The 56371-nt window shown below is 66.2% G+C and carries 55 protein-coding genes (1 of these 55 cut by a window edge); 29 read left to right on the top strand and 26 right to left on the bottom strand.

Going from position 1 to position 56371, the window contains the following annotated elements; translation table 11 throughout:
- The 6 genes from pcnB to AC1DT6_RS11820 form a co-directional block, all read left to right on the top strand.
- Window positions 1–357, top strand: partial view of a polynucleotide adenylyltransferase PcnB gene (gene pcnB / locus AC1DT6_RS11845; protein ID WP_441626327.1) — the end only. It extends 1239 nt beyond the left edge of the window; only the last 357 of its 1596 coding nucleotides appear in the window; the start codon falls outside the window, past its left edge; its stop codon occupies window positions 355–357.
- Window positions 357–875, top strand: a complete 519-nt coding sequence (folK, locus tag AC1DT6_RS11840; protein ID WP_035867429.1) for a 2-amino-4-hydroxy-6-hydroxymethyldihydropteridine diphosphokinase — start codon at window positions 357–359, stop codon at window positions 873–875. The genes pcnB and folK overlap by 1 nt, the downstream gene beginning before the upstream one ends.
- Window positions 876–951: 76 nt before the next feature.
- Window positions 952–1593: a deoxynucleoside kinase gene (locus AC1DT6_RS11835; protein ID WP_035867433.1), complete on the top strand. Its 642-nt coding sequence runs from the start codon at window positions 952–954 to the stop codon at window positions 1591–1593.
- 211 nt (window positions 1594–1804) lie between these two features.
- Window positions 1805–2626: a 3-methyl-2-oxobutanoate hydroxymethyltransferase gene (gene panB / locus AC1DT6_RS11830; RefSeq protein WP_441626325.1), complete on the top strand. Its 822-nt coding sequence runs from the start codon at window positions 1805–1807 to the stop codon at window positions 2624–2626.
- A gap of 16 nt (window positions 2627–2642) precedes the next feature.
- A complete protein-coding gene (locus AC1DT6_RS11825) occupies window positions 2643–3341 on the top strand; it encodes an ABC transporter permease (protein ID WP_441626323.1) in 699 nt (232 codons plus the stop codon).
- Window positions 3338–4069: an ATP-binding cassette domain-containing protein gene (locus AC1DT6_RS11820; RefSeq protein ID WP_441626321.1), complete on the top strand. Its 732-nt coding sequence runs from the start codon at window positions 3338–3340 to the stop codon at window positions 4067–4069. Before AC1DT6_RS11825 ends, AC1DT6_RS11820 begins: the two co-directional genes overlap by 4 nt.
- A gap of 9 nt (window positions 4070–4078) precedes the next feature.
- Here AC1DT6_RS11820 and AC1DT6_RS11815 read toward each other — a convergent pair whose 3' ends face one another.
- The 4 genes from AC1DT6_RS11815 to AC1DT6_RS11800 form a co-directional block, all read right to left on the bottom strand.
- Complete coding sequence (locus AC1DT6_RS11815) at window positions 4079–6013, bottom strand: chorismate-binding protein (RefSeq protein WP_441626319.1); 1935 nt, start codon at window positions 6011–6013, stop codon at window positions 4079–4081.
- Between the two features lie 131 nt (window positions 6014–6144).
- Window positions 6145–7287, bottom strand: coding sequence for a molecular chaperone DnaJ (gene dnaJ, locus AC1DT6_RS11810; protein ID WP_441626317.1), 1143 nt, complete (start codon window positions 7285–7287; stop codon window positions 6145–6147).
- Between the two features lie 175 nt (window positions 7288–7462).
- Window positions 7463–9421, bottom strand: a complete 1959-nt coding sequence (dnaK, locus tag AC1DT6_RS11805) for a molecular chaperone DnaK (RefSeq protein WP_035867443.1) — start codon at window positions 9419–9421, stop codon at window positions 7463–7465.
- 237 nt (window positions 9422–9658) lie between these two features.
- Window positions 9659–10204, bottom strand: coding sequence for a cob(I)yrinic acid a,c-diamide adenosyltransferase (locus AC1DT6_RS11800; RefSeq protein ID WP_477114701.1), 546 nt, complete (start codon window positions 10202–10204; stop codon window positions 9659–9661).
- A 242-nt stretch (window positions 10205–10446) separates the two neighbouring features.
- Between AC1DT6_RS11800 and AC1DT6_RS11795 the strand changes: the two genes are divergently transcribed.
- From AC1DT6_RS11795 to AC1DT6_RS11740, 12 genes are all read left to right on the top strand, one after another.
- Complete coding sequence (locus tag AC1DT6_RS11795) at window positions 10447–11865, top strand: FAD-binding oxidoreductase (RefSeq protein WP_441626312.1); 1419 nt, start codon at window positions 10447–10449, stop codon at window positions 11863–11865.
- A 13-nt stretch (window positions 11866–11878) separates the two neighbouring features.
- Window positions 11879–12769, top strand: coding sequence for a LysR substrate-binding domain-containing protein (locus AC1DT6_RS11790; RefSeq protein ID WP_045237607.1), 891 nt, complete (start codon window positions 11879–11881; stop codon window positions 12767–12769).
- Between the two features lie 61 nt (window positions 12770–12830).
- The gene (locus AC1DT6_RS11785; RefSeq protein ID WP_441626310.1) at window positions 12831–13631 is read left to right on the top strand and encodes a hypothetical protein; all 801 of its coding nucleotides are present in this window, start codon (window positions 12831–12833) and stop codon (window positions 13629–13631) included.
- Window positions 13628–14158, top strand: a complete 531-nt coding sequence (locus AC1DT6_RS11780) for a GNAT family N-acetyltransferase (RefSeq protein ID WP_441626308.1) — start codon at window positions 13628–13630, stop codon at window positions 14156–14158. Before AC1DT6_RS11785 ends, AC1DT6_RS11780 begins: the two co-directional genes overlap by 4 nt.
- A 260-nt stretch (window positions 14159–14418) precedes the next feature.
- Window positions 14419–15912, top strand: coding sequence for an FAD-linked oxidase C-terminal domain-containing protein (locus AC1DT6_RS11775; RefSeq protein WP_035867456.1), 1494 nt, complete (start codon window positions 14419–14421; stop codon window positions 15910–15912).
- Between the two features lie 2 nt (window positions 15913–15914).
- Entirely contained in the window at window positions 15915–16862 is a 948-nt protein-coding gene (locus AC1DT6_RS11770) for an ion transporter (protein WP_441626306.1), read from the top strand.
- Between the two features lie 30 nt (window positions 16863–16892).
- Window positions 16893–18008: a glycolate oxidase subunit GlcE gene (gene glcE, locus AC1DT6_RS11765; protein ID WP_441626304.1), complete on the top strand. Its 1116-nt coding sequence runs from the start codon at window positions 16893–16895 to the stop codon at window positions 18006–18008.
- A 55-nt stretch (window positions 18009–18063) separates the two neighbouring features.
- Entirely contained in the window at window positions 18064–19320 is a 1257-nt protein-coding gene (gene glcF / locus AC1DT6_RS11760; RefSeq protein WP_441626302.1) for a glycolate oxidase subunit GlcF, read from the top strand.
- A 174-nt stretch (window positions 19321–19494) separates the two neighbouring features.
- Window positions 19495–19878, top strand: a complete 384-nt coding sequence (locus AC1DT6_RS11755; protein WP_035867463.1) for a CidA/LrgA family protein — start codon at window positions 19495–19497, stop codon at window positions 19876–19878.
- Window positions 19875–20600 (top strand): LrgB family protein, encoded by a 726-nt coding sequence (locus tag AC1DT6_RS11750; RefSeq protein WP_081862229.1) that lies wholly within the window; start codon window positions 19875–19877, stop codon window positions 20598–20600. The genes AC1DT6_RS11755 and AC1DT6_RS11750 overlap by 4 nt, the downstream gene beginning before the upstream one ends.
- A gap of 74 nt (window positions 20601–20674) precedes the next feature.
- Window positions 20675–21040 (top strand): VOC family protein, encoded by a 366-nt coding sequence (locus AC1DT6_RS11745; protein ID WP_441626299.1) that lies wholly within the window; start codon window positions 20675–20677, stop codon window positions 21038–21040.
- Between the two features lie 54 nt (window positions 21041–21094).
- Entirely contained in the window at window positions 21095–21784 is a 690-nt protein-coding gene (locus AC1DT6_RS11740; RefSeq protein WP_045237600.1) for a helix-turn-helix transcriptional regulator, read from the top strand.
- 10 nt (window positions 21785–21794) lie between these two features.
- Here the strand turns inward: AC1DT6_RS11740 and AC1DT6_RS11735 are convergent, their stop codons facing one another.
- The 3 genes from AC1DT6_RS11735 to AC1DT6_RS11725 form a co-directional block, all read right to left on the bottom strand.
- Window positions 21795–22286 carry a glutathione peroxidase gene (locus AC1DT6_RS11735; protein ID WP_477102527.1) on the bottom strand — a complete coding sequence of 164 codons (492 nt, stop codon included), beginning with the start codon at window positions 22284–22286 and terminating at the stop codon, window positions 21795–21797.
- A gap of 81 nt (window positions 22287–22367) precedes the next feature.
- The gene (locus tag AC1DT6_RS11730) at window positions 22368–23507 is read right to left on the bottom strand and encodes a PilT/PilU family type 4a pilus ATPase (protein ID WP_441626295.1); all 1140 of its coding nucleotides are present in this window, start codon (window positions 23505–23507) and stop codon (window positions 22368–22370) included.
- 34 nt (window positions 23508–23541) lie between these two features.
- Window positions 23542–24585: a type IV pilus twitching motility protein PilT gene (locus AC1DT6_RS11725; RefSeq protein ID WP_035867472.1), complete on the bottom strand. Its 1044-nt coding sequence runs from the start codon at window positions 24583–24585 to the stop codon at window positions 23542–23544.
- Window positions 24586–24648: 63 nt separating this feature from the next.
- Between AC1DT6_RS11725 and AC1DT6_RS11720 the strand changes: the two genes are divergently transcribed.
- Entirely contained in the window at window positions 24649–25416 is a 768-nt protein-coding gene (locus AC1DT6_RS11720; protein ID WP_477102526.1) for a YggS family pyridoxal phosphate-dependent enzyme, read from the top strand.
- Between the two features lie 47 nt (window positions 25417–25463).
- A complete protein-coding gene (gene proC, locus AC1DT6_RS11715) occupies window positions 25464–26288 on the top strand; it encodes a pyrroline-5-carboxylate reductase (protein WP_441626291.1) in 825 nt (274 codons plus the stop codon).
- 45 nt (window positions 26289–26333) lie between these two features.
- On the opposite strand, the gene ubiA is transcribed toward proC, so the two are convergent.
- The 6 genes from ubiA to recG form a co-directional block, all read right to left on the bottom strand.
- On the bottom strand, window positions 26334–27191 hold the full coding sequence (gene ubiA / locus AC1DT6_RS11710; RefSeq protein WP_045237594.1) for a 4-hydroxybenzoate octaprenyltransferase: 858 nt from the start codon (window positions 27189–27191) through the stop codon (window positions 26334–26336).
- Between the two features lie 130 nt (window positions 27192–27321).
- Window positions 27322–27807 (bottom strand): Dps family protein, encoded by a 486-nt coding sequence (locus tag AC1DT6_RS11705; protein ID WP_035867478.1) that lies wholly within the window; start codon window positions 27805–27807, stop codon window positions 27322–27324.
- A 78-nt stretch (window positions 27808–27885) separates the two neighbouring features.
- The gene (locus tag AC1DT6_RS11700) at window positions 27886–28098 is read right to left on the bottom strand and encodes a hypothetical protein (protein ID WP_441626288.1); all 213 of its coding nucleotides are present in this window, start codon (window positions 28096–28098) and stop codon (window positions 27886–27888) included.
- A 68-nt stretch (window positions 28099–28166) separates the two neighbouring features.
- Complete coding sequence (locus AC1DT6_RS11695) at window positions 28167–29612, bottom strand: catalase (protein WP_441626286.1); 1446 nt, start codon at window positions 29610–29612, stop codon at window positions 28167–28169.
- Between the two features lie 461 nt (window positions 29613–30073).
- Entirely contained in the window at window positions 30074–31027 is a 954-nt protein-coding gene (locus tag AC1DT6_RS11690; RefSeq protein ID WP_035867485.1) for a LysR substrate-binding domain-containing protein, read from the bottom strand.
- Window positions 31028–31153: 126 nt separating this feature from the next.
- On the bottom strand, window positions 31154–33361 hold the full coding sequence (gene recG, locus AC1DT6_RS11685) for an ATP-dependent DNA helicase RecG (protein ID WP_441626283.1): 2208 nt from the start codon (window positions 33359–33361) through the stop codon (window positions 31154–31156).
- Between the two features lie 184 nt (window positions 33362–33545).
- On the opposite strand from recG, the gene queA reads away from it, so the two are divergent.
- The 5 genes from queA (at window position 33546) to secF (ending at window position 39471) form a co-directional block, all read left to right on the top strand.
- Entirely contained in the window at window positions 33546–34592 is a 1047-nt protein-coding gene (gene queA / locus AC1DT6_RS11680) for a tRNA preQ1(34) S-adenosylmethionine ribosyltransferase-isomerase QueA (protein ID WP_477102535.1), read from the top strand.
- Window positions 34593–34639: 47 nt separating this feature from the next.
- On the top strand, window positions 34640–35770 hold the full coding sequence (tgt, locus tag AC1DT6_RS11675) for a tRNA guanosine(34) transglycosylase Tgt (protein ID WP_441626281.1): 1131 nt from the start codon (window positions 34640–34642) through the stop codon (window positions 35768–35770).
- Window positions 35771–35967: 197 nt separating this feature from the next.
- Window positions 35968–36297: a preprotein translocase subunit YajC gene (gene yajC / locus AC1DT6_RS11670; RefSeq protein WP_035867491.1), complete on the top strand. Its 330-nt coding sequence runs from the start codon at window positions 35968–35970 to the stop codon at window positions 36295–36297.
- A 235-nt stretch (window positions 36298–36532) separates the two neighbouring features.
- On the top strand, window positions 36533–38404 hold the full coding sequence (secD, locus tag AC1DT6_RS11665; RefSeq protein WP_441626279.1) for a protein translocase subunit SecD: 1872 nt from the start codon (window positions 36533–36535) through the stop codon (window positions 38402–38404).
- 95 nt (window positions 38405–38499) lie between these two features.
- Window positions 38500–39471: a protein translocase subunit SecF gene (gene secF, locus AC1DT6_RS11660; RefSeq protein WP_441626277.1), complete on the top strand. Its 972-nt coding sequence runs from the start codon at window positions 38500–38502 to the stop codon at window positions 39469–39471.
- Between the two features lie 108 nt (window positions 39472–39579).
- On the opposite strand, the gene AC1DT6_RS11655 is transcribed toward secF, so the two are convergent.
- From AC1DT6_RS11655 to purB, 8 genes are all read right to left on the bottom strand, one after another.
- Complete coding sequence (locus tag AC1DT6_RS11655) at window positions 39580–40587, bottom strand: response regulator (protein ID WP_441626275.1); 1008 nt, start codon at window positions 40585–40587, stop codon at window positions 39580–39582.
- Complete coding sequence (locus tag AC1DT6_RS11650; protein WP_441626273.1) at window positions 40584–41717, bottom strand: hybrid sensor histidine kinase/response regulator; 1134 nt, start codon at window positions 41715–41717, stop codon at window positions 40584–40586. Before AC1DT6_RS11650 ends, AC1DT6_RS11655 begins: the two co-directional genes overlap by 4 nt.
- Before the next feature lie 8 nt (window positions 41718–41725).
- Window positions 41726–43057 (bottom strand): sensor histidine kinase, encoded by a 1332-nt coding sequence (locus AC1DT6_RS11645; RefSeq protein WP_035867504.1) that lies wholly within the window; start codon window positions 43055–43057, stop codon window positions 41726–41728.
- Between the two features lie 22 nt (window positions 43058–43079).
- Complete coding sequence (locus AC1DT6_RS11640; protein ID WP_441626269.1) at window positions 43080–44471, bottom strand: class I SAM-dependent methyltransferase; 1392 nt, start codon at window positions 44469–44471, stop codon at window positions 43080–43082.
- Window positions 44472–44909: 438 nt separating this feature from the next.
- Window positions 44910–45500 carry a YceI family protein gene (locus AC1DT6_RS11635; protein ID WP_045237582.1) on the bottom strand — a complete coding sequence of 197 codons (591 nt, stop codon included), beginning with the start codon at window positions 45498–45500 and terminating at the stop codon, window positions 44910–44912.
- Between the two features lie 75 nt (window positions 45501–45575).
- Window positions 45576–46148: a YceI family protein gene (locus AC1DT6_RS11630; RefSeq protein WP_441626267.1), complete on the bottom strand. Its 573-nt coding sequence runs from the start codon at window positions 46146–46148 to the stop codon at window positions 45576–45578.
- An 88-nt stretch (window positions 46149–46236) separates the two neighbouring features.
- Window positions 46237–46827, bottom strand: coding sequence for a cytochrome b (locus tag AC1DT6_RS11625; RefSeq protein ID WP_441626265.1), 591 nt, complete (start codon window positions 46825–46827; stop codon window positions 46237–46239).
- Window positions 46828–47121: 294 nt separating this feature from the next.
- The gene (purB, locus tag AC1DT6_RS11620) at window positions 47122–48498 is read right to left on the bottom strand and encodes an adenylosuccinate lyase (RefSeq protein WP_035867515.1); all 1377 of its coding nucleotides are present in this window, start codon (window positions 48496–48498) and stop codon (window positions 47122–47124) included.
- Between the two features lie 462 nt (window positions 48499–48960).
- On the opposite strand from purB, the gene AC1DT6_RS11615 reads away from it, so the two are divergent.
- Window positions 48961–49575 carry a glutathione S-transferase family protein gene (locus tag AC1DT6_RS11615; RefSeq protein WP_035867518.1) on the top strand — a complete coding sequence of 205 codons (615 nt, stop codon included), beginning with the start codon at window positions 48961–48963 and terminating at the stop codon, window positions 49573–49575.
- 70 nt (window positions 49576–49645) lie between these two features.
- Here AC1DT6_RS11615 and mnmA read toward each other — a convergent pair whose 3' ends face one another.
- The 5 genes from mnmA to AC1DT6_RS11590 all read right to left on the bottom strand — a co-directional run bounded on the left by mnmA (window position 49646) and on the right by AC1DT6_RS11590 (window position 53493).
- Window positions 49646–50740 (bottom strand): tRNA 2-thiouridine(34) synthase MnmA, encoded by a 1095-nt coding sequence (gene mnmA, locus AC1DT6_RS11610; RefSeq protein ID WP_441626262.1) that lies wholly within the window; start codon window positions 50738–50740, stop codon window positions 49646–49648.
- On the bottom strand, window positions 50737–51240 hold the full coding sequence (locus tag AC1DT6_RS11605; RefSeq protein WP_441626260.1) for an NUDIX hydrolase: 504 nt from the start codon (window positions 51238–51240) through the stop codon (window positions 50737–50739). The genes mnmA and AC1DT6_RS11605 overlap by 4 nt, the downstream gene beginning before the upstream one ends.
- 88 nt (window positions 51241–51328) lie before the next feature.
- The gene (gene dapA / locus AC1DT6_RS11600) at window positions 51329–52303 is read right to left on the bottom strand and encodes a 4-hydroxy-tetrahydrodipicolinate synthase (RefSeq protein WP_441626259.1); all 975 of its coding nucleotides are present in this window, start codon (window positions 52301–52303) and stop codon (window positions 51329–51331) included.
- Complete coding sequence (locus AC1DT6_RS11595) at window positions 52290–52700, bottom strand: hypothetical protein (protein ID WP_035867524.1); 411 nt, start codon at window positions 52698–52700, stop codon at window positions 52290–52292. The genes dapA and AC1DT6_RS11595 overlap by 14 nt, the downstream gene beginning before the upstream one ends.
- A 64-nt stretch (window positions 52701–52764) precedes the next feature.
- Window positions 52765–53493 carry a TorF family putative porin gene (locus AC1DT6_RS11590; protein ID WP_477114700.1) on the bottom strand — a complete coding sequence of 243 codons (729 nt, stop codon included), beginning with the start codon at window positions 53491–53493 and terminating at the stop codon, window positions 52765–52767.
- Window positions 53494–54042: 549 nt separating this feature from the next.
- On the opposite strand from AC1DT6_RS11590, the gene AC1DT6_RS11585 reads away from it, so the two are divergent.
- From AC1DT6_RS11585 to AC1DT6_RS11575, 3 genes are all read left to right on the top strand, one after another.
- Window positions 54043–55164 carry a Re/Si-specific NAD(P)(+) transhydrogenase subunit alpha gene (locus AC1DT6_RS11585; protein ID WP_276288798.1) on the top strand — a complete coding sequence of 374 codons (1122 nt, stop codon included), beginning with the start codon at window positions 54043–54045 and terminating at the stop codon, window positions 55162–55164.
- Between the two features lie 199 nt (window positions 55165–55363).
- Window positions 55364–55726 carry an aspartate 1-decarboxylase gene (panD, locus tag AC1DT6_RS11580; RefSeq protein WP_276288797.1) on the top strand — a complete coding sequence of 121 codons (363 nt, stop codon included), beginning with the start codon at window positions 55364–55366 and terminating at the stop codon, window positions 55724–55726.
- 230 nt (window positions 55727–55956) lie between these two features.
- Window positions 55957–56289 carry an NAD(P) transhydrogenase subunit alpha part 2 gene (locus AC1DT6_RS11575; protein ID WP_045240719.1) on the top strand — a complete coding sequence of 111 codons (333 nt, stop codon included), beginning with the start codon at window positions 55957–55959 and terminating at the stop codon, window positions 56287–56289.
- The last annotated feature ends 82 nt before the right edge of the window (window positions 56290–56371 follow it).

The following is a 56371-nucleotide window of genomic DNA, read 5'->3' as shown; positions in this document are numbered from 1 at the left end:
GCCGGGTTCGACTTCCTCTACCTGCGCTGCCAGTCCGGCGAGCAGCCGGCCGAGCTGGCGCAGTGGTGGCAGGATTTCCAGGACGCCGATAGCCATGGCCGCGAGGACCTGATCGATGCCGTGCGCCCGGTGCGCGGTGGCGGCAGGCAAGGCGGCGGCGGCAGCGGCGGCGCCGAGGGCGGCGAGCCGGCCGACGATGGCGAAGGCGGCGCTCCGGCGCGCAAGAAGCGCCGCAGGCGCAGTCCGCGGAAATCGGATACAGTTTCTTCGCGGAGTGATTTGGACGCGAGCCCGGATTCCGGCTCCACTGCAGACCGGAAAGCCGGCAAGGTACGCGTCCAGCCGGAGGAATCGTAATGACACTTGCCTTTATCGGCATCGGAGCCAACCTGGGCGACGCCCGGCAAGCCCTGAAAGATGCCATCGTATGCCTGGCCCAGCAGGTCGGCATCACGGTGATGGCGAGATCATCGCTCTATCGCACGGCTCCGGTCGATGCGACGGGCGGCGACTATTACAACGCGGTGGTCAAGGTGGAAACCTCGTTCACCGCTGCGCAGCTGCTGCGTATCTGCCACCACATCGAGGACCAGTTCGGGCGCGAACGGCCATTCCGCAACGCGCCGCGCACCCTCGACCTGGACCTGCTGGTGTTCGGCGACGAGATCCACCAGGATGAAAAGCTCGTGGTGCCGCATCCGCGCGTGGCCGAGCGCGCCTTCACGCTGGTGCCCCTGCTCGAACTGGATGCCGGCCTGGTCATCCCGGGACTTGGCCCCGCGGCGGATTACCTGGCTGCGGTCAGCGGGCAGCGTGTCGAGAAAGTCTCGTTCTGCCAATGCACGCGGCAGCGGGATGCGCGCGACGCTTCCTGATGCCATGACCGGCCCAGGCCAGCCGGCCCCGCTTCATCCGCCCTCTTAGCCTGGCATCAGCCGACCGGACCCGCCCATGCTCGAACACCTGCGCCGCATTGTGGTGGAAGGCCCCATCGGGGCCGGCAAGACCGCGCTCGCGCAACGCCTGGCGCAAACCCTGCGTACCGGCGAGCTGCTCGACGCGGCACGCGAAAACCCCTTCCTCGAACGCTATTACCGCGAGCCAGCGCGTTACGCGCTGCCGCTGCAGCTTTCGCTGATGAACCAGCGCGCGCAGCAGCTCCAAACCTGGCAGGCGGCATTGCTGGCGGGACAGCGCATGGTGGCGGATTTCCTGTACACCAGGAGCCGTCTCTACGCCGGGCTGACCTTGCCCGAGGACGAACTGGCGCTGTACGACGCCCTTGCCGCGCGCCTGCCAGCCCAGGGCCAGCGCGTGGACCTGGTCATCGTGCTGCAGGCCTCGCCTGCCCTGCTGCGCGAGCGGATCGCGCGCCGCAACGCGCCCGGCGAGTCCAGCATCGACGAAGCCTATCTGGAGCGCCTGTCCGACGCCTACGGCGAGCTGTTCCATCGCTACGACGAGGCGCCGGTAATGATCGTCGACACGGCCCACTTCAGCCCGGTAGACAACGACGCCGATTTCCGTACACTACTGTCGCGCATCGAAAACATGCGCGGCCGCAAGGCCTTTCTCAATCTCGCTGCGCCCTGACAGGTTCCCGCCTGCCAGCCTTAACCATAACGACAACAGTCGCTGCCGCGAAGCCAGCGCCCGTCCAGATCGGGCCGCGTACCTCGCTGCGAAGCAAACTGAAGGGGGCAAAAGCCTTGCCGCAAGGATGCAGATGCGCTGATGCACTGAGCTTGGATGCACTGCGGCATTGCGGCCGGCCCGACTCCCGTCTCTCTACCGGCCCAACGTCATGAGTTACCTCCTCGACCCCTCCCGCAAGACCGTCACCATCCCCAGGCTGCAGGCCATGCGCGCCGCCGGCGAAAAAATCGCCATGCTGACCGCGTACGACTCCAGCTTCGCCGCGCTGCTCGACTACTGCGGGGTCGAGGTGCTGCTGGTCGGCGACTCCCTCGGCAATGTCATGCAAGGCCAGCAGACCACGCTGCCCGTGACGCTGGAGCACGTGGTCTATCACACCGAATGCGTGGCGCGCGGCAACCAGAGCGCCCTGCTGGTGGCGGACCTGCCGTTCGGCACCTACCCCACCCCGGAAGCCACCTACGCCAGCGCCGTGGCGCTGATGCGGGCCGGCGCGCACATGGTCAAGCTGGAGGGCGGCGACTGGCTCGCGCCCACTGTCAAATTCCTGGTCGAGCGCAGCATCCCGGTGTGCGCCCACATCGGCCTGACGCCACAATCGGTGCACGCGCTGGGCGGCTTCAAGGTACAAGGCAAGACCGACGAGAGCGCCGCGCAACTCAAGCGCGATGCGCTCGCGCTACAGGCAGCGGGCGCCCAGCTGATCGTGATGGAAGCGGTGCCGGCAGCGGTGGCTGGCGTAGTCACCGGCTTGCTGACCATCCCGACCATCGGCATCGGCGCCGGCGCGGATTGCTCGGGCCAGGTGCTGGTACTGCAGGACATGATCAACGTCTACCCAGGCCGCAAAGCCAAGTTCGTACGCAACTTCATGGATGGCGCCAGCTCGATCGAGGCTGCGGTACGCGCCTATGTGGCGGCCGTGAAGGACGGCAGCTTCCCCGCCGTCGAGCACACCTTCTCGGCCTGACCGGCCGGCTCCGGACATGGAGATCGGTGCCGCCACAGCTACGGCCTTCCATCTGCTGGCCAGCGGCGACGGCGCCTTGTGGTTCATCGTCTGGACCTCGCTGGTGGTGGCCGTGCTGGGGCTGGCGCTCGCCACCGTGCCCGCCATCGGCGCGGCCTACCTGATCGCCACCCACGATTTTCCCGGCCGCCGGGTAGTCGTGGTGGTGGCGCAGGCCTTCCTTTCCTTCCCGACCGTGCTGGTCGGGCTGATCCTGTATCTGCTGTTCACCCGCCAGGGACCGCTGGGCGATTTTTCATTGTTGTTCACCCGTAGCGGCATGGTCTTCGGGCAGGCGGTGATCGGCTTCCCGGTGGTCCTGGCCTTTGCCCTGTCCACCCTGCAGGGGGCGGACGTTCGCCTGCGTGAAACGGCGTGGGTGCTGGGCGCTGGCCGCTGGCGGACCTTCTTTACGGTGCTGCGCGAGCTGCGCTTTGGCCTGATGGCAGCGCTGGTGGCCGGATTTGGGCGGGTCATTGCCGAAGTCGGCTCCGCGCTGATGATCGGCGGCAATATCGAAGGCGCTACCCGAACCATCACCACCGCCATCGCGCTGGAAACCAGCAAGGGCGAATTTGCCCAGGGCATCGCGCTGGGCATCGTACTGGTGGCGCTGGCACTGCTGGTGAATGTGATGCTGGCGTGGCTGCAAGGCGCGGGAGGATTTCGCCGATGAGCACACTGCCCGCACGCCAGACTCCCGACGGACACGCGCTGCCGCCTGCGCAATTGCCCCCGCTGCTGACCGTGCGCGGCCTGCGGCGGCAGGTCGGCGCACGGTGTCTGTTCGACATCGGTGAACTGGCCTTTCCCCGCGCCGCCGCCGTGGTGCTGACCGGTGTCAACGGCGCCGGCAAGACCACGCTGCTGCGCATGGTGGCGGGGCTGGAGCGCGCGCCCGGTGCCAGGGTGTCCTGGACCGGTGCGGACGGCCAGCCGCACGAGGCGGCGCTCGATCCGCTGCCGGCGGCGCTGCGGCAGCGCATCGCCTATCTCCACCAGCATCCCTACCTGTTTCGCACCTCGGTACGGGAGAATATTGCCTACGGCCTGAAAACCCGCGGCCTGGCCGCCGACGAGATCCGGCGGCGCGTGGGAGCCGCGCTGGGCTGGGCCGGCATCACGCATGTGCAGAACACCGCGCCCGAACGCCTGTCCGGCGGCGAGATACAGCGCGTGGCGCTGGCACGCGCCAAAGTGCTGGAGCCCGACTTGCTGCTGCTGGATGAACCCACCTCCAGCCTGGACGGCCACGCGCGCGAACAGGTGATCGCACTGGTGCGCGAACTGGCCGCCGAGGGCCGCACCGTGGTGATGATCTGCCACGACCGCGACCTGATCAACCTGCCGGGCGTGGTGCGCTGGAAGCTCACCGACGGACGCCTGGATACGCGCCATCGCTGAGCGGCCGGATCAGTCCTCCGGGCGCAATTCCGCCGGCAATACCGCCGGCAATACCCCGCGCAGCGAGTTGGCCAGCGCCAGCGCTTCGGCGCGGCGCAGCATGGCCCGCGTGATCACCGCCTCGCTCACCGGTCCGCCCAGGTAGCGCGCGCCGTCGGCCAGCACCGCCGCGCGCATCACGCCGGGCAGGATGTCCGCGGTCAACGGCGGCGTCAGCCACGCCCCGTCCACTTTGACGAACACTGAACTGCGGCCACCCTCAAGCAGTTCGTCGCGGGCGTTGAAGAACAGGCTATCGAAGGCGCCTGCGCGCTCTGCGGACTGCCAGCCGCCATCGTAGACGGCGCGCGCGCTGGTCTTGTGGCGGCGCAGCGGATCAGCGCATGCCAACGCCTGCGGCGCCAGCGTGACCAGCACGGGGACGGCGCCCAGCGGCGCCAGCGGGCCGTGGGCGATGGCGAAACCGCCGGCCTTGTCCAGCGCCAGGCGCAAGCGCCAGGTACCGGCGCCGAGATCCGTCACGGCACCCTGCACGGCCGCCAGCGCGCGGTCCCGCTCGAAGCGAAAGCCCAGGTGACCGGCGGAAGCGGCCAGCCGCGCCAGATGATGGGCCAGGCGCTGGCACTTCCCATCCTCCACGCGCATGGTCTCGAACAAGGTGAAGCCCGGATCGTGCGCGGTCAGGAAGCGGGCCTTCCAGCCGCATTCGGCATATTCTCCCGCGGCGTCGCTGTCGTGCACGATGCCGCCGCCGACGCCCATCTCGCCCGCGCGCAGGCCATCCGCGCCCGGCGCGCCCAGCACCAGCGTGCGGATCGCCACGGACAGGGCGAAGGCGCCGGGCCACCCATCGGCCTGTTTGCCGCCGGGCGCATCGATCCAGCCCAGGGAGCCCGTATAGAGGCCGCGCGGCGCCTGCTCCAGTTCACCGATGATCTGCATGGTGCGCCGCTTGGGCGCGCCGGTGATGGAGCCGCAGGGAAACAGCGCGCGCAACAGGTCGGCCAGGCTGGTGCCGGGACGCGCGGCGGCGGTGACGGTGGAGGTCATCTGCAGCACCTGGCCGAACGGCTGCACCGCGAAGCGGTCCGGCACGGCCACCGTGCCGGGCACGGCGACGCGGCCGAGATCGTTGCGCAGCAGGTCGACGATCATCACGTTCTCGGCGCGGTTCTTCGGGTCCGCCGCCAGCGCTGCGGCGGCCTCGGCATCGCGCGCGCTGTCGCCGGTACGCGGGGCGGTGCCTTTCATCGGGCACGCCAGCAACCGGCCTTGCCCGTCATGCCGGACAAACAGCTCGGGCGACAGCGACAACACCCAACCATCGCCCGGCAGCCGCGCCAGCGCGGCGTAGGGCACCGGCTGAGCGGCGCGCAGCGCGGCATACAACGCCAGCGGGTTGCCGAAAGCGGCAAAGCGCAGCCGCTGCGTGAAATTGACCTGGTAGGTATCGCCAGCCTCGATCCACTGGTGGATCCGGGCAATGGCCGCGTGGAAAGCCGCTTCCGGCGTGTCGGCTGTGACGTCCATCACGCCGGCCGGTTCGCCCGAGGACGGCGCCAGCCACTGCGCGACCTCCCGCGTGTCCAGCCGCCGCATCTGCCGGAACCACAGCAGGCGCAGCGCGCCGTCATGGAAAGGCAGCGCGCGGTCGACATGGACCGGCACGCCGACCAGCGGGCCGCCGAATTCGTAGGGGGCGAACAGCGTGGCATGCCAGCCCTGGCGCCAGCCTTCTGCCAGCATGGCGTCGAGCGCGCCGAGCGCGGAGGCATCGGGCAGCGCGTCTTCACGGGCGAAGCCGGTGTACAGGCGCGAAGAGGCCTCGGCGGGGGCGGCGGTGGCGTCGTCGAGCAGGACGAAGGGCTCGGCGGCAATGGCGATCGGATCGTGCGATGACGCGAGGGTGGGGGTTGGCGAAGCCGGAGAAGAAAACGAATGCATCGGGGGCACAAGCACGGAGAAAGCGCGGGCACCGGCGGAACCGGCGCGCGGGGAGGACACCGCATTATCGCCCCCAAAACAAAAAAGCCGGCCACACATCAACGCGTGGCCGGCCGCATGCCGTTGCCGGATCAGCTGAAGAAGCTCTTCACCTTATCCAGCCAGGATTGCTCCTGCGGGCTGTGGCGCGAGCCGCCTTCGTGCACCGAGCGGTCGAACTGGCGCAGGATGTCCTTCTGCGCCTCGGTCAGCTTGACCGGCGTCTCCACGTTCACATGCACGTAGAGGTCGCCCGGATAGCCCGAACGCACGCCCTTGATGCCCTTGCCGCGCAGACGGAACGTCTTGCCGGGCTGGGTGCCTTCGGGCACCGGGAAGCTGGCCTTGCCGCCCAGCGTGGGCACTTCCAGGTCGCCGCCCAGCGCCGCGGTGGCGAAGGAGATCGGCATCTGGCAGTGCAGGTCGTCGCCGTCGCGCTCGAACACCGAGTGTTGCTTGATGTGGACTTCCACATACAAATCGCCCGGGGGCCCACCGTTGATGCCCGGCTCGCCGTTGCCCGTGGAGCGGATGCGCATGCCCTCGTCGATGCCGGCCGGGATCTTCACTTCCAGCGTCTTCTGCGACTTCAGCTTGCCCTGGCCGTGGCACTTGGTGCAAGGCTTGGGAATGTGCTTGCCGGTACCGTGGCACTTGGGGCAAGTCTGCTGCATCGAGAAGAAACCCTGCGACACGCGTACCTGGCCCGCGCCATGGCAGGTCGGGCAGGTTTCGACGTTGGTGCCGGGTTCGGCGCCATTGCCATGGCAATGCTCGCACTCGTCCCAGTGCGGCACGCGGATCTGCGCGTCGTGGCCGTGGGCGGCCTGCTCCAGCGTGATCTCCATGCTGTAGCGCAGGTCGGCGCCGCGGTACACCTGCGGCCCGCCGCCCCGGCGTCCGCCGGCCTGGCCCTGCTGGCCGAAGATATCGCCGAAGATATCGCCGAAAGCTTCGGCGAAACCGCCATAGGCCTGGCCGCCACCACCGAAACCGCCCGCCATGTTGGGGTCGACGCCGGCATGGCCGTACTGGTCGTAGGCTGCCTTTTTCTCGGGATCGGAGAGCATCTCGTAGGCCTCTTTGACCTCCTTGAATTTCTCTTCGGAATCCTTGCTGTCCGGATTGCGGTCCGGGTGGTGCTTCATCGCCAGCTTGCGATACGCCTTCTTGATGTCGTCGTCGCTGGCGTTCTTGCCCACCCCGAGCACTTCGTAAAAGTCACGTTTTGCCATGGTGGCTGCTTACCTGATTGGCCCGGAAGCGCGTGCAAAACCCGCCCGAGCAAAATAGCAAAAAAGCCGAGCGAGGCATTCGACGGCGGTAACCCGCTTGGTCCAATGTCCGTCGCCCGGCGTCGGGATGGGGGCTGGCGCAGCTTGTGTGCCGCGCCCCCGCCCCGCTCTTCCATTACTTCTTGTCGTTGACTTCCTTGAATTCGGCGTCCACGACGTTGTCGTCCTGCGGCTGGGCATGTTGCTGCTGGCCCGCGCCGGCAGCACCGGCACCGGCCGCGCCCGCCGCACCGGCGTCGCCGGCCTTGGCTTGCATGTCGGCGTAGACGCGCTCGCCCAGCTTCTGGCTGGCGTCGGACAGCGCGCTGACCTTGGCATCGATCTCGGCCTTGTCGCCACCGCGTGCGGCGTCTTCCAGTTCCTTGATCGCGGCTTCGATCTTTTCCTTCTCGCCCGCTTCCAGCTTGTCGCCGTATTCGGTGACAGCCTTCTTGGTCGAGTGGATCAGCGCATCGGCCTGGTTGCGGGCGTCAGCCAGCTCGCGGGCCTTCTTGTCTTCCTCGGCGTTGGCCTCGGCGTCCTTCACCATGCGCTGGATCTCGTCTTCCGACAGGCCAGAGTTCGCCTTGATGGTGATGCGGTTTTCCTTGCCGGTCGCCTTGTCCTTGGCGCCCACGTGCAGGATGCCGTTGGCGTCGATGTCGAACGAGACTTCGATCTGCGGCAGGCCGCGCGGTGCCGGGGCAATGCCTTCGAGGTTGAACTCGCCCAGCAGCTTGTTGCCGGTCGCCATCTCGCGCTCGCCCTGGAACACCTTGATGGTCACGGCCGGCTGGTTGTCGTCGGCGGTCGAGAACACCTGCGCATGCTTGGTCGGGATGGTGGTGTTCTTGGTGATCATCTTGGTCATCACGCCACCCAGGGTTTCGATACCCAGCGACAGCGGCGTCACGTCCAGCAGCAGCACGTCCTTGCGGTCGCCCGACAGCACCGAACCCTGGATCGCGGCGCCAACGGCCACGGCTTCGTCCGGGTTCACGTCCTTGCGCGCTTCCTTGCCGAAGAACTCCTTGACCTGTTCCTGCACCTTCGGCATGCGGGTCATGCCGCCGACCAGGATCACGTCGTCGATCTCGCTGACCTTGACGCCAGCATCCTTGATGGCGATGCGGCACGGCTCGATGGTGCGGGTGATCAGTTCCTCGACCAGCGATTCCAGCTTGGCGCGGGTCATCTTCAGGTTCAAGTGCTTCGGACCGGAGGCATCCGCCGTGATGTACGGCAGGTTGATTTCGGTCTGCTGCGAGCTCGACAGTTCGATCTTGGCCTTTTCAGCGGCTTCCTTCAGGCGCTGCAGCGCGAGCACGTCCTTGGACAGGTCGACGCCCTGGTCCTTCTTGAACTCACCGATGATGTAGTCGATGATGCGCTGGTCGAAGTCTTCGCCGCCCAGGAAGGTGTCGCCATTGGTCGACAGCACTTCGAACTGCTTCTCGCCGTCAACGTCGGCGATCTCGATGATCGAGATGTCGAACGTGCCGCCACCCAGGTCATACACGGCGATCTTGCGGTCGCCCTTTTCGTTCTTGTCCAGGCCAAAGGCCAGCGCGGCCGCGGTCGGCTCGTTGATGATGCGCTTGACGTCCAGACCGGCGATGCGGCCAGCGTCCTTGGTGGCCTGGCGCTGCGAGTCGTTGAAGTAAGCCGGCACGGTGATCACGGCTTCGGTCACCGGCTCGCCGAGGTAGTCTTCGGCGGTCTTCTTCATCTTGCGCAGCACTTCGGCGGACACCTGCGGCGGCGCCAGCTTCTGGTCGCGCACCGATACCCATGCGTCGCCGTTGTCGGCCTTGACGATGGAGTACGGCATCAGGCCGATGTCCTTCTGCACTTCCTTTTCTTCGAACTTGCGGCCGATCAGGCGCTTCACCGCGTACAGGGTGTTGCGCGGATTGGTGACCGCCTGGCGCTTGGCAGGCGCGCCGACCAGGATCTCGCCGTCTTCCATGTAGGCGATGATCGACGGGGTGGTACGTGTGCCTTCGGCATTTTCGATCACCTTGGGCGTATTGCCTTCCATGATCGCGACGCAGCTATTGGTGGTACCGAGGTCGATACCGATGATCTTACCCATTTATTCTCTCCTCTTGAGCCCCGCTATCCGCGGGGACTGCAATTCGTCCTGAGGGCGAAATGTGGCCGTCCGGGGCCATTTCAAGGGCCGGACGCGCAAATCCGACTAAATTTCTCGACTTCTCCCTCCGGCCAGCGGCGGCTCGGCCGGCCAAGTTGAGGGGCGTTCCGGGACGTTGCGCGACGGCCGGGCTTTTTGTGCTCTTTGGATCACCAAAAATCGAGGCTACCTTGATGGCTAGCGGCCCCGCTGCCACAAGACATCGCTGCCCCCGCCCGCCCGGTTGAGCACGCGCGCCAGCACGAACAACAGGTCGGAGAGCCRGTTCAGGTACTGGCGCGGCGCCTCGTTCAGCGCCTCCTGCGCGCCCAGCGCCACCAGCGCCCGCTCGGCACGCCGGCAAACCGTGCGGCATACGTGCGCCACCGCCGCGGCGCGGCTGCCGCCCGGCAGGATGAACTCGGCCAGGCGCGGCAGGCCGGCGTTGTAGTGGGCCAGCCATTCGTCGAGCTGCAGCACCTGCTCGGGCTTGACCAGCTCATAGCCGGGGATGGACAGCTCGCCGCCGAGATCGAACAGGTCGTGCTGGATATGCAGCAAGGCCGAGCGGACGTCTTCGGGCAGCGCCTCGGTGAGCAGCACGCCGAGATTCGAATTGAGCTCGTCGACATCGCCGATGGCGGCGATGCGCAGGCTGTCCTTGCTGGTACGGCTGCCGTCGCCGAGCCCGGTGGTGCCGGCGTCTCCGGTGCGGGTGGCGATCTTGGTCAGGCGGTTGCCCATGCGGGTCTCCGGCGTTGGCGAATCTTGCATTATGGCGCGCTTCTGGTCGGCGACGGGAGAACCCGYGATACCTCTCAAGTGGCCGTTGYGGCGCCCCGGCAACGACCCAGGCCGGGGGGCGGCGTAGAATAACGGGATTCGCTTGAAACGCTACCGGGTGCAAGCGCAGGCACCGTTGCGCGCGGCTACGAAAAAGCCGCCGCCGCACGGCATCCAGCCACTTCAGCCCCGCCGGAGACGCCATGAACCATCCCCTTTCCCACGCCACGCTGGTGCGCCAACCCCTGCCCGCCGCCGTGCGCGACGCCCTGCAGGCCCGCTTCGGCGAACGCTTCTCCACCTCGCCCGGCGTGTGCGACCACCACGGGCGCGATGAGTCGCCCTTCCCGCCGGCGGCGCCGGACGGCGTGGTGTTCGCCCGTACCACCGAGGAAGTGGCCGAGGTGGCCCACCTGTGCAACGCGCACCGCGTGCCGCTGATCGCCTACGGCGCCGGCTCCTCGCTCGAAGGCCACCTGCTGGCGGTGGCGGGCGGCATCAGCCTGGACCTGTCGCAGATGAACCGGGTGCTGTCGGTACAGGCCGAGGACCTCAACGTGACGGTGCAACCGGGCGTGACCCGCAAGCAGCTCAATCAGGAAATCAAGGACAGCGGCCTGTTCTTCCCGATCGACCCGGGCGCCGATGCCTCGCTGGGCGGCATGTGCGCCACGCGCGCCTCGGGGACCAATGCGGTGCGCTACGGCACCATGCGCGAGAACGTGCTGGCGCTGACCGTGGTGACCGCCGACGGCCGCATCATCAAGACCGGCACCCATGCGCGCAAATCTTCGGCCGGCTACGACCTGACGCGCCTGATGATTGGCAGCGAAGGCACCCTGGGCATCATTACCGAAGTGACGGTGCGGCTGTATCCGCAGCCCGAAGCCATCTCGGCTGCCATCTGCGCCTTTCCCAGCATGGGCAGCGCGGTGCAGGCGACCATCGACACCATCCAATTGGGCGTGCCCGTGGCGCGCGTGGAATTCGTCGACGCGCTGGCCATCCGCGCCATCAACCGGCACGACAACCTGTCCATGCCGGAGATGCCGCACCTGTTCTTCGAATTCCACGGCACCGAGGCCGGCGTCAAGGAACAGGCCGAGACCGTGCAGCAGATTGCCGCCGAGCACGGCGGCCAGGGCTTCGAGTGGGCCACGCGGCCCGAAGACCGCAGCCGGCTGTGGAACGCGCGTCATACCGCCTACTTCGCCATGCTGCAGCTCAAGCCGGGCTGCCGGGCGGTGACCACCGACGTCTGCGTGCCGATCTCCCGGCTGGCCGATTGCGTGACCGAGACCGAGCGCGACCTGAACGCATCCAGCCTGCCCTGCCCCATCGTGGGCCATGTGGGCGACGGCAATTTCCACGTGGCGATCCTGACCGATCCCGAAAAGCCCGAGGAACTGGCCGAAGCCGAGACCATCAACCGGCGCATCGTGGAGCGCGCGCTGGCGATGGGCGGTACCTGCACGGGCGAGCATGGCGTGGGCCTGCACAAGATGGATTTCCTGGTCAGCGAGCACGGCGAGGACGCGCTGGACCTGATGCGCGCCATCAAGAACGCGCTCGATCCCAACCACATCCTCAACCCGGGCAAGATCTTCCGCGCGGTGCGCTGAGGACCGGCGCGGCATGGCTTCCGTGTTCAACCGCGTTCCGCCGCTGCACCTGCTGATCGCGTTCGAGGCCGCCGCCCGGCTGGGCAGCTTCGCGCGCGCGGCCGAGGAGCTGTCGGTCACACCCAGCGCGGTATCGCACCGGATCAAGAACCTCGAGGAATTGTGGGCCGAGGATCTGTTCGTGCGCTCCAATGCCGCGCTGCGGCTGACCGCGTCGGGCACGCGCTACCTGCGCAATGTGCAGGACGCCCTCAAGTCGCTCAACGAACTGGCCCGGCCGGAGTACAACAAGCAGCGCACCCGGCTGCGCGTGGCGATCCCGCCCACCTTCGGCCGCCAGCACCTGGTGCCGCGCCTGCCCGAGTTCACGGCGCTGTATCCGCATATCGACACTGAGTTGCACCTGGCCATTCCGTTCCTCGACGTGAAGGCGGAAGACACCGATGTGGAAATCCGCTATGGCACCGGACGCTATCCCGACCTGAAAACCACCAAGCTGCTGGTCGAGCCTGTGTTCCCGGCGTGCGGGCGCGAGTACTACGAGCGCATCGATGGCCGCGCCATCACCAGGCCCGAGCACCTGCACAACCTGGTGCTGCTGCGCAGCCCGCTGGAGCCGTGGAAGCCCTGGTTCGAAACCGCCGGACTGGACTGGCCCGAGCCGCAGACCGGCCCGCAGTTCAACGATATCGGCCTGATGCTGGAGGCCATCGCTTCCAACCAGGGCGTGGCCCTGGTGCGCCAGCGCATGGCCCGGCACTGGCTTTCGCTGGGCCAGATGGTGCGGCTGCTGGATATCGAGTCGGTGTCGCCGCACGGCTACTACATCGTCGAGCGCGAACAGGCGCCGCTCAAGCCGGAGGCTAGGTACTTCGTCGACTGGCTGCTGGGCCTGGACTGGTAGCGCCCGAACTGCAACAGAAACCAAATAAGACAGAAACCCGGATGAAAGAGGATCCTCGCCCATGCTCGCCCTGAAGTTGCTGCTGGTGCCCGCCTTCATCGCCTGCATCTCCGTGGCGGGCAAGCGCTGGGGACCGGCCGTGGCCGGCTGGCTGGCCGGCCTGCCCGTGGTGGTTGGCCCGATTCTTTTCCTGCTGGCGCTGGAACGCGGTGCGCCTTTCGCCGCTGCGGCGGCCACCAGCGCCCTTTGCGCGGTATTCGCCTCGGTTGCGTTCAGCCTCGCCTATGCCTGGAGTTGCCGCCGGCACGGCTGGCCGCTGGCGCTGGCGGCGGCGCTGGCTGCCTGGCTGGCCGCCGTGGCACTGCTTGGCTGGCGGCCCTTCTCACCGTTCGCTGCGCTGGCGCTGGCGCTGGCGCTGGCCACGCTGTTCATTTGCCCATCCCTCTTCCCGCCGCCGGGTGCCGCCGCCCGCGCTGCGGGCATATCGCGCACAGGTCTGCTGGTCCGCATGCTGGCCGGCGCCGGCCTTACGCTCGCGGTGACGACCTTGTCCGCATCGATCGGATCCACGTGGAGCGGACTGCTGGCGCTCTTTCCAGTCCTTGGCATCGTGCTCTCGGTATTCTCGCACCGGGCGGCCGGCCCGGACTTTGTTGTCGCGTTGCTGACGTCGATGGCCGGCGGATTGTTTTCCCTTGTCGCCTTTTGCTTCACCCTGGCCGTGCTGTTGCCGCGAAGCACCATCGCCATCGCCTTTGCCACAGCCATCCTCGCGACCGCCGCGACCCAATGGGCCGTGAAAGCGGTCGGGGACAGACGTGCCAGGAAACAGCCCGGGATTGCCGAACAGGAGACCGCATGATGCCCACGCAGATCCGCCTGCTTACCCCCGCCGATGCCGGAGCTTTCCAGGCGTTGCGCCTGGAAGGCCTGCTGGAGGCGCCCGCCGCCTTCGGCTCCAGCTTTGAGGATGAGCGCGAATTGCCACTGGCCACCATCGCCGGCCGGCTGGCGGCGACGCCCGGAAAGGCCGTGATCGGCGCCTTCGAGCACGGCGATGGGGCCGCCGCGCTGGCCGGCGTGGTCGGCGTCATGCGCGAGGACAAGGTCAAGCAGCGCCACAAGGCCTTTGTCTGGGGCATGTATGTGGCGCCGGCCTATCGCGGCCGGCGCCTTGGCCGGCAGCTGATGGCGCAGGCACTGGCCGTTGCCGCCGCCATGCCGGACCTGCGCCAGGTCACGCTGAGCGTCACCGCCGCCAACGCGCCCGCGATCGCGCTCTACGAATCGATGGGCTTCCGGCGCTACGGCGTCGAGCCCCAGGCGCTCTATGTGGCACCGGATTATCACGACAATCTGGAAATGGTGCACATGCTGGCGCCGCGCTGATGGCGCGCCGAGAAAAAAGAGCCCCATTACCGCCTTGCATCGCGCCGGTGCTAAGCTGGATTTGAACTGGCCCGGCCGCCGCGCCACGCCCCGCATGGCACGCTCCGGCCCAACGCCGTCATGAGCGATTTTGATCGGCCTGCCATGCGGAATTCACGTCGCCATGAGGTTTCGCAGCCACCAGGCTGCGCTATAGTCCTTGCTCCCCACCCGCTTGCGCCCTGCCATGGCGGACGCCCGCGGCCATTACAGGAGTTGCCATGAACGCCCCGCACGAAGTCTCTCTGGTCGCCGACGACGCGCGCCGCAACGCGCTGCTCGAAGGCCTGGCGAAAATCCTGCCCGATGCGGCCCTGTTGTGGAAGCCCGAAGACACCGTGCCCTACGAGTGCGACGGCCTGGCGGCCTACCGCCAGATCCCGCTGGCCGTGGCACTGCCCGATAACGAGGAACAGGTCTGCGCGATCCTGCGCCTGTGCCACTCGCTGCAGGTGCCGGTGGTGCCGCGCGGCGCCGGCACCAGCCTTTCGGGCGGGGCCATGCCGATCGCCACCGGCCTGGTGCTGTCGCTGGCCAAGTTCAAGCGCATCGTCACCGTGGATGCACGCTCGCGCACGGCGGTGGTCCAGCCCGGCGTGCGCAATCTCGCTATCTCCGAGGCCGCCGCGCAGTACAACCTGTACTACGCGCCCGACCCCTCGTCCCAGATTGCCTGCACCATCGGCGGCAACGTCAGCGAGAACTCGGGCGGCGTGCATTGCCTCAAGTACGGCCTGACGGTACACAACGTGCTGCGCGTGCGCGCCGTGACGATGGAGGGCGAAGTGGTGGAATTCGGCTCCGAAGCGCCCGACGCGCCGGGGCTGGACCTGCTGGCCGCCGTGATCGGCTCCGAAGGCATGCTGGCGGTGGTGACCGAAGTGACCGTCAAGCTGATCCCCAAGCCGCAGCTGGCACAGGTGATCATGGCCAGCTTCGATGACGTGGCCAAGGGCGGCAATGCGGTGGCCGACGTGATCGGCGCCGGCATCATCCCCGCCGGGCTGGAAATGATGGACAAGCCCGCTACCGCCGCGGTCGAGGAATTCGTGCGCGCCGGCTATGACCTCGATGCGGCCGCCATCCTGTTGTGCGAATCCGATGGTACGCCGGAAGAAGTGGCCGAGGAAGTGGAACGCATGAGCGAGGTGCTGCGCGCCTCCGGCGCCAGCCGCATCCAGGTGTCGCAGAGCGAGGCCGAGCGGCTGCGCTTCTGGAGCGGGCGCAAGAACGCCTTCCCCGCGGCCGGGCGCATCTCGCCGGATTACTACTGCATGGACGGCACCATCCCGCGCAAGCATATCGGCACGCTGCTCAAGCGCATCGAGGAGATGGAGCGCAAGTACGGCCTGCGCTGCATGAACGTGTTCCATGCCGGCGACGGCAATATGCATCCGCTGATCCTCTTCGATGGCGCCGACCAGGACGAATGGCACCGCGCCGAGCTGTTCGGCTCCGACATCCTGGAGAGCTGCGTGGAACTGGGCGGCACCGTCACCGGCGAGCATGGCGTGGGCGTGGAGAAACTCAACTCCATGTGCGTGCAGTTCTCGCCGGAAGAGCGCGAGCTGTTCTTCGGCGTCAAGGCCGCCTTCGACCCGGCACGGCTGCTCAATCCCGACAAGGCCATCCCCACGCTGGCGCGCTGCGCCGAGTACGGCCGCATGCATGTGAAACGCGGGCTGCTGCCGCACCCCGAACTGCCACGCTTCTGAACATGCCAGGTCAAAACGCCACGCAGCGCGCCCACAGCAGCGCGCAGACCCGCCAGCGCCTGGGCAAGCCCGAATCGGGCTGGCGCGAGCGCTGGTACACCATCATTTTCGAAGCTGACACGCGCTACGGCCGCCTGTTTGATATCACCCTGCTGGTAGCCATCGTCGCCAGCGTGCTGATCGTCGTGTTCGACAGCCTGCCGGCGATCAGCCTGCGGCTGGGCCGGATATTCACCGTGCTGGAATGGCTGTTCACGCTGCTGTTCACCGCCGAGTATGTGATGCGCATCCTGGTGGTGCGGCGTCCCTTGCGCTATGTGTTCAGCTTCTTCGGCGTGGTCGACTTCCTGTCGATCATCCCGACCTGGCTCGCCTTCTTCGTGCCGGAGCTGGCCTTCCTGATCGACGTGCGCCTGCTGCGGCTGCTGCGCGTGTTCCGGATTCTCAAGCTGACGGTGTACTTCGAAGAAGCGCAGATCCTGTATCGCGCGCTGGCCAACAGCCGGCGCAAGATCTTCGTCTTCCTCGGCACCGTGTTCATCATCACCGTGATCCTTGGTACGGTGATGTACGTGGTGGAAGGCCCGCAGCACGGCTTCACCAGCATCCCAGTGAGCATGTACTGGGCGGTGGTGACGCTGACCACCACGGGTTTCGGCGACATGGTGCCCAAGACCCCGCTGGGCCAGTTCATCACCTCGCTGACCATCCTGCTGGGCTACGGCATCATCGCCTTCCCGACCGGCATCGTCGGCGCGGAGCTGGCCGCGAGCATCATGAAGCGGCCGCTGACAACGCGCACCTGCAACCATTGCCTGACTGAAGGGCACGATCCCGACGCCGTCTACTGCAAGCACTGCGGCAGTGCATTGCCGCATTACCAGAACGAGAGCGAGCACGCGCAGATCGCGCCCGGCGCGCCGCCGGACCGCCCGTCTTCCTCCGCCTGATCTCATTCACGCCAACCTCAGCCAGCCACCATGCCAGCCGACCTGCAAGCCACCCTCACCGCATTTCGCGACGCCATCCGGCACGCCACCGACACGCGCGCGCCGCTGCGCCTGCGGGGCGGCGGCAGCAAGGACTTCTACGGGCAGCAATTGCAGGGGGAAGTGCTCGACACGCGCGCCTATAGCGGCATCGTCGATTACGACCCGCCCGAACTGGTCATCACCGCGCGCTGCGGCACGCCGCTGGCGGAGATCGAGGCGGCGCTGGCGGAGCGGCGCCAGATGCTGGCGTTCGAGCCACCGCATTTCAGCACGGGCGCCAGTGGCGGCGACGTGGCAACCCTGGGCGGCGCGGTGGCCGCGGGCCTGTCCGGCCCGCGCCGGCAGGCGGTCGGCGCGCTGCGCGATTTCGTGCTGGGCACGCAGGTGATGGACGGCCGCGGCGACATCCTGAATTTCGGCGGCCAGGTGATGAAGAACGTGGCCGGCTACGACGTATCGCGCCTGATGTCGGGATCGCTCGGCACGCTGGGGCTGATCCTGGAAGTCTCGCTCAAGGTCCTGCCGATGCCATTCGACGACGCCACGCTGCGCTTTGCGCTGGGCGAGGCCGAGGCGCTGGACCGTCTCAACCAATGGGGCGGCCAGCCGCTGCCGATTGCCGCTTCGGCGTGGCACGACGGCGTGCTGCACCTGCGCCTGTCAGGTGCGGCCGCGGCGCTGCGTGCCGCCCGCGCGCGGCTTGGCGGCGAAGCCGTGGAACCCGGCGAAGCCGATGCGCTGTGGCGCGCGCTGCGCGAGCAAGGCCATCCCTTCTTCGCCCCGGTGCAAGCCGGCCGGGCCCTGTGGCGCATTGCCGTGCCCACCACCGCGGCGCCGTTGGCGCTGCCCGGCGGGCAACTGATCGAATGGGGCGGCGGCCAGCGCTGGTGGCTGGGCGGCGCCGATAGCGCCGCCGACGGCACCATCGTGCGCGCCGCCGCGAAGGCCGCCGGCGGCCACGCCACGCTGTTCCGCAACGGCGACAAGTCGGTGGGCGTGTTCACGCCGCTTTCGGCGCCGCTGGCCGCCATCCACCAGCGCCTCAAGGCCAGCTTCGACCCCGCCCGCATCTTCAACCCGCAGCGCATGTACGCCGGCCTCTGAGCCACGCGTCACGCCCTTCCGATCCCCAGCCAAGGCACCAGAGAGTCCCCGAACCATGCAAACCACCCTGGCCGAATTCCTGCGCGACACGCCCGATGGCGAAGAAGCCAAGTCCATCGTCGGCAAATGCGTGCATTGCGGCTTCTGCACCGCGACCTGTCCCACCTACCAATTGCTCGGCGACGAACTGGACGGGCCGCGCGGCCGTATCTACCTGATGAAGCAGGTGCTCGAGGGCCAGCCCGTCACGGAAAGCACACGCCTGCACCTGGACCGCTGCCTGACCTGCCGCAACTGCGAATCGACCTGCCCTTCGGGTGTGAAGTACGGCAGGCTGGTCGACATCGGCCGCAAGGTCGTCGATGACCGTCTCGAAGCGCAAGGCATCCAGCGCCCCGCGCGCGAGCGGTTCGCGCGTTGGGCGCTGCGCGAGAGCATGACCCGGCCCGCGCTGTTCGGGCCGGCCATGCGCCTGGGCCAGCGTTTTCGCCCGCTGCTGCCGCAGGCCCTGCGCAACAAGGTGCCGCAGCCGGTGGATGCCGGCACCTGGCCGCGCAACACGCATGCGCGCAAGATGCTGTTGCTCGACGGTTGCGTGCAGCCATCGATGTCGCCCAACATCAATGCCGCCACGGCCCGCGTGTTCGACCGCCTCGGCGTGCAGCTTGTCGTGGCGCGCGAGGCCGGCTGTTGCGGCGCGGTGCGCTATCACACCGGCGACCACGACGGCGGCCTCGACAATATGCGGCGCAATATCGACGCCTGGTGGCCGGCGGTGCAAGCGGGCGCCGAGGCCATCGTGATGACGGCGTCGGGCTGCGGCGTGATGGTCAAGGAGTACGGGCACCTGCTGCGCAACGATGCGCGCTATGCGGAGCGCGCGCGCCAGATCTCGGCGCTGACCAAGGATCTGTCGGAGTTGCTGCCGGATTTCTCCGACACACTGCAAGCCCTCGCCACCGAGGCACGGGAGGGCAAGAGCGGCAACGGCCAGCGGGTCGCCTACCACCCGCCCTGCACGCTACAGCACGGCCAGCAGATCCGCGGCAAGGTGGAGACGTTGCTGACCGGCCTGGGCGTGGATGTCAAGCTCTGCGCCGACAGCCACTTGTGCTGCGGCTCTGCGGGCACGTATTCGGTGCTGCAGCCGGAGTTGTCGTACCGCTTGCGGGATGAAAAACTCGCCAACCTGCAGGCTTCGGGGCCGCAGGCCATTGTCTCGGCGAATATCGGCTGCATCACGCATCTGCAAAGCGGCACCGGAACGCCGGTGATGCACTGGATCGAACTGGTGGACCGGATGTTGGGGTAAGTGGCCGGAAGCCTGGGACGAAGCTGACCGGCTGCGCCCACGGCGTCTGGCACAGCGCTGGCCGTCGCGCCTTCCCGCGCAAGCGGGAGAGGGGCGCAAACCCGCTGCCAGAAGAGGCCACTACGAGTTACCATGCGAGGGCTCCAATCCCGGCTGTCCGCGCCCCGCTCTCACATGCTTCAAACCTTTGCCATCCTCCTGGTTTTCCAATCCGTCGGGGAGGCGCTCAGCTACGCCCTGAGCCTGCCCGTGCCAGGCCCGGTGATCGGCATGATCCTGCTGTTCGGCTGGCTCACCTTCGACGACCGGCTGCTGCCGGTGATCCAGGGCACCACGTCCGAACTGCTCAAGCACCTGTCGCTGCTGTTCGTGCCGGCCGGCGTGGGCATCATGGTGCATGCGCATCGCATCGGCGGGGAATGGATGCCGATCGTGGTGGCGCTGGTGCTCTCCACGTGGCTTGCGATCGCTACCACGGCGCTGGTGGCGCGTGCCCTGATGGGCAAGGCGAGGCCGCCCGAGGCCGCCGCACCCGCGGCGCCGGGAGAACAGGCATGATGACGCCGCGCCTCAACGAGATCTGGGTCTACCTGGCCGCCAGCCCGCTACTGGGGCTGACCGCCACGCTGCTGGCCTATGTATTCGCCTTCCGCGTCTACGAACGCGCGCGTTTTTCGCCGCTGGCCAATCCCGTGATGATCGCGGTAGCCATCCTGGTCACGCTGCTGACGGTGACCGGCACGCCTTACAAGACGTATTTCGACGGCGCGCAGTTCGTCCACTTCCTGCTCGGGCCGGCCACCGTCGCGCTGGCGGTGCCGCTCTACATGCAACTGCCCAAGCTGCGCCGGCACGTGCTGCCGCTGCTGGGCGGACTGCTGGCCGGCTCGCTGGTGGCGGTGGTATCCGCCGTGGGCATCGCCTGGCTGCTGGGCGCGTCGCCCGAGACGATGCGCTCGCTCGCGCCCAAGTCGGTCACGATCCCCATCGCCATGGGCGTGGCCGAGAAGATCGGCGGCCTGCCCTCGCTCACCGCCGTGCTGGTGATGGGTACGGGCATCATCGGCGCGGTCAGCGCCACCAAGCTGCTCAACCTGTTGCGCATTTCCGACTACACCGTGCGCGGCTTCGCCACCGGCGTGGCGGCGCACGGCATCGGCACCGCGCGCGCCTTCCAGGTCAACCAGGAGGCCGGCGCGTTCGCCGCGCTCGGCATGGGCCTGAACGGCGTGCTGACCGCCGTGATGGTGCCGATGCTGGCGGCGTGGATGCCGCGCTGATCCCTGCTGACAGGACGTTGTCAGTAGCCCCCGCGCATGATCCATCCCTCCAACACCTCCCGAGAGAGACCATCATGAGCGGACTGATCAACTGGCTTGAAATCCCCGTCACCGATATGCAGCGCGCGATCCGGTTCTACGAACAGGTCTTCGAAACCACCCTCAAGCGCGAGACCATGGCGCAAATCGACATGGCTGTCTTTGCCAGCCATGAGCCTGGCGGCGCACTGGTGGCCGGCGAAGGCTTCCGGCCATCGGCCGATGGCTGTCTGCCCTACCTGCACGCGGCGCAACTCACGGCACTGCTGGCGCGCGTGCAGGCCGCCGGCGGCAAGACGGTATTCGGCCCGCTGCAACTGCCCGGCGATATCGGCCATATTGCGCATATCATCGACAGCGAAGGCAACCGCGTGGGCCTGCACCAGCCCCTGGCCGGCTAGGCGATGGCCGCGACCGTTTTGCCGATATCCGCTTAGAACCAAGATGAAACCTCGATGAGCCGCCGTGCCGACCGCCTTTTCCAGATTGTCCAGGTACTACGCGGGCGCCGCCTGACCACGGCGGCGCTGCTGGCGCAGCGGCTCGGGGTGTCCGAGCGCACGGTGTACCGGGATATCCAGGCACTGTCGCTGTCGGGCGTGCCGGTCGAGGGCGAAGCGGGCATTGGCTACCGGTTGCGGGCCGACTATGACGTCCCTCCGCTGATGTTCACCGCGATTGAAGTCGAAGCGCTGGTGGCCGGGCTGCGGCTGCTCAAGGCCTGGGGCGGCGGCGCGCTGGCCGCCGCGGCCGATCCCGCGCTGGAGAAACTGGTGGCGGCGCTGCCGCCGGCGCGGCGTCATGCGGCGCAGCAAAGCCGCGTGTTCGCCCCGGAATTCGTCAATCATCCGCAGGTGCGCGACGCCTTTGACGTGGTGCACGGCGCCATGAACGCGCAGCGCCTGCTGCGCCTGGACTACACCGACGCGCAACAGCGCGCTACCGACCGCATCGTGCAGCCGCTGGGCCTGTTCTTCTGGGGCAATAGCTGGCTGCTGGCCGCGTGGTGCACCACGCGCACCGACTACCGCAGCTTCCGGCTGGACCGCTGCCGCGGCATCGTCATGCTGGACGAACGCTTCCACGAAACGCCGGACCGCTCGCTCAACGGCTTCCTGCGCGCAGTGCAGCAGACCAGCGGCTAGCCGCCGCGGACTAGGCCGGCTCGGCCAGCAGCTTCTCGATGTCGCCCTTGATGTCCTCGGGCTTGGTGGTCGGCGCGTAGCGCTTGAACACCGTGCCATCGCGGCGCAGCAGGAACTTGGTGAAATTCCACTTGATTGCTTCCAGGCCGAGCACGCCCGGCTTCTCGGAAGTCAGCCAGCGATACAGCGGATGCGCGTTGGCGCCATTGACGTCGATCTTGCCGAACATCGGGAAGGTGACGTGAAAGCGCGACTCGCAGAACTGGCCGATCTGCGCGGCGTCGCCCGGCTCCTGCTTGCCGAACTGGTTGCAGGGAAAACCCAGCACTTCCAGGCCGCTTTGCGCGAACTGCTCCTGCAGTGCCTGCAGGCCGGCGTATTGGGGCGTGAAGCCGCACTCGCTGGCGGTATTCACGATCAGCAGCACCTTGCCGCTGAATTGCGACAGCGGTACCGGCTGGCCGGCAAGGGAACTGGCTTCGAACTGGTAGACGTTGCTCATGGCGGGCTCCTCTCATGGCGCGGCGGGGTGCCGGCGGCGCGGACAGTGTACTAGAGCCGCAAGCGCCGCGCTGGCGGCAGATCAGATCACATTCAGATGTTCGGTGCCGGCGCCGAGGTCGGTCTCGCGGTCCATGGTGCCGTGCAGCTTGATCATCAGCCGCAGGTCGTTGAGCGAGTCGGCGTTGCGCAGCGCGTCTTCGTAGCTGATCTTGCCGGCCTCGTACAGGTCGAACAACGCCTGGTCGAACGAGACCATCCCCTGCTCGCGCGATTTCTTGATGACTTCCTTCAACGCGTGGATCTCGCCCTTAAAGATCAGGTCGGCCACCAGCGGCGTGCCGATCATGATTTCCACCGCTGGCACGCGGCCCTTCTGCCCCTTGCGCGGCAACAGCCGCTGCGACACCATCGCCTTCAGGTTGAGCGACAGGTCGATCAGCAACTGCTGGCGCTTTTCCTCGGGGAAGAAATTGACCACACGGTCGATGGCCTGGTTGGCGTTGTTGGCGTGCAGCGTGGCCAGGCACAGGTGGCCCGTTTCCGCATACTGCATCGCGTATTCCATGGTTTCGCGATCGCGGATTTCGCCGATCAGGATCACGTCGGGTGCCTGGCGCAGGGTGTTCTTCAGGGCCACGTGCCAGGACTCGGTATCGATGCCGACCTCGCGCTGCGTGACGATGCAGTTCTGGTGCGCGTGCACGTATTCGATCGGGTCCTCGATGGTGATGATGTGGCCGTAGGAATGCGCGTTGCGATGGTCGAGCATGGCCGCCAACGAAGTCGACTTGCCCGAGCCGGTGGCACCGGTAACGATCACCAGGCCGCGCTTGGACATCACGATGTCATGCAGCGCCTGCGGCAGGTCAAGATCTTCCACCGAGGGAATGCGCGTATTGATGGTACGCACCACCATGCCCGCCTTGCCCTGCTGGATAAAGGCCGAGACCCGGAAGCGCCCGGCATTGGACGCGGAGATGGCAAAGTTGCACTCGCGGCTGCCCTCGAACTCGCCCGCCTGGCGCTCATTCATGATCGAGCGCACCAGCCCGAGCGCCTGGGTGGGATTGAGCGGCTGCTGCGACACCGGCGTGATCTTGCCGTCGACCTTGATCGCGGGCGGAAAATCCGCGGTGATGAACAGGTCCGAGCCGCGGTTGCCGACCATCAGCACAAGCAGGTCGTTGATGTACTTGGCGGCGGATTCTCGATCGAGCATGGCGTTGTCCTGGTTTGGATGCGGCGGACTCGCCTCAGCCCGTGAAGGAATCGGGGTTCTTGGCGGTGGCGCGTGCGTCGTTGTAGCTGATCAGCCCGCGCTTGATCAGGTCCGACAGGCACTGGTCCAGCGTCTGCATGCCAAGCCCACTGCTGGTCTGCATCATCGAGTACATCTGCGCGATCTTGTTCTCGCGAATCAGATGGCGGATCGCCGGCGTGGCGATCATGATCTCGTGCGCCGCGGTACGGCCATTGCCGTCACGCGTCTTGAGCAGCGTTTGCGAGATCACCGCTTCGAGCGACTCCGACAGCATGGTGCGCACCATGTCTTTCTCTTCGGGCGGGAACACGTCGACGATCCGGTCGATGGTCTTGGCTGCCGAACTGGTATGCAGCGTGGCAAATACCAGGTGGCCGGTTTCCGCGGCGGTCAGCGCCAGCCGGATGGTTTCCAGGTCGCGCAGTTCGCCCACCAGCACCACGTCGGGATCCTCGCGCAAGGCGGAGCGCAGCGCGTTGGCGAAGGAGTGCGTGTGCGGCCCCAGCTCGCGCTGGTTGATCAGGCTCTTCTTGGACGTGTGCACGAACTCGATCGGGTCTTCCACGGTGAGGATGTGGCCCATGTCGTGATCGTTGCGGTGGTCCACCATCGCCGCCAGCGTGGTGGACTTGCCTGAACCGGTCGGGCCGGTCACCAGCACCAGGCCGCGCGGCTTCATGCAGAGGTCGGCGAATACCGCCGGCGCGCGCAGGTCTTCCAGCGTCAGAACCTTGGAGGGAATGGTCCGGAACACCGCGGCCGCCCCGCGCTGCGTATTGTATGCATTGACCCGGAAGCGCGAGAGGCCGGAGATCTCGAAGGAGAAATCGATTTCCAGCCGCTCTTCATACTGCTTGCGCTGGGTGTCGCTCATGATGTCGTACACGAGGGCGTGGACATCCTTGTGGCCCATCGCCGCTACGTTGATGCGGCGCATGTCGCCGTGGATACGCACCATCGGCGGCATGTCTGCCGAGAGATGGAGATCGGACGCCTTGTTCTTGACGGCGAAAGCTAATAGCTGCGCGATGTCCATCTATAATGACCCCACCCTATTATTGTCGTACTTTGTTGTACTTCTTGATATGTTCGCCGGATTATGTCTGTAATCGCCGCCAACTTGCAAGCCGTCAACCGGCGCATCGCGGCAGCCGCACAACAGGCCGGGCGACCGGCCGGTGAAGTCGCGCTTCTGGCGGTTTCCAAGACCTTCCCCGCCGCCGACGTACGGGCTGCCTTCGATGCGGGCCAGCGCGCCTTTGGCGAGAACTACGTACAGGAAGGCCTGGACAAGATCGCCCGGCTTGCCGACCTGCGCGGCGAGTTGTGCTGGCATTTCATCGGCCCCCTGCAAAGCAACAAGACACGTGCCGTGGCCGAGCATTTCGACTGGGTCCACGCCATCGACCGCCTGCGCATCGCCGAGCGCCTGTCGGCGCAGCGGCCCGCCGGCATGGCGCCGCTGCAAGTTTGCCTGCAGGTCAATATCAGCGGAGAAGCCAGCAAGAGCGGCGTGACGCCCGACGAAGTGCCGGTGCTGGCGCGCGCCGTGGCGGCACTGCCCGGCCTGCGGCTGCGCGGCCTGATGGCGATTCCCGAAGCCGTTGCCGAGGTAGCGGCCCAGCGCCGGCCCTTCGCCGCGCTGCGCGCGCTGCTCGATGCCCTGCGCGCGGACGGGCTGGACGTGGACACGTTGTCGATGGGCATGTCTGCCGACATGGAAGCCGCCATTGCCGAGGGCGCCACCCTGGTGCGCATCGGCACCGCCATTTTCGGCGCGCGCGACTATGCCGCAGCGCCTGCATCCGGGGCCGCCGAGACAGCCTCTGCTGCGACAACGCCCGCAGCGCCCATTACGCACGGCTAGAACGCCGGCATCACTTCTTCCCAGAACACTCCCTGCAAGAGACACCCATGCTCAACACCCTCACCTTTGGCTTCCTTGGCGGCGGCAATATGGCCACGGCCCTGATCGGCGGCCTGATCGCCCGGGGCGTGCCGGCCACTTCGATCCGCGTGGTCGATCCTTTCGAGGAAGCCCAGGCGCGCCTGCGGCGCGACCTGGGGGTGCATGCCGCAGGCGCGCCGGATGCGGCCTTCGGCGCCAGCGATGTGCTCGTGCTGGCGGTCAAGCCGCAGCAGTTCCGCGACGCGGCGGCATCTTTGCTGCCGTACCTGGGCGACAACCTGATCGTCAGCGTGGCGGCTGGCATCCGCCTGGCCGATATGCAGCGCTGGTTTGGCGGCCGCACCCGCCTGGTGCGCGCCATGCCGAACACGCCGGCGCTGGCCGGCATGGGCATGACCGGCCTGGCCGCCGTGCCCGGCCTGGCGCAGCGGGACCGCGAGATTGCCGGCGCGCTGGCTGAAGCCGTGGGTAAATGCGAGTGGGTGGAAGGCGACGCGCAGATCGACGCGGTCACCGCCATCTCCGGCAGCGGCCCGGCCTATGTCTTTTATTTCATCGAAGCGATGGAAAAAGCCGCCTCGGAACTCGGCCTCACCGCCAGCCAGGGACGCGCGCTGGCGGTGGAAACCTTCCGCGGCGCGGCGGTGCTGGCGGCGCAGTCCGAGGAGCCTGTCAGCCTGTTGCGCGAGCGCGTGACGTCCAAGGGCGGTACGACATATGCGGCGCTCACCGCGATGCAAACCGCCGGCATCGGCGAGGCTTTCGTCAAAGCGATGCATGCCGCCGCGGCGCGGGCTACGGAGATGGGGGCGGAGTTCGGGAAGGACTGACGTTTTTTCAGGCACGACGGCATAGGGAGCGCCCGCCCACTCCCCTCAACGCAGCGCGTATGCCACCGCCGTTCCGGCAAACACACAAGCTCCCAGCCAGTTGTTGTGCCGGAACGCGGCGAAGCAGCGCATGCGATCGCGATCGCGAATCAGCGTGTAGTGATACAGCGCGCATCCCGCCGCGGCTGCCAGCCCAAGCCAGTATGGCCAGCCCAGTCCGAACTGCGCGCCAGCCCAAGCCATCAGCCCAAGAAACACCGCATAGCAAATCATGATGGCGGCCACATCGAAGCGCCCGAACGTGATGGCCGAAGTCTTCATGCCCAGTAGCAGATCGTCATCCCGGTCCACCATGGCATAAGCGGTGTCGTAGGCCACCGCCCAGAACACATTGGCCAGCAGCATCACCCATGCCACGGCGGGCACATGGTCCTGGACCGCGGCGAACGTCATCGGGATGCCGAAGCCGAAGGCAATGCCGAGGTAGGCCTGCGGGATGGCAAAGAAGCGCTTGAAGAACGGATAGGTGCCGGCCAGCACCGCGGCCACCACCGCCAGCCACTTGGTCAGCGCATTGAGCGGCGTGATCAACGCGAAGGCCGCGAGCGCCAGCACCACCGCCACCATCACCGCTTCCCAAGCCGCGATCTTGCCGGCAGTCAACGGCCGTTCCTTGGTCCGCTTCACATGCTTGTCGAAGTCRCGGTCGGCCCAGTCGTTCATCGCGCAACCGGCCGATCGCATCAGGAAGGTACCGACAAAGAAGATCCAAAACAAGTGCCACGCCGGCGGCCCGCCCGTGGCCATCCACAATGCCCACAGCGTGGGCCACAGCAGCAGCAGCGTGCCGATGGGCTTGTCGATGCGCACCAGGCGCGCGTACAGGGCTAAGCGTTCAAACATGGTAGTGGCCCGCGTACCTCGGTACGGGGCAAGGCAAGGACAATAAACGAAAAACGCGCCGCGTCCCGGCCAGGGCGCGGCGCGCATGGCCGGCAGCACATCGTGCCGCCGGCGGCGTCGATTCAGGCCATCAGGCCAGCATCGAGCGCAGCATCCACGCGGTCTTTTCGTGCGTCTGCATGCGCTGGGTCAGCAGGTCGGCCGAGGGTTCGTCGCCTGCCGCATCGATCACCGGGAACAGCGAGCGCGCGGTGCGCACCACGGCCTCCTGGCCTTCGACCAGCTTGCGGATCATCTCGGTGGCTTCGGGCACGCCCTCTTCCTCGGGGATCGACGACAGGCGGGCGTATTCCTTGTAGGTGCCCGGTGCCGGGTAGCCCAGCGCGCGGATACGCTCCGCGATGGAGTCGACGGCCAACGCCAGTTCGGTGTACTGCGTCTCGAACATCAGGTGCAGCGTGTTGAACATCGGACCCGTCACGTTCCAGTGAAAGTTATGGGTCTTGAGATAAAGCGTGTAGGTATCCGCCAGCAACTTGGACAGGCCTTCCGCGATCTTCTTGCGCTCTTTGTCGGAAATGCCGATATTCACGCTCATCTCATTCTTCTTTGCCATGATAGGTACGCTCCAGTCTGGGGGTGGCCACAGTGACTGCCGCGCCTGGCGACGCGGCACAACCCGCACATTATGGCATCACCGGGTAAATCCGGACAAACTCGTGGCCGCGTCCAGGAACATCGGGACAGCACCCAGGGCGATCACCGCCAGCCCGATTTCCGTGCGCCACAGCTTGCGCTGCAGGCGCGCCGCGTCGCCGCCGCGGGAGCCGTCGCCAGCGTCTTGCTGCACTTGCCGCACTTGCCGCATTTGCTGCAACTCACCGATGAACATGCTGAACATAGCCATGATGCTTCTCCTTGCCTGGTGCATCGGGTGGCGCCGCTGGCGCGGGACCACCCGATGCCCTTGCTGCCTTACTTCAGGTTGAGGGCGCGCCTGACGCCTTCGCCGTAGGCCGGATCGGCCTTGGTGAAGTGCTCCAGTTGCACCCGCACGATCTCTTCCGGCACCCCTTGCATGGCTGCCGCGATGTTCGAGAACAGCTGCTGGCGCTGGCCCTCATTGAACAGGCGGAACAGCGCGCCCGGCTGGCTGTAATAGTCGGTGTCCACACGGTGGTCCCAACGGTCCGCCGCGCCATCCACGGCTAGCGGCGGCTCGGCGGCGCGCTCGCTGGCGGCGTAGGCGCCCTCGCGGTTGGGCTCGTAGTTGAGCTTGCCGCCCTGGTTGCCGTCCACGCGCATCGCGCCGTCGCGGTGGAACGTATTGTGGAACGGGCACTTGGGCGCGTTCACCGGAATCTGGTTGTGGTTCACGCCCAGGCGATAGCGCTGCGTGTCGCCATATGAGAACAGCCGGCCCTGCAGCATCTTGTCGGGCGAGAAGCCGATGCCCGGCACCACGTTGGACGGGTTCATCGCCACCTGCTCCACTTCGGCGAAGTAATTGTCCGGGTTGCGGTTAAGCTCCAGCACGCCGACGTCGATCAGCGGATAGTCCTTGTGTGGCCACACCTTGGTCAGGTCGAACGGGTTGATGTGGTACTTGGCCGCATCGGCYTCGGGCATGACCTGCACGCGCACATTCCAGCGCGGGAAGTTACCCTTTTCGATGTTCTCGAACAGGTCGCGCTGCGCGCTTTCGCGATCGCCCGCCACCACCTTGGCGGCTTCCTCGTTGGTCCAGTTGGCAATGCCCTGCTGCGACTTGAAGTGGAACTTCACCCAGAAGCGTTCGTTGGCTGCGTTGAGAAACGAAAAGGTATGCGAGCCAAAGCCATGGATCTGGCGATAGTTCTGCGGCAGGCCACGGTCGCTCATCAGGATGGTGACCTGGTGCAGCGATTCAGGGTGGCGCGACCAGAAGTCCCACACCGCGATGGGGTCGCGCAGGTTGGTGCGCGGATTGCGTTTCTGCGTGTGGATGAAATCGGGGAACTTCAGCGGATCGCGCACGAAGAACACCGGCGTGTTGTTGCCAACCACGTCCCAGTTGCCTTCGTCCGTGTAGAACTTGACCGAGAAACCGCGCACATCGCGCTCGGCATCGGCCGCGCCGCGCTCGCCCGCCACCGTGGAAAAACGGATGAAGATCGGCGTCTGCTTGCCGACGCTGCCGAACACCGATGCCTTGGTGAAGCGCGTGATGTCATGCGTGACGGTAAAGGTGCCGTGGGCGCCTGAGCCCTTGGCGTGCACGCGCCGCTCGGGAATCACCTCGCGGTCGAAGTGGGCGAGCTTTTCCAGGAACCACACGTCCTGAAGCAGCATCGGGCCGCGCGGGCCGGCGGTCAGCGAGTTCTGGTTGTCGGCAACCGGGGCGCCGGCGGCGGTGGTGAGAGTGTCCTTGTCCTTGCTCATCTTGACCTCTTTTCGTGGGGTAAATCGGGAGTTGGGCTGGGGCGGGAGTTGGGAACCGCCGGGTTATTTCAGTACACCGTGGCGTAACTGGCAAGACAGTCGGCCACACAGCTCGCCAGCGCGCCCAGGATGTCTCCCGCGGCGACAGGGCTGACTGGGTTGGGATCCGTGCCGGTCATGTACGACTCCTTGTGGGTAACCGCGCGCAGTGCGCCGATACAGGAAGTGTACGGATTAACTATCGAATAAAAAATTCAATTATTTCTAACTATGGAATAGAGCATGCCTATTTCCCGCGCACGCCAGCATGGCACACGGCAAAGGCACAGTGAAGTTACAAAAATCGACGGCGGAAAAAAACGGAGGTGGGCAAAGATGGGCGATGACGCTGCCAGCGACTGCGCGCTGGCAGCATGGCATGACCGATCCCCGGCGCGAGGACGGGCAGCCAGCGGGGCAGGTCAGGCCGCCTTGGCCAGTTCCTTGGCAGCCAGCATGCTGACCCCGGGCAGGTCGCAGGCGGTCACGGCGCGGCGCAGCGCTTCCATGGCGGGCAGCCGGGTAAAGCTCTTGCGCCAGGCCAGGACCACGCGCCGGTCGGGCACCGGGTCGGTGAAGGGCACGTAAGCCAACAGGTCGTTCTTGCCGGACTTGAGATCCGGTACTGACGTGCGCGGCAGCACAGTGATGCCGACACCACTTGCCACCATATGCCGGATGGTTTCCAGCGAGGAACCTTCAAAGGTCTTCTGGATGCCGTCGGCCGCCTGGGAAAAGCGCGACAACTCGGGGCACACGCCCAGCACCTGGTCACGGAAGCAGTGCCCGCTACCCAGGAGCAGCATGGTCTGCTGCTTCAGTTCGTCGGGGTCAACATGGCTGGCGTTTTCCAGATGGTGACCGCGCGGCACCGCTACCACGAAGGGCTCGTCGTACAGCGGCTGCACGGTCAGGCCGGAATCGGCGAAGGGTTCGGCCATGATGGCGCAGTCGATCTCGCCTTGCTTGAGCAACTCGATCAGCTTGACCGTGTAGTTCTCCTGCAGCATCAGCGGCATCTGCGGCACGGTTTGGATCATTTCCTTGACCAGCGCGGGCAGCAGGTAGGGCCCGATGGTGTAAATCACGCCGAGGCGCAACGGCCCGGCCAGCGGGTCCTTGCCCTGCTTGGCGATCTCGCGGATGGCCATGGTCTGCTCCAGCACGCGCTGGGCCTGCGCCACGATCTGCTCACCGATCGGCGTCACCGAGACCTCGGAAGTGCCTCGCTCGAAGATCTGCACGTTGAGTTCGTCTTCCAGCTTCTTGATGGCCACCGACAACGTCGGCTGCGACACGAAGCAGGCTTCGGCCGCCCGGCCGAAATGGCGCTCGCGCGCCACGGCGACGATGTACTTGAGTTCGGTGAGCGTCATGACTTATCAATTTCCATTAGGCGATAGATTTTACCTTCGATTCGGGGTTCTGTCAGAGATGAAGGGCAATGCGGCGCAGGCGATACTTGCCGCCGCGCGCCCATGCGAAGCATGCTGCCCTTTGCCTCAGGCCTTCAGGAAATGCTCCCTGCCGCCCAGCCAGCGCAGCAGGTGCGCCTCCACCGCCTCCGGATAGCGGGTCAGCATCAGTTCCGCCGCCTCCTGGGCATAGTCGACCAGCCAGGCGTCGGTGTTGAGATCGGCGAAGCGCAGCATCGCCTCGCCGGACTGGCGCGCGCCGAGGAACTCGCCGGGGCCGCGTATCTGCAGGTCGCGCCTGGCAATCTCGAAGCCGTCGGTGGTCTCGCGCATGGTCGCCAGGCGCTCGCGCCCGGTGGGCGACAGCGGCGCCTGGTACATCAGCAGGCAGACCGATTCCGCGCTGCCCCGCCCCACCCGGCCGCGCAACTGGTGCAGCTGCGCCAGGCCGAATCGCTCGGCGTGCTCGATCACCATCAGCGAGGCGTTTGGCACGTCCACCCCCACCTCGATCACGGTGGTGGCTACCAGCACCTGCAGGCGGTTGGCCGTGAAGTCTTCCATCACGGCAGCCTTATCCGCCGGCGGCAAGCGCCCGTGCACCAGACCTACCTTGAGCTCCGGCAAGGCGGCCACCAGGGTCTCGTAGGTTTCCACGGCGGTCTGCAACTGCAGCGCCTCGCTCTCTTCAATCAGCGGGCACACCCAGTAGACCTGCCGGCCATCGGCGGCGGCATGGTGCACGCGCTCGATCACCTCGTCGCGGCGCGCGTCGTTGACCAGCCGCGTCACCACCGGGGTGCGGCCGGGCGGCAGCTCGTCGATCACCGAGACGTCGAGATCGGCGTAGTAAGTCATTGCCAGCGTGCGCGGGATCGGCGTGGCCGACATCATCAGCTGATGCGGCACGGTCTCGGCGGCCTTGCCGGCCTTGTCCGGCGGCGCTGCCGCATCGGGCTCCGCCTTGCCGCGCAGCGCCAGGCGCTGGGCCACGCCGAAGCGATGCTGCTCATCCACCACCGACAAACCCAGGCGCGCAAACTTGACGCTGTCCTGGATCAGCGCGTGGGTGCCGATGGCCAGTTTGGCTTCGCCGGACTCGACCTGCGCCGCCGCCTCGCGCTTGGCGCGCGCCTTCAGGCTGCCGGCCAGCCACACCACGGTCACGCCAAGCGGCTCCAGCCACGCGGAAAGCTTGCGGTAGTGCTGCTCGGCSAGGATTTCAGTGGGCGCCATCAGCGCGGCCTGGTAGCCGGCGTCGATGGCCTGGCAGGCCGCCAGCGCCGCGACAATGGTCTTGCCGCTGCCGACGTCGCCCTGCAGGAGTCGGTGCATCGGATGGGGCGCGCCCATGTCCCTGGCGATCTCTTCCACCACGCGCTGCTGGGCGCCGGTCAGCTTGAACGGCAGCGCCGCCAGGAAGGCCGTCAGCAGGCCGCCGGCGCGGCGCGGCATGGGCGGCGCGCTCTTGTCGCGCCGCGCCGCCTGGGAGCGCTTGAGCGAGAGTTGCTGCGCCAGCAGTTCGTCAAACTTGATGCGCTGCCAGGCCGGGTGCGAGCGCTCGATCAGCGCGGCTTCATCGACATCCTGCGGCGGCGAGTGCAGCAGGCGCAGACTATCCGGCAATGGCTGCAGCCTGAGCTGCGCGAGCGGACCTTTCAGGACCGGCAATGGCAGGGTCTCGGGCAGCGGCGTGCGCGAAAGCGCCCCGCCGATGGCCTTGCGCAAGTAGGTCTGCGGAATGCCCGCGGTACTCGGGTACACCGGCGTCAATCTATCGGGCAGCGCCTCGCCTGGCGTCACCGGGCGCACGGTGGGATGGACCATCTCCGCGCCGAAGAAGCCACCGCCGCGCAGTTCGCCGCGCACGCGCAGGCAGGTGCCTTCGGCCATCTGCTGGGCCTGGCTGCCGTAGAAATTCAGAAAGCGCAGCGTCAGCTCGCCGGTATCGTCGGCGATCTTGACCACCAGCTGGCGGCGCGGGCGGAAGCTCACCTCATTGGACGTGACCACGCCCTCGACCTGCACCGCCAGGCCCAGGCCCGCGCGGCGGATGGCATCGGCGATCGGCAGCAGCGTGGTCTCGTCCTCATAGCGCATCGGCAGGTGCAGCACCATGTCAACGTCGCGCTTGAGGCCAAGCTTATGCAAGCGCGCCATGGCCGAGGACGGCTTGCCGGCGGCACCTTTGGCGGCCCCCGGCCCCTTGCCCGGCCGGCCGGCCTTGTCCCCGGCGGGCGCCGCGGGCAGGCTGTCGGTGGTTTCCGGGATCGGGTCGGGAGCGGTTCCTGGCATCGGGCGGCGTGGCTACGGATTCGGGTCGGGGTTCATGCCTGGCGGCAAGGGAGGGTGGCGCAAATAGGCGATATCATGCGCGCCCGGGCGGCCGTGCTGCCCCAAGCCTTACAATATCGGATTCGCCGATTGTACCTATGCCGGCCGCGCCACCGCGCGGCCAGTGGCCGTTTTTGCCCCCATGATGCTGACGCTGTCCGACTTCGACTTTGAACTGCCGCCCGAACTGATCGCCCAGACCGCCTTGCCGGAGCGCGGCGCAAGCCGGCTGCTGGTGGTGGATACGGACGCGCGGGACGGCACCACCCGCCTGGCCGACCGCACTTTCGCCGATATCGTCGGCTACCTGCGCCCGAACGACCTGCTGGTATTCAACGACACGCGCGTCATCAAGGCACGCTTCTTCGGCCACAAGGGCAGCGGCGGCAAGGTCGAGGTGCTGGTCGAGCGGGTGCTGGACAGTCATACCGTGCTGGCGCAGGTGCGCGCCTCCAAGACGCCGCCCGAGGGCAGCAAGCTGCGCCTGGTGGATGCCTTCGACGTCACCGTGGGCCCGCGCGTGGACCAGTTCTTCACGCTCACCTTCCCCGAGCCGGCGCTGGACCTGATCGAGCGCCACGGCCGCCTGCCGCTGCCGCCATATATCACCCACGACCCGGACGCCTTCGACGAGACCCGTTACCAGACCGTCTACGCCCGCGCCCCCGGCGCGGTGGCGGCCCCCACCGCCGGCCTGCATTTCGACGAGGCGCTGTTCGCCCGGCTCGATGCGCTGGGCGTGCGCCGCGGCTTCCTGACCCTGCACGTGGGCGCCGGCACCTTCCAGCCGGTGCGTACCGARAACCTTGCCGAACACAAGATGCACGCCGAGTGGTATGAGGTGTCCGAGGCACTGGCCCAGGCCGTGCGCGACACGCGCGCCGCCGGCGGCCGCGTGATCGCGGTCGGCACCACCTCGCTGCGCGCGCTGGAATCCGCCGGCACTGCCGATGGCACGCTGACCGCCGGGCGCGGGGACACCGATATCTTCATCACGCCGGGCTACCGGTTCCGCGTGGTGGATGCCCTCATCACCAACTTCCACCTGCCCAAGTCGACCTTGCTGATGCTGGTATCGGCGCTGGCCGGGGTGGAGCCCATCCGCGCCGCTTACCGCCATGCGGTGGCGCAGCGCTACCGCTTCTTCAGCTACGGCGACGCCATGCTGCTGACGCGCCAGCCCCAGCCCTGAGCGCGCCGCGCCAGCTCCGTACCGACTGCCCGAACCCGATTCCAGCCATGCTCAACTTCGAACTGCTCACCACCGACGGCAACGCCCGCCGCGGCCGCGTCACCCTCAACCACGGCGTGGTCGAGACCCCGATCTTCATGCCGGTCGGCACCTACGGTTCGGTCAAGGCGATGTCGCCGCTCGAACTGAACGAGATCAATTCGCAGATCATCCTGGGCAACACCTTCCACCTGTGGCTGCGCCCCGGTTTGGAAGTGGTGGAGGCCCACGGCGGCCTGCACCGCTTCATGGGCTGGGACAAGCCGATCCTGACCGATTCGGGCGGCTTCCAGGTGTTTTCGCTGGGCGCGCTGCGCAAGATCACCGAGGATGGCGTGACCTTCGCCTCGCCGGTCAACGGCGACAAGCTGTTCCTGTCGCCCGAGATCTCGATGCAGATCCAGCGCACGCTGAACTCCGACATCGTGATGCAGTTCGACGAGTGCACGCCATACGAGATCGAAGGCCGTCCCGCCACCCATGCGGAGGCGGCGACTTCCATGCGCATGAGCCTGCGCTGGGCCAAGCGTTCGATCGACGAATTCAAGCGCCTGGCCAACCCCAACGCGCTGTTTGGCATCGTCCAGGGCGGCATGTTCGAAGACCTGCGCGACGAGTCGCTGGCCGGGTTGTCCGAACTGGACTTCCACGGCTACGCCATCGGCGGGCTGTCCGTTGGCGAGCCCAAGGAAGACATGATGCGCGTGCTGGAGCACGTGGCGCCGCGCCTGCCGGCCCACAAGCCCCACTACCTGATGGGCGTGGGCACGCCGGAAGACCTGGTGGCGGGCGTGGCGGCCGGTGTCGACATGTTCGACTGCGTGATGCCGACCCGCAATGCCCGCAACGGCTGGCTATTCACCCGCTTCGGCGACGTCAAGATCAAGAACGCCGTCCACCGCAACGACACGCGGCCGCTGGACGAGAGCTGCGGCTGCTATACCTGCCGCAACTTCTCGCGCGCTTATCTGCATCACCTGCACCGGGTCGGCGAGATCCTCGGCGCGCGCCTGAACACCATCCACAACCTGCATTACTACCTGCAACTGATGGCCGAAATGCGCGAAGCCATCGAGCAGCACCGCTTCGAAGCCTTCCGCCTGCAGTTCGCCGCCGACCGCGCGCGCGGGCCGCAGTGAGCCGCACCCGGCGCGCCGGCGTGAACTTTCCGCCGGGCGCCGGTCGAATAGCGGTGCCCGGCTGCCGCAAGCGGCGCCCAAGGCGCTCCGAACAAACCCGTAAACCACTGCAATTGCCCTTATCCGGCGTGCAGTGCGGTTGCAAGCGGGTGGTAGAATGATCGACTAACTGACTGACTTTGTGACGGAGAAGCAACGTGCTGATTTCTAACGCATTTGCCCAGACTGCCGGTGTCACCGGCGGCGCGGCGGGTGGCCTGATGAGTTTCCTGCCTATCATCCTGATGTTCGCGGTGCTGTGGTTCATCATGATCCGCCCGCAGATGAAGCGCCAGAAAGAAGCGAAGGCAATGATGGAAGCCCTGGCCAAGAATGACGAAGTGGTCACCGCCGGCGGTATCCTTGGCCGCGTCACCAAGGTCAACGAGCAATACGTGACCCTCGAAATCGCCGCGGGCACCGAAATCACGGTGCAGAAGAGCGCGGTCACCACGGTGCTGCCCAAGGGCTCGCTGAAGTCGCTCTGAGCACCGCGATAGCGGGTGGATCGTTGCCATATTCCGGCTTTTACCGCTCTCCCGCCCGTTAGCCTGCTTTTTCGCCCTTCCCGGCACGCCTTTAGCGCGCGTGCCCCCGCAGCCGCCTGATCCAGCCCGGGTTATCCGTGGATGCCAGGCGGCTGTTTGCCAACCGGTGCGGTGGTGCCGACCTCCCTGCTGACGGTAACGTCGGCCCCGCCAACCGAAGAACGACTGGCCAAAGATGAATCGTTATCCGCTTTGGAAATACCTCGTGATCCTGGTGGCGCTGGCCATCGGCATCACCTATACGCTGCCGAACTTCTTCGGCGAGGCGCCTGCCGTGCAGGTCTCCTCCGCCAAGGCCACGGTCAAGATCGACCTGGCCATGCAGAAGCAGATCGAGCAGATCCTGGCACAGAACAACCTGCAGCCCGACGGCATGTTCTTCGACCTGAACGGCCAGTCCGGCTCGGTCAAGGCACGTTTCCGCACGCCCGACGAGCAGCTCAAGGCCAAGGACATCCTGACGCGCACGCTCAACCCGGACCCCAGTGACGCCACCTACGTGGTCGCGCTCAACCTGTTGTCGGGTTCGCCGCGCTGGCTCACCGCCATGCACGCGCTGCCGATGTACCTGGGGCTGGACCTGCGCGGTGGCGTGCACTTCCTGCTGCAGGTGGACATGAAGGGCGCGGTCGACAAGAAGCTCGACAGCCTCGCCGGCGACGCCCGCACGTTGCTGCGCGACAAGGGCATCCGCCATGGCGGCATCGACCGCGACGGCGATCGCCTGACGGTGCGCTTCAATAACGCCGACGACGCCACCAAGGCGCGTGCCATCCTGGCCGATAGCCTGCGCGAGCTGGCGTTCACCCCGGACGGCAGCAACATCGCCGGCGTATTCACCGAGGCCGCCCGCAAGGCGGTGCAGGATGCGGCGGTCAAGCAGAACATCACCACCCTGCACAACCGGGTCAACGAGCTCGGCGTGGCCGAGCCGGTGATCCAGCAGCAAGGCGCCGACCGCATCGTGGTACAGCTGCCGGGCGTGCAGGACACCGCCAAGGCCAAGGACATCATCGGCCGCACCGCTACGCTGGAAGCCCGCCTGGCGGACCCCGAGGCACCTCGCAACCCGCGTCCGGGCGACCCGATCCCCTTCGGCAGCGAGCTGTTCACGCAGGGCAACGGCGCCCCGGTGGTGCTCAAGAAGCAGGTCATCTTCACCGGCGACCGCATTGAAAGCGCCTCGGCCGGCTTCGACCAGAACCAGCGTCCCTCCGTCAACATCAAGCTCGACGCCCAGGGCGGCCGCGTGCTGCGCGACGTCTCGCGCGAGAACATTGGCAAGCCGATGGGCATCGTGCTGTTCGAGAAGGGCAAGGGCGAGGTCCTGACTGTCGCGACCATCCAGTCCGAACTCGGCTCCAGCTTCCAGATCACCGGCTCCTACTCCACCGAAGCCGCCAACGACCTGGCCCTGCTGCTGCGCGCCGGCTCGCTGGCCGCGCCGATGGAAATCATCGAGGAACGCACCATCGGCCCGTCGCTGGGCGCGGACAACATCAAGAAGGGTTTTGACTCCGTGGCCTACGGCTTCGGTGCCATTGCCGTCTTCATGATGCTGTACTACATGCTGTTCGGCGTGTTCTCGGTGGCCGCGCTGGCCGTCAACCTGCTGCTGCTGGTGGCGGTGCTGTCGATGCTGCAGGCCACGCTGACGCTGCCCGGCATCGCCGCTATCGCGCTGGTGCTCGGCATGGCCATCGACGCCAACGTGCTGATCAACGAACGTATCCGCGAGGAACTGCGCGCGGGCGCTACGCCGCAGATGGCAATCGCCGTCGGCTTCGACCGCGCCTGGGCCACCATCCTGGACTCGAACGTGACCACGCTGATCGCCGGCCTGGCGCTGCTGGCCTTCGGCTCCGGCCCTGTGCGCGGCTTCGCCGTGGTGCACTGCCTGGGCATCATGACCTCGATGTTCTCGGCGGTGTTCTTCAATCGTGGCCTGGTCAACCTCTGGTACGGTCGCAAGAAGAAGCTGCAGAGCGTGGCGATCGGCCAGATCTGGAAGCCGGGCTCGGACAGCCAGGGCACCGTCGCCAAGTAAGCATCATGGCTGCCGCGCCGGGCGCGCGGCAGCCAACCAGCATAGACCTGCAGTACAAAACAGCAGCACAGCTGCCGTATTAAACAGGATTCAACATGGAATTCTTCCGCATCCGGCGCGACATTCCGTTCATGAAGCACGCGTTGATCTTCAACGTGATTTCCTTCCTGACGTTTGCCGCCGCCGTATTCTTCCTCGCGCACAAGGGCCTGCACCTGTCGATCGAGTTCACGGGCGGCACGGTGATGGAGGTCAACTACCAGCAGCCGGCCGATCTCGAGCATATCCGCGGCCAGGTCGGCAAGCTGGGCTACAGCGACGTGCAGGTGCAGAACTTCGGCACCTCGCGCGACGTGATGATCCGCCTGCCGCTGCAAAAAGGCCCTGACGGCAAGCCCGTCACCTCGGCCCAGCAGAGCGAGCAGGTGATGGGCGCGCTGCAGGCCGCCGCACCGGATGTCAAGCTCCAGCGTGTCGAGTTCGTCGGTCCGCAGGTCGGCAAGGAACTGGCCACCGACGGCCTGCTGGCGCTGCTGTGCGTGGTGGCCGGCATCGTGATCTACCTGTCGTTCCGCTTCGAGTGGAAGTTCGCTGTCGCCGGCATCATCGCCAACCTGCACGACGTGGTGATCATCCTGGGCTTCTTCGCCTTCTTCCAGTGGGAATTCTCCCTGTCGGTGCTGGCGGCGATCCTGGCGGTGCTGGGCTACTCGGTCAACGAATCGGTCGTGATCTTCGACCGGATCCGCGAGAACTTCCGCAAGTACCGCAAGATGACCACGCATGAGATCATCGACAACGCGATCACCAGCACCATCTCGCGGACCATCATCACCCACGGTTCGACCGAAATGATGGTGCTGTCGATGTTCTTCTTCGGTGGCCCCACCCTGCACTACTTCGCACTGGCGCTGACCGTCGGCATCTTGTTCGGCATCTACTCCTCGGTGTTCGTTGCCGCGGCGCTGGCCATGTGGCTGGGCGTCAAGCGCGAGGACCTGGTCAAGGGCGAGAAGAAGCCGGGCGACGTCGACCGCGACGACCCGAACTTCGGCGCGCAGGCCTGACGGCCCCGCAACGGATTCTCCGTCAATGAAAAATGGGCACCTTCGGGTGCCCATTTTTCATTGCCGCGCCTGCCCGCTTCGATCCGGGCACCGTATGTCGCCAGCGCGTCAGAACTGCTCGATCCACACCGCCAGGCGATCCGCGGAAAACTCGGCCGTGCGCTCGGCGGCGCGGTAGACGATCGAGCCGCCCTCGCGCACGGCCTTCAGCGCCCCGCCGGCTTCATCCAGCCACAGCAGTCCGGCCAGCCAGGCCACATGGCGCGCGGAGACCTCCTTGTCCACCGGCTCGCCCAGGTATTCGCCAAGCGCGGCACCGTGAATCCACACCAGGGCATCGCCATCCCGGCGCACCACGTCCACCCCGCCGGCCTCGGCCAGCGTCTCGGCCAGTAGCGCCACAGCATCGCCCGCGCCACGGCCGGTGAATTGCGTACGCAGGCCCGCGAGCCTTGCCGCCACCGCATAGCCGAAGCTGCCGCTGCGCCGGCTTTCCGCCGCCACCAGGTCGGCGTAGTCCATCAGCAGCCAGTCCGGCTCGGGATTCTGTACGCCTGCCAGCGCGGCCGAAGCCAGGTAGGTTTCCACCGGCTGGAAACGCTCCGGGCCAATCAGGCTGGCCGACAGCGTGCGGATCAGGCCGATGCGCGCGGCGATGGTCTGCCTTTGCAGCACGCTCAGCTTCTCGCGCAGCAACTGGTCGCGTTCCTTGCGCAGGCCTGCCATCTCCAGCGCCTGCTTGAGCTCCATGCGCAGCGCGGTAATGTCCCACGGCTTCTTGATGTAGCGGTGGATCTGGCCTTCGTTGACCGCGGCGACGGTGTGCTCGATCTCCGAGTAGGCCGTCGTCAGGATCCGCACGATATGCGGATAGCGCTCGCGCGCGTAGCGCAGCAGTTCGTTGCCGTACTCGCCTGGCATCCGCTGGTCGGAGACCAGGACCGCCAGGCTGTCGGCGTGCGCATCCAGCAGCGCCTTGCCTTCTTCCACCGAGCCGCCGGTCACGACCGGCGCCAGGGCTCCGATGGCACGCTGGAAATACTTGACGGCCGTCGCCTCGTCATCGACGAACAGAATCGCCGGTGATGGTGCCTGCGTGGCATTCGGTTCGTTCATCGATTACTCCTGTGCATTCGACTCTTGGTATTTGGAAAATCCAGTGTTACGGTGGTGCCCGCACCGGACGTCGACTCGATCCGGATGCCGCCACCGAAAGACTGCATGACACGGTTGCAGAAAATCATGCCCAGCCCGTTGCCACCCGTATTCGCATGGGTGGTGACCGGGTCCACCAGCAGGCGCCCCATCACTTCCGGCGGTATGCCCGGGCCGTTGTCGCAAATGCGGATCGCGGCCTCGGGCTCGGCCGCCACCACGAAGCGCAGCGACGGCGCGGCGACGCCATCGAGGGCGCGCAGCGAGTTGGACAGCAGCGACGACAAGACCAGCGCCACGCAATTGGGCAGCGTGCGCACGGCAAAGTCGTCTTGCATCTCGACCTGCACCCACTCGCGCTGCGGCCCCGCGAACGGGTAGGTATCGAGCAGCGCGGCGATCAGGGCGCCGGCAGTCACTTCCCGGCTGGCATTGGGCTGCGTGCTGGGCCGGCCCCCGCTGCTGCGCACCGACTGCAGGAAAGACGAAATCACGGCCAGGCAATACTGCGCGTTGTCGTGCATCGACGTTGCCGCCTGGCCGATCTCGCTCTGGCGCTGCGGATTGTATTCCGCCGCGATCCGGCTTTCGATGCCGCGGGCAAAATTTGCGATCGCCGCCAGCGGTGTATTCAGTTCATGGGCGAGAAAGGCGAGCGTCTCGTCGATCGCCATCAGGCGCTGGTGGCGCACCGAACGCTCGCGGTAACGTTCCGCCGCCAGTCGCAGCGTCTCGCGCACCTGCCCCAGTTCGAGGGGCTTCTCCAGGATGCGGAACACCTCGCCGGTGTTGACCGTCTGCAACAGCATGTCTTTGTCCGCATAGGCGGTCACCAGGATGCGGACGATCTGCGGGTACTCGAGCGCCACCTGTCGCAGCAGGTCGCCGCCATTACGGCCTGGCATGCGGAAATCCGTCACCAGCACGGCGACGCGCGCGCTCTCCCGGCGCAGGACGACGATTGCCTCATCGGCGCCGCTGGCGACCAGCACCTCGTACTCCGTGCCAACCGCGCGGGCGAAGTACTTGCATGCCATCTCCTCGTCATCGACGTAGAGGACGGTAAGCTTCGGTTGCCGGGCATCGCTCATGACGCTCCTCAGTCGGCTCGCGGCAGGTCGAAGCTGAACGAGGCCCACTGGCCCAGCTCGCTTTCAGCAAACAGCACGCCACCATGGCGCTCGATCACCGCGTAGCTGATCGACAGGCCCAGGCCTAGGCCCTGCCCGACTTCACGTGTCGTGAAGAACGGCTCGAACACGCGCGCCAGGTGCTCGGACGCGATGCCGGGGCCATTGTCCTTGACCGTGACATGCAACCGGCGCTCGACCCACTTCACCGTGGTGTGGATCGCCGGGCTCTGCGTGCCGGCCTTGCGCATGGCCAGCGCGGCATTGGAAAACAAATTGATCAGCACGCCGATCACCGCCGCTTCGTCGCCCAGTACCAGCGTATCGGTGGGCAACTCGCGCGTGACGGCGACCCCGCGCAACTCATGCGCGGTCAGCCGGATCGACGAATCGAGCGCCTTTTCGAACAGGAACGGCGTGCCTTCGGCTTCGGCGCCGGGCTTGCGATAGGCAAAAGTCTTCAGGTCCGACACGATATGCTGGATACGTTGCATGCCCTGCTTGGCATCGACCAGGCACTCCTGCAGCATCGGCTCATTCTTGGCTACCGGCTCTTCCAGCGCAACCTCGATCGCCATCAGGCAAAAGTTGACCGGGTTGTTGACCTCATGCAGCAGGCCCGCGGCCAGCGTACCGATGGCGGCCATCTTTTCCTGCTGCAGCATCTGGCCCTTGATGTCGACCAGCTTGCGGTTGATGACTTCGAGCTCGGCGTTCTTTTCCGCCACTTCGGCCTTCAGGCGGAAAAGCATGAAGCGCGCCCGCTCGTTGAAGAAGGTATAGACCGCGCTGGCCGCCGCGGCAAACAGCAGGAACAGCGAATTGACGATAAAGGTGCCGGCCGGCTCGATGCCGCCGGAATGCAGCAGGCAGGCAAGCAGGTAGAACAGGTAGGAAAGGACCCCGAACACCAGGTTCTGCCACAGGCCGAAAGGCAATGCGATGCCGGAGGCGAAGATGGCCAGGTTCAGCCCCACGTAGTAGGGCGATTCCACGCCGTCCGTATGCCAGATCATCCAGGAGATCATGATCTGCGGCAGCAGCAGCCATGACAAGGTCAGCCACGGCGCGAAGCGCCGCCCCGCGGTGCTGTACAACAGCATGACAATGCCGGCGATCAGCAGCGACACCAGCACGCGCGCCACCGCGAACGGCGCCTGCAGCTGCGGGTACTGGCCATAGTCCAGCCCCACGCCGAGCAGCACCAGCACGATGGCGGTATACGCGCCGCCGCGGCTGAAGGCCAGGCGGAAATCCGCCAGCTCGGTCTGGTAACCCGCGTAAAGTTGATTCGTGCTCATGGCTGGGCCGGCTACTGGTGTTTCAGAGGATGATCGCTTCGGCGAACACATTGACTCCGGTCTGGTCGACATAGAGCTTATGGTCGCGGGATTGCTCGGGCAGCAGCATACTCATCCTGGCCTCGTCGCGATAGATCAGGTACCACTCCAGCAAATGTTCCATGCCGAACTTCTCGGGGTTGGCGGAGTGGACATTGGTCACCAGCAGCTGGCCGCCAGGCCGTGTACGCGCGGCAAAATAGCTTAGCAGCCGGGAACACACCTTATCCGACAGGTAGTCGAACAGCCCCGCGCAATACACCGCGTCGAACTCGCGCAGCGCGGCATCGTCCGGCGAAATCTTGCGCTTGAGCAGTTCATGCACCGACTGGTGCACCATCTCCACCGATACCTTGTGCCCCGCCGAGGCCGCCGAATTTTCGATGGAGGACTTGGTGTAGGCCAGCGTCTCCTCGCTGAAATCGACCAACTGGAACGACAGCAGCTCGGGCTGCGCATATTCACGCACGAAGCGCTGGATCTCGAAGGCCGGGCCGCAACCGACATTGAGCACGCGGAACGGCCTGCCGGCCGCACGGGCGGCGTCCGCCTGGCGCGACAGGAAGTCCACCAGCAGGTCGATCCGGTTGCGGTGGGCGGTGGCTACCGCCGCCTTGAGGAAGGCCGTGTTGACAATCTGGAAGTAAGTGGTCGGGCCCTGCTGCGGGTCGCTCAGGATCTGGTTGACCATCTCGTAGTCGCCGGCGTAGCCCAGCGGCTTGGTGAAGGTGCGATAGACAAAGGGGGCGCGCAGCAGCAACGGATGCAGGGCCGACTGCGCATAGGTACGGTGCACGGGCGCGATCTCGGCGTCCACCTGCTCGGCCTCGCCTTCCAGCCGGTCCAGGTAGGACTTGGTCTTGAGCATGATCGGCGTGGCCAGCTCGTAGAACACGTCCTCCCGCAACCGTCCATCGGTCTTGGGCAGGTTTTCGGTCAGGTCGACCTGCTCGACCCAGCGCGATACTTCAGAGAGAAACGCGCGCATTTCATTGACCACGATCTGGTAATCGCGCCGGATATTGAAGCGCGCGTCCCAGTCTTTGATAAACAGTTCTGCTTCGCGCCCGACCGATTTCGGCTCGTTGGGCAGGTCGCTCAACTCGCGCCATTCGTCGATCAGCGTGAGCGATACCACCGCGGTGAGGCCGGTGTTCACCAGGCTCATCACCACCGCCTTGCCCAGGTAGGCGTTCTTGGTCCCCATGCGCACACTCAGCTCGCTCAGCACCTCGCTGACCTGGACGATCGAGTATGGGTTGTAGATTTCCATCACCAGAGACTTTCTCTGGAGATTGATAATTGTGCCCCGCACCTGCTCGCCCTGCGAGTTGCGGAAACTGACCACCGGATCGATTTGCGTTTGGGAGTACACGGTATTGCGCCAGAGAAATCCGAGAAACGCTGCCGGCCGCCCAGTTCAACAGTGTGGCATTGACTGGCCGGGTACAGCTCGTAGGGCGATGGATCGCTACGCTAGACCAGTATCAGGGGGTACTGCTGGGATACATGTCGGTAATCGGTTGCGGGCATGGGCGTCCTTGACTGATGGCAGGCAGGCACGCACGCGACTACACCCTGGTAACGGTGACTGAGACTGTGACTGAGTGAGACTGTAACTGAATACTAGCGGATCATTGTACTGTGGCCGCCAGGTGCGGACAACACAACCTGGGCGATGCCCGCGCAGGCTTGCCCAATGTGCTGGTAACAAAGAAAAAGGCCGGGATTGCGCCCCGGCCTTTTTCTTTGTTACCCAGATGCGCGAAGTCGGGGGCAACCCCCGGACCTCGCGACGTATCTGTCGTCCGTCTTAGTCGGCCTTCACGCCTTCGACCTGGATCGCCAGCTTGACCTCGGGCTTGAAACCCATCTTCACGCCGTAGTCGATACCGAAATCGGCACGGCTGAAGCTACCCACGGCATCGGCGCCGCAGGCTTCGCGCTTGAGCATCGGATGCTGGATGCACTTGAAATCGCGGATCTCCAGCTTGACCGGCTTGGTCACGCCATGCAGGGTCAGCAGACCATCGACTTCGGTCGGCACGTCGCCATTGAACTTGGTGAACTTGCCCTTGTAGGTGGCTTCCGGGAAGGCTTCGACATTGAACATGTCGGGGCCCTTCGCGTGCTGGTTCAGCTTGCTGTTGCCGAAGTCGACCGAGGCGGCGTCGATCTTGATGTCCACCGTGCCGGTCTTGGCAACGCGATCCAGCGTCACCACGCCGCTCGACTTCTCGAACTTGCCGCGCCAGGTCGACAGGCCGCCAAGGTGGTCGGCTTCGAAGCTCGGGTACGTGTGGGTCGGATCGAGGTTGTAAGTCACCGTGTTGGCGGACGCCACGCCGACGGCGGCGCTGGCGGAAAGGGCCGCGACAGCGGCGAGGATGGTGCGCAGTTTCATGAGAACTCCCGGCAAAAAGTTGGGGATGAACAGCAAAGGTACAAAGGTGCGACAGGGAATACGGGCGCTGCGCGCTTACTTCCTGGCCGCGGTCACGATACGAAATTTGATCTGGACATCGTCGGCAACGACGGAAGTATCCTTCCACTCGCCATCGCCGATGTTATACACGGTGCGCTTGATCGGCAGCACACCTTCGAACACCTGGCCGCCGGCGTCCTGGCGATAGCTTGCCGGAATCACCACGTCCTGGGTCTTGCCCTTGATGGTGAGCTTGCCCGCCACCTCATACTTGCCGGCTGCGCCGGCCTTGATGCTGGTCGACTGGAACACCGCCTTGGGGTACTTGGCCGCGTCGAACCAGTCGCGCCCCTTTACCTCCTTGGTGGTCTCTGCATCGCCGATCTCGAAGCTGGACACGTCGATCTCGACCTTGGCCGAGGACGCTGCCAGCTTGGCGGGATCGAACGATACCGCGGCATCGAATTTCTTGAACTTGCCTTCCATCGGCACGCCGATCTGGCGGGCTGTCGCGGTGACCGAGCTCTTGGCCGCGTCGACCTGGGCCCAGGCGTAATTCGCCCCGATGCCGGCGGTGGCCAGCGTGGCCGCCATCAGGAGCGCGCTCGCGCGGGGAATGCGTTTCATGAAAAGAACTCCTGTCGCTAGGAGGGCCGTGCGGCCCTCGGTCAATGGTCAGTCAGGGCGGAGAAACGGGACGGGGCCCCGCCTTGCCCTACTTGAGGAACGGCAGCATGCGCGCCAGTGTACCGTCGCGCTCGATGAACTGATGCTTGAGGGCGGCGGCCGCATGGACTACGACGATGACGGCCATCAGGTAGTTCAGCCAGATATGCGCCAGCTTCAGGATTTCCTTGAGCTCATCGTTTTTCTCGAGCAGCGCGGGCAGTTGCCAGATGCCAAGGTAGACCACGGGAACGCCTGAGGCTGAGCTGTACAGGTAGCCGGTAACCGGCACCACCACGATCAGCACGTACAGCAGCACGTGGGCGGCGTGGGCCGCCTTGGCCTGCCAGGCCGGGGTGCCGGCTGCCGGAGCCGGAGCGCGGTGCGTAGCGCGCCAGAGCACGCGCAGCGCGGCAAAGGCGAATACCGTCACGCCGATCCACTTGTGCCATGAAAACAGCTTGAGCTTGAGCATCGACAGGCCCGGGATGCTGGTCATGTACAGGCCCAGCCCGAAGGCGGCAAAGATCAGCAAGGCGATGATCCAGTGCAGGCCGATCGCGGTCGCGCCATAAGCGGACGCCGATGACGGCCCTGGAGCGGTGCCGGCGTGGGCACTGGCTTTGGCTTGGGAATGCATGGAAGAAGACCCCTGCCCTATGCGGGCGTTTCATAAACTTTTACTGAATGGCAATCATGCGTGCCGTTGAATTCTCGCATTATTGTGCGCCCGGCGTGTTGCGGAACGGTCTGAAATTCATGGAATCATTCAAATGGTTTGAAGTGACAATTCGTCGCAACCAGGACGCGGCGCCTGCCCGCCTGTGCGCATGCCGGGCGCGTAACAAAAAAACCACCCATGGGGTGGCTTTATTGCAACGTGCCTGCCGGCAAGGTGCGATCCGAAACGCTCGGACCGCCCACGCCGGGAAGATTACACCCGTTCGGCGAGGCTCACCGCGCGGCCGATATAGCTGGCCGGGGTCATTTCCAGCAGCAGCTTCTTGGCATCGTCGGGAATCGCCAGGCCGCCGATGAAGGTCTGCAGCGCCTCGCGCGAGATGCCCTTGCCGCGCGTCAGCTCCTTGAGCTGCTCGTAGGGGTTGGGCACGCCGAAGCGGCGCATCACGGTCTGGACCGGCTCGGCCAGCACTTCCCAGCAGTTGTCGAGGTCTTCGTCCAGGCGCTCGGGGTTGGTTTCCAGCTTGCCCAGGCCGCGCAGGCAGGCCTCGTAGGCCAGCAGGCTGTAGCCAAAGGCCACGCCCATGTTGCGCAGCACCGTGGAATCGGTCAGATCGCGCTGCCAGCGCGACAGCGGCAGCTTTTCCGACAGGTGGCGCAGCACCGCATTGGCCAGACCCAGGTTGCCTTCGGAATTCTCGAAGTCGATCGGGTTGACCTTGTGCGGCATGGTCGACGAGCCGATTTCGCCAGCCTTGGTGCGCTGCTTGAAGTAGCCCAGCGAGATATAGCCCCAGATGTCGCGGTTCAGGTCCAGCAGGATGGTGTTGGCGCGGGCAATGGCGTCGAACAGCTCGGCCATGTAGTCGTGCGGCTCGATCTGGATGGTGTAGGGATTGAAGGTCAGGCCCAGGCGGGTCTCGATCACTTGCTTCGAGAAAGCTTCCCAGTCGAAGGCCGGATACGCCGACAGGTGCGCGTTGTAGTTGCCCACCGCGCCGTTCATCTTGCCCAGCAGTTCCACGCGCTGGATGCGTTCGATGGCACGTGCCAGGCGCGCCGCCACATTGGCCATTTCCTTGCCCAGCGTGGTCGGGCTGGCCGGCTGCCCGTGGGTGCGCGACAGCATCGGCTGGCGGGCGTTGGCGTGGGCCAGTTCCACGAGGCGCGCATGCACGCGCTGCAGCGCCGGCAGGATCACGCCTTCGCGGGCGCCCTTGAGCATCATGCCGTGCGAGGTATTGTTGATATCTTCCGAGGTGCAGGCGAAATGGATGAATTCGCTGGCGGCTTCCAGCTCGGCGTTGCCCTTGACCTGCTCCTTGAGCCAGTACTCCACGGCCTTCACGTCATGGTTGGTGACCGCCTCGATCTCCTTGATGCGCGACGCGTGGGCTTCGGTGAAATTGTCCACCAGGGCCAGCAGGGCCGCTTCGGATGCCGGCGAGAACTTGGGCATATCCGGCAGGCCGGCTTGCGACAGCGCGATCAGCCAATGCACTTCGACCTTGACGCGGTTGCGCATGAAGGCAGCTTCCGAGAGCCACTCGCGCAGCGCATCGGCCTTGGAGGCGTAGCGGCCATCGATGGGGGACAGGGCGGTGAGCGGAGAAAGCGAGGAAGAAGACATGCTGGGAGACCGGAGGGATAGGGGAACTGGTTACGCAAGCGTGGCCGGGCGGGCAAATTGCGCGGGCACGTGGCCTGGCGCCACCCCTGGCGAGCCGAAGCGGTCAGCGACAAGACCGGAACGGATCAAAAGAGGTGAAAAAGCACCGAAACGATACCGAAGCGGCACGAAAAGAGCCTAATCAGGCGCGCCAACCGACTGGCAGCGCGGCGGAAAGCGGGCATTTTACCATCGTGGCTGTCCTTCTGTGGACGCGTTCGCGGGCCCGGCCACCCCGCGCGTATCGGCACCACGACACTGCTGCGCCCGCCCGGGGCACATCCGGGGCGGGGCACGGGTATACTCGCGCTCGCCGATCCGCTAGCCTGTTATGAAGTGCATCGGGCATGCCGGCCGGACGCACCGGCGTGGCCGCCGTGCCTGGAGCGCCGATGCACTTCATAACAAGCTCGAGGGGAGTCCATGAAGCTGTATGCATCGCAAACCAGCCCTTACGCGCGCAAGGTGCGCGTGGTGATGGCGGAAAAGAAGATCGACTACCAGATGGTCGAGGTGGACGTGTGGTCGCCGGATACCACCATCGGCCAGTTCAACCCGCTGGGAAAGGTACCGTGCCTGGTCATGGAAGACGGCGGCGCGATTTTCGATTCGCGCGTGATCGTCGAGTATGTCGACACGCTGACGCCGGTCAGCCGGATGATTCCGCAAGCCGGGCGCGAGCGCGTCGAGGTACGCTGCTGGGAAGCGCTGGCCGACGGCCTGCTCGATGCCGCCCTGCTGGCGCGCCTGGAACACACCCAGCGCGAGCCGGAGCAGCGCAGCGAGCGCTGGGTCAAGCGCCAGCTCGGCAAGATCGACGCCGCGGTGGCCGCCATCGCCGACGGCATGGCCGACCGGCCCTGGTGCTCGGGCAACCATTACTCGCTGGCCGACGTGGCCGTGGGTTGCGCGTTGTCGTACCTCGACTTCCGCTTCCCGGACATCGCCTGGCGCGAGCGCCACCCGCGTCTCGCGGTGTACCAGGACAAGCTCGGCAAGCGCCAGTCGTTTATCGACACCGAGCCGCCGCGCGGCTGAGCCGTTCCGGGCTGCCCATGAAAAAACCGGCCAGACGGCCGGTTTTTTCATGCCCTGGCAGCGCCGCGCATCACTGGATGATGCCGCCGCCCAGGCAGATGTCGCCGTCGTACAGCACGGCGGACTGGCCCGGCGTGACCGCCCACTGCGCCTGCGCGAAGGTCAGTTGCAGTGCATCGCCGGTGGACGCCGCCACCGTGCACGGAGCGTCGCTCTGGCGATAGCGCGACTTGGCCGACAACGTGGTGCCAGCCGCCGGGCCCTCGCCCGCCACCCATGACAGGTCGGCCGCATCAAGCGTGGGCGTGAGCAGCCACGGATGCTCGTGGCCCTGCACCACATACAGCGTATTGCTGGCCATGTCCTTGCGCGCCACGTACCAGGCATCGCCATTGCCGGTGCGGCTGCCACCCAGGCCGATGCCCTTGCGCTGCCCCAGCGTGTAGAAAGCCAAGCCGATATGCTGGCCGACTTCCTTGCCGTCGGGTGTCATCATCGGGCCCGGCCTGGTCGGCAGGTAGCGGTTGAGGAAGTCGCGGAAAGGCCGCTCGCCGATAAAGCAGATGCCGGTGGAGTCTTTCTTCTTCGCATTGGGCAGGCCGATCTCGGCGGCGATCTCGCGCACCCGCGTCTTGGGCATCTCGCCCAGCGGGAACAGCGTGCGCGACAACTGCGCCTGGTTCAGCCGGTGCAGGAAATAGCTCTGGTCCTTGGTGTGGTCGAAGGCCTTGAGCAGTTCGAACCGGCTCCCGCCCGCCCCTGCCGCCACTTCGCGCACGCGCGCGTAGTGGCCGGTGGCGATGGTGTCCGCGCCCAGCGACATGGCATGGTCCAGGAAGGCCTTGAACTTGATCTCGGCATTGCAGAGCACGTCGGGGTTCGGCGTGCGGCCCGCCGAGTATTCGCGCAGGAAATCGGCGAAGACGCGATCCTTGTACTCGGCGGCGAAATTGACTGCCTCCACGTCGACGCCGATCAGGTCGGCCACCGACACCACGTCCAGCCAGTCCTGCCGGGTCGAACAGTACTCGCCGTCGTCGTCGTCTTCCCAGTTCTTCATGAACAGGCCGATCACCTCGTAGCCCTGCTGCTTGAGCAGCCACGCCGTCACCGAGGAATCCACCCCGCCCGACATGCCCACCACCACGCGCTTGCCCGCGCTCATGACCGCGCTCCGCCGGCCACCACCGAGGGATGGGTGTAAAGCGCGTCGAGCGCGAAGCGCTTGCCCGCCAGGTAGTCATCGATGCAGGCCATCAGCAGCGGCGTGCGATGCCGATCGGGACAGGCACGGATCTCATCGGCGCTCATCCACACCGTGCGCACGATGCCCACGTCGAGCTGGCGCCCGGCATCGAGCGCGCCCAGTTCGCCGGTAAAGGCAAAGCGCACATAGGTGATGTCGCCACCCGGCCGCGCCGTGGTGCCGGCCGAATGCGCGCGGGCGGTATAGCAGCCCAGCAGCGCGCGCGGCTCAAAGGTGTGCGCGGTTTCTTCCAGCGTTTCGCGGATGACGGCGTGGATCAGGCTTTCGCCCGGATCGAGATGGCCGGCGGGCTGGTTCAGCCGCAGGCCATCGGGGGTTTCTTCTTCCACCAGCAGGAAGCGGCCGCCGCGCTCGATAACCGCGGCGACCGTGACGCTGGCATTCCAGTCGTGTGACATGATGCACAAATTTTAGGCAATCCGGCATTCTACCGGTTGCCGCCCTTTCGCGCATCCGCGCCACCCGGCCGCGGCGGTGGCTCCGTCACTAAGCCAAGAGCAAAGTGCGCTCTGCGGCCTCCGCCGGCGGCAGCGAAGCGATCGCCCGGTCGAGCTGTTCGCACAACGCCCGGCTGGCTGGCGCCAGCGGCCGCCTGACTTCGGAGCCGATCAGGCCGCACAAGGCCAATGCCGCCTTGACCGGCACCGGATTGGGCTCGGAGAACAGCAGCGAGATCAGCGGTGCCAGTCGCGCGAACAGCGCGCGCGCGGCTTCGTGGCGGCCTGCCGCCACCAACTGCAGCAGGCGCACGAACAAATCCGGGCGGATGTGCGCGCAAGCCGGCACCACGCCGTCGCCGCCGGCCAGCAGGTGGTCGAGCATGGCCGCATCTTCGCCACAGAACACGGCGAGCAGGTCGTTGCACGCCAGTTCACGCAGCCCGGTGGCATCGCACTCCTTGACCGCCACGATGCGTGGATGCAGCGCCAGCCGCCGCACCAGTGCCGGGGACAGCGAGCAACCCGTGCGCTTGGGCACGTTGTACAACATCAGCGGCCGCCAGGTCGCGTCCGCCACGCGCTCGAAATGCCAGGCGATGCCTTCGTCGCCCGGCCGCAGGTAGTACGGCGGCGGCACCAGGTAGCCAGCCAGGTCGAAGCGATCGAGCTGGCGCACCTGCTCGCAGACGGCGCGGGTATCTACGCCGCCGGCACCGGCCAGCACGGGCACCGTGCCGTCCACCGCCTCCAGTACCGCGGCGGTAAACGTCAGCCGCTCCGCCGGGGAGAGCAGTCCGCCCTCCCCGGTCGTGCCCAGGATGACCAGCCCGTCCACGCCACTTGCCACATAGTGCGCGGCCAGGCGCTGCGCCCCGGGCAGGTCCAGCTCGCCGCCTCGCATCGGCGTGACCAGCGGCAGCCACAGCGCCGCGGGGGACTTTTCGCGCTGCGCCGGCGCAAAACCCGCCCGCGCGGCAGCGCTGTCTTCGCGCGCAGCCCCGCCGGTGTCAATGCGCGGCATGGTCTTGCCCCAGCATCGTCGTGACACCGAACTCGGCAGCCGGCAAAGCCATCATGATGGCGTGCATGGCGGCATCGCGGCCACCGCGCTCGACTTCCACATGCAGTGTGGTCTCGCCATGGCGATGGTCCACTTCGACCACGTAGATGCGCGCAAGCTGGCCGATCGCGCGGTGCAGCGACTGGCGCAGCGCGAAGACCTGGCCCGACGCCACCGCCAGCCGCAGCCGGATCCAGCTGTGCACGGTGTCCACGGCCATCCCCGGCGCGGTGGCCGGTGCAGCTTCGATGCCGGATGCGGGGAGGCGTCCGGTGCGGGAATCGTTGCGTGATTGGCCACGGGAAAGACGGCGGCGCGGCACGGAAGCAAAGGCCACGGCAAGGCTCGACTGTCGCATTTGAGCGGGACCCGCGTTGGGCGGGTCGTCTGTTGGAGATGGATCCATGCTAGGCAGGGCGGCCTCAAGTTGATGCAGTATTCGCCGCCGGCGCCATCAAAATGTCATCAAGATGGCAAGGCGGCGGCGTCCTGCTCAGAACGTCTTGGTGATCGAAGCCCAGGCGGTAGCCTTGCCGATGTAGCGGCTTCAGCGTCAGGTCCCAGAAATTCAGCGGCACATTGGCCGACAGGTCGGCGTAGTAGCTGTACTTGCTGTCGGCGAATCCGAACAGGTTGGTCAGCGCCTGCGAATACTTGAAGAACACAGGACCGTAGCCGGCGCCGACATACACTTCCGTGGTGTAMGGGCGCGTAAAGCCGYTCGGGTAGTCGCCCGGGTAGTAGTACTGCAGCACGCCGACGTCGTAGTTCCACTCCAGGCCGCCCAGCGTCACCGTGTTCTTGAAGCCGCCGTACAAGTCAATTTCAATCGGCGCCGAGACTTCCGGATTGCTGTCGCCCAGCCAGCTGATGCTCGAGTTCCAGTTGCCCAGGTAGAAGCCGCTCGAATGCGTGTAGTCGAACCCGCCCTGGATGGCCGGACGGCGGTTGGTCTGCATCAGGCCGCGGTAGCGATACTCGCTGGCCAGCGTCACGTTGGCGGTGAAAGCGTGCGGCGAGACTTCGGCAGCCGCCGCACCCGGCGCGCTCTGGGCAAATGCGGGGGCAGCCAGCAAGAGCGCGGCGCCGGAAAGGGAAACAGCAAGGGAAACGGCGCAGGCACGTGAAGCGCCAAGGCGAAAGGCAGTCATGGATAACTTGTCTGAAAGGTAAGACATCAATCGGTGGAAATCAGCGAACGCTCGCGCCGGCGATGGCCGCGCGACGACCGGAACAGTACGGGGTCGCGTCTCAAATCGGTGTCAAGAAAGCAGCAGTGCGCCAAGGGATGACGTAAAAATCCACGCGAGGCCGCCGGCGCGCGCGGACAACACGCAGCCAGGGACAGCAATGGCCGCGGCGCGGGCCCTGGGGACGCCGGTCATGCACCGCTCCGATAGCCGCCATGCGTTGGCCGTGCTGTTGCGCAAAAGCCGACCGGCCAGTCACCACGAAGCGTCAGATTCCTGTAAGCTGCGAAAAAATTGTGCGCTGCGTTCGGCCCTGGCCGTCCGCATGACAGGACACAAGGGCCGAGGACGTCAGCCCGCTAAAGCAGATCAGCGGCATTGTCAGAATGAAATGAATCGGTTCTGGTCAGGCGCGTTGCCTTGCCGTACACGTCGTACGACAAGTCTCGCCGCATCGCCAGAATCATTTTGACAGCGCCTCAAAGACGCCAGCAAAAGGAGAAATTGACGATGCACATCGGCATCCCGCAGGAGACGCGGGCAGGTGAGACTCGTGTCGCCGCCACCCCGGAGACGGTCAAGAAATACGTGACCCAGGGCCATCAGGTCATTGTCCAGTCGGGAGCCGGCGTGCGTGCCAGCCAGCCGGACTCGGCCTATGAGGCGGTCGGCGCCACCATTGGCACCGCGGCCCAGGCACTCGGCGCGCAACTGGTGCTCAAGGTCCGCGCCCCCGACGATGCCGAGCTCGCGCTGATGAAGCCCGGCGCCGCGCTGATCGGCATGCTCAATCCCTTCGACGCAGAGAACAATGCACGCATGGCGCGCGCCTCGCTGACGGCCTTCGCGCTGGAAGCCGCGCCGCGCACGACGCGCGCGCAGAGCATGGACGTGCTCTCCTCCCAGGCCAATATTGCCGGCTACAAGGCCGTGCTGGTCGCCGCCCACCACTACCAGCGCTTCATGCCGATGCTGATGACCGCCGCCGGCACCGTCAAGGCGGCGCGCGTGCTGATCCTCGGCGCCGGCGTGGCCGGCCTGCAGGCCATCGCCACCGCGAAGCGGCTGGGCGCGGTCATCGAAGCCTCCGACGTGCGTCCCGCCGTCAAGGAGCAGATCGAATCGCTGGGCGCCAAATTCCTCGATGTGCCCTTCGTCACCGACGAAGAGCGCGAGATCGCGCAGGGCGTGGGCGGCTATGCCCGCCCCATGCCGCCCGACTGGATGCGGCGCCAGGCCGAACTGGTGCACGAGCGCGCCAAGGCCGCCGACATCGTCATCACTACCGCGCTGATCCCGGGCCGCCAGGCGCCGGTGCTGCTCAAGGAAGAGACGGTGCAGGCGATGAAGCCGGGCTCGGTGGTGGTCGACCTCGCCGCGGCGCAGGGCGGCAACTGCCCGCTGACGGTGGCCGACGAGGTGGTGGAGCGCCACGGCGTCACGCTGATCGGCCACACCAACCTGGCCAGCATGGTGGCGGCCGACGCATCGGCGCTCTATGCACGCAACGTGCTCGACTTCCTCAAGCTTGTCATCGACAAGGAAGGCCAGTTCACGCTGAACCTGGAGGACGATATCGTCGCCGCCTGCCTGATGTGCAAGGATGGCCAGGTGGTCCGCGGCGCATCCTGAAGCGACAGCGGGCCCGCCGCGGCCCGGTCGCTTTAGAATGGTGCCAGGCGGTTCCGGCCAGGTGCACGGTAGCGCGCCTGCTGCTATCGGCCGGTACGGCCGGCACCCAGCCCCGGAACCATTCCAAGTGGCCCGTCAGGACTCAATTCCAAGGGCTTTCCTGCAAGCTCATCCAGCATCAACCAAGGACGTATCACCCATGCAACGCATCATGCTCCGCGCCAAGCTCCATCGTGTCACCGTGACACAGGCGGACCTCCACTACGAGGGATCATGCGGCATCGACGAGAATCTGCTCGAAGCGGCCGACATGAAGGAGTTCGAGAAAATCGAGCTGTACAACGTCAACAATGGCGAGCGTTTCTCCACCTACATCATCAAGGGCGTCCGCGGCAGCGGCGAGATCTCGCTCAACGGTGCGGCCGCGCGGCGCGCGCACCTGGGCGACCATCTCATCATCTGCACCTACGCGCCGATGAGCGACGAAGAGATCGCCACCTACAAGCCGAAGATCATCCTGGTGGACGACAACAACGCCATCAAGGAAATCAAGAAGGTGTAAGCGGATGAGGACATCGCGCCGGGAGCCAACGCCGGTGCGATGCCCGCATCCGGCATGCCATTTACTGATTCAGCCGTACCGTCGCCCCTGGGCTGAAGGTACCCGGGCGAAAGACGACAACGCGGCACCAGGCGGGGCATCGATGCAATAGGCGCTCACAGGCGCCTGGCCAGGCAAAAGAACACGGGATAACCGCGCAGCAAGGCATTCAAGCAACGGAGGAGAAGTCGATGGAAATGGTGAACCACACGGTGATCAACCTGATCATCTTCGTGCTGGCGATCTACGTGGGGTACCACGTGGTCTGGACGGTCACGCCCGCCCTGCACACCCCGCTGATGGCCGTGACCAATGCAATCTCGGCCATCATCATCGTCGGCGCCATGCTGGCGGCCGGCCTGACCGAGGGCCCGGTGGGCCGCACCATGGGCACGCTGGCGGTGGCGCTCGCCGCGGTCAATGTGTTCGGCGGCTTCCTGGTGACGCAGCGCATGCTGGAGATGTTCAAGAAGAAAGAACCCAAGGCCAAGGCCGGCAAGGGCCATGAGGAGGGCGCCAAGTGAGCATGAACCTCGTCACCCTGCTCTACCTGCTGGCCTCGGTGTGTTTCATCCAGGCGCTCAAGGGCCTCTCGCATCCCAGTTC

It is taken from the genome of Cupriavidus sp. 01L45 (assembly GCF_056399885.1).
This window is presented reverse-complemented; position numbering and strand designations above follow the sequence as displayed.

Coding starts and splice junctions, on each gene's coding strand:
- dnaJ (WP_441626317.1), bottom strand. CDS start 7,287: ATGGCAAAACGTGACTTTTACGAAGTGCTCGGGGTGGGCAAGAACGCC.
- panD (WP_276288797.1), top strand. CDS start 55,364: ATGCAACGCATCATGCTCCGCGCCAAGCTCCATCGTGTCACCGTGACA.
- AC1DT6_RS11825 (WP_441626323.1), top strand. CDS start 2,643: ATGGAGATCGGTGCCGCCACAGCTACGGCCTTCCATCTGCTGGCCAGC.
- proC (WP_441626291.1), top strand. CDS start 25,464: ATGCTCAACACCCTCACCTTTGGCTTCCTTGGCGGCGGCAATATGGCC.
- AC1DT6_RS11730 (WP_441626295.1), bottom strand. CDS start 23,507: ATGCTCGATCGAGAATCCGCCGCCAAGTACATCAACGACCTGCTTGTG.
- AC1DT6_RS11750 (WP_081862229.1), top strand. CDS start 19,875: ATGATGACGCCGCGCCTCAACGAGATCTGGGTCTACCTGGCCGCCAGC.
- mnmA (WP_441626262.1), bottom strand. CDS start 50,740: ATGAGCGCGGGCAAGCGCGTGGTGGTGGGCATGTCGGGCGGGGTGGAT.
- AC1DT6_RS11585 (WP_276288798.1), top strand. CDS start 54,043: ATGCACATCGGCATCCCGCAGGAGACGCGGGCAGGTGAGACTCGTGTC.
- AC1DT6_RS11655 (WP_441626275.1), bottom strand. CDS start 40,587: ATGAACGAACCGAATGCCACGCAGGCACCATCACCGGCGATTCTGTTC.
- AC1DT6_RS11575 (WP_045240719.1), top strand. CDS start 55,957: ATGGAAATGGTGAACCACACGGTGATCAACCTGATCATCTTCGTGCTG.
- AC1DT6_RS11795 (WP_441626312.1), top strand. CDS start 10,447: ATGAACCATCCCCTTTCCCACGCCACGCTGGTGCGCCAACCCCTGCCC.
- AC1DT6_RS11770 (WP_441626306.1), top strand. CDS start 15,915: ATGCCAGGTCAAAACGCCACGCAGCGCGCCCACAGCAGCGCGCAGACC.
- AC1DT6_RS11605 (WP_441626260.1), bottom strand. CDS start 51,240: ATGTCACACGACTGGAATGCCAGCGTCACGGTCGCCGCGGTTATCGAG.
- AC1DT6_RS11645 (WP_035867504.1), bottom strand. CDS start 43,057: ATGAGCACGAATCAACTTTACGCGGGTTACCAGACCGAGCTGGCGGAT.
- folK (WP_035867429.1), top strand. CDS start 357: ATGACACTTGCCTTTATCGGCATCGGAGCCAACCTGGGCGACGCCCGG.
- glcF (WP_441626302.1), top strand. CDS start 18,064: ATGCAAACCACCCTGGCCGAATTCCTGCGCGACACGCCCGATGGCGAA.
- AC1DT6_RS11790 (WP_045237607.1), top strand. CDS start 11,879: ATGGCTTCCGTGTTCAACCGCGTTCCGCCGCTGCACCTGCTGATCGCG.
- AC1DT6_RS11820 (WP_441626321.1), top strand. CDS start 3,338: ATGAGCACACTGCCCGCACGCCAGACTCCCGACGGACACGCGCTGCCG.
- purB (WP_035867515.1), bottom strand. CDS start 48,498: ATGTCTTCTTCCTCGCTTTCTCCGCTCACCGCCCTGTCCCCCATCGAT.
- secD (WP_441626279.1), top strand. CDS start 36,533: ATGAATCGTTATCCGCTTTGGAAATACCTCGTGATCCTGGTGGCGCTG.
- AC1DT6_RS11700 (WP_441626288.1), bottom strand. CDS start 28,098: ATGGCTATGTTCAGCATGTTCATCGGTGAGTTGCAGCAAATGCGGCAA.
- AC1DT6_RS11785 (WP_441626310.1), top strand. CDS start 12,831: ATGCTCGCCCTGAAGTTGCTGCTGGTGCCCGCCTTCATCGCCTGCATC.
- AC1DT6_RS11635 (WP_045237582.1), bottom strand. CDS start 45,500: ATGAAACTGCGCACCATCCTCGCCGCTGTCGCGGCCCTTTCCGCCAGC.
- AC1DT6_RS11690 (WP_035867485.1), bottom strand. CDS start 31,027: ATGACGCTCACCGAACTCAAGTACATCGTCGCCGTGGCGCGCGAGCGC.
- tgt (WP_441626281.1), top strand. CDS start 34,640: ATGCTCAACTTCGAACTGCTCACCACCGACGGCAACGCCCGCCGCGGC.
- AC1DT6_RS11780 (WP_441626308.1), top strand. CDS start 13,628: ATGATGCCCACGCAGATCCGCCTGCTTACCCCCGCCGATGCCGGAGCT.
- panB (WP_441626325.1), top strand. CDS start 1,805: ATGAGTTACCTCCTCGACCCCTCCCGCAAGACCGTCACCATCCCCAGG.
- AC1DT6_RS11755 (WP_035867463.1), top strand. CDS start 19,495: ATGCTTCAAACCTTTGCCATCCTCCTGGTTTTCCAATCCGTCGGGGAG.
- AC1DT6_RS11630 (WP_441626267.1), bottom strand. CDS start 46,148: ATGAAACGCATTCCCCGCGCGAGCGCGCTCCTGATGGCGGCCACGCTG.
- dapA (WP_441626259.1), bottom strand. CDS start 52,303: ATGCCGCGCATTGACACCGGCGGGGCTGCGCGCGAAGACAGCGCTGCC.
- AC1DT6_RS11835 (WP_035867433.1), top strand. CDS start 952: ATGCTCGAACACCTGCGCCGCATTGTGGTGGAAGGCCCCATCGGGGCC.
- AC1DT6_RS11595 (WP_035867524.1), bottom strand. CDS start 52,700: ATGCGACAGTCGAGCCTTGCCGTGGCCTTTGCTTCCGTGCCGCGCCGC.
- secF (WP_441626277.1), top strand. CDS start 38,500: ATGGAATTCTTCCGCATCCGGCGCGACATTCCGTTCATGAAGCACGCG.
- AC1DT6_RS11775 (WP_035867456.1), top strand. CDS start 14,419: ATGAACGCCCCGCACGAAGTCTCTCTGGTCGCCGACGACGCGCGCCGC.
- AC1DT6_RS11615 (WP_035867518.1), top strand. CDS start 48,961: ATGAAGCTGTATGCATCGCAAACCAGCCCTTACGCGCGCAAGGTGCGC.
- AC1DT6_RS11705 (WP_035867478.1), bottom strand. CDS start 27,807: ATGGCAAAGAAGAATGAGATGAGCGTGAATATCGGCATTTCCGACAAA.
- AC1DT6_RS11745 (WP_441626299.1), top strand. CDS start 20,675: ATGAGCGGACTGATCAACTGGCTTGAAATCCCCGTCACCGATATGCAG.
- glcE (WP_441626304.1), top strand. CDS start 16,893: ATGCCAGCCGACCTGCAAGCCACCCTCACCGCATTTCGCGACGCCATC.
- AC1DT6_RS11650 (WP_441626273.1), bottom strand. CDS start 41,717: ATGAGCGATGCCCGGCAACCGAAGCTTACCGTCCTCTACGTCGATGAC.
- AC1DT6_RS11740 (WP_045237600.1), top strand. CDS start 21,095: ATGAGCCGCCGTGCCGACCGCCTTTTCCAGATTGTCCAGGTACTACGC.
- AC1DT6_RS11725 (WP_035867472.1), bottom strand. CDS start 24,585: ATGGACATCGCGCAGCTATTAGCTTTCGCCGTCAAGAACAAGGCGTCC.
- AC1DT6_RS11735 (WP_477102527.1), bottom strand. CDS start 22,286: ATGAGCAACGTCTACCAGTTCGAAGCCAGTTCCCTTGCCGGCCAGCCG.
- AC1DT6_RS11815 (WP_441626319.1), bottom strand. CDS start 6,013: ATGCATTCGTTTTCTTCTCCGGCTTCGCCAACCCCCACCCTCGCGTCA.
- dnaK (WP_035867443.1), bottom strand. CDS start 9,421: ATGGGTAAGATCATCGGTATCGACCTCGGTACCACCAATAGCTGCGTC.
- AC1DT6_RS11625 (WP_441626265.1), bottom strand. CDS start 46,827: ATGCATTCCCAAGCCAAAGCCAGTGCCCACGCCGGCACCGCTCCAGGG.
- AC1DT6_RS11720 (WP_477102526.1), top strand. CDS start 24,649: ATGTCTGTAATCGCCGCCAACTTGCAAGCCGTCAACCGGCGCATCGCG.